The sequence below is a fragment of the Mesorhizobium sp. M7A.F.Ca.US.006.01.1.1 genome, from assembly GCF_003997935.1.
Classification (GTDB): Bacteria; Pseudomonadota; Alphaproteobacteria; order Rhizobiales; family Rhizobiaceae; genus Mesorhizobium.
Genome location: NZ_RZQL01000007.1, coordinates 1 through 57,451 on the forward strand (window position 1 = coordinate 1; position 57,451 = coordinate 57,451).

Below are 57,451 nucleotides of genomic sequence, written 5' to 3' on the forward strand. Positions count from 1 at the left end.
GGCGCTGATCGTGCCGCCGCTGTTCAATTCGCTCGGCGTGCTGTTCATGCGGCAGAGTTTTTCGATGATGCCGGACGACCTCTTCGATGCGGCGCGCGTCGAAGGCGTCAAGGAATGGCGCATCTTCCTCTTCGTCGCGCTGCCTTTGGCGCGGCCGATGCTGGCCGCACTCGCCATCATCCTGTTTCTCGCCTCCTGGAACAATTATCTGTGGCCGCTTTTGATCAACAGCCAGCCGGGTTCGATGACAGCACCGGTGGCGCTCGGCACGCTGATCGGCCTCACCAAGGTGTCATGGGGCGGCATCATGGCGGGCGCGGTGATGCTGACGGTGCCGATGCTCGTCGTCTTCGTGCTGCTGCAGCGTCATTTCATCGCCGGCATCGCCGCCGGCGCGGTCAAGTAAGGGGCAGCATGGCAACGGTCACGCTCAACAACGTCATCAAGCGCTTCGGCGTCTTCGAGGTCGTCCATGGCGCCAGCATCGACATCAAGGACGGCGAGTTCGTCGTCTTCGTCGGCCCCTCCGGCTGCGGCAAATCCACACTGCTACGGATGATCGCCGGGCTCGAGGACATCAGCGGCGGCGAGATCGCCATCGGCGGCAAGGTGGTCAATGATGTCGAGGCGGCCGACCGCGGCATCGCCATGGTGTTCCAGTCCTACGCGCTGTATCCGCATATGAGCGTCGAACAGAACCTCTCTTTCGGCCTGCGCATGACCGGCAATCCAAAAGCCGACACCGAACGGCGGGTGAAGCGGGCGGCCGAGATCCTGCGCATCAGCGAATTGATGGACAGGCGCCCGAAAAAGCTCTCCGGCGGCCAGCGCCAGCGAGTCGCCATCGGCCGCGCCATCGTGCGCGAGCCGCAGGTGTTCCTGTTCGATGAGCCGCTCTCCAATCTCGACGCCGAATTGCGCGTCCAGATGCGCGTCGAGATCTCCCGGCTCCACAAGGAACTGGGCACGACAATGATCTATGTCACGCACGACCAGACCGAAGCGATGACGCTGGCCGACAGGATCGTCGTGATGCGCGCCGGCCATATCGAGCAAATCGGCCGGCCGCTCGATCTCTACGACAACCCCGACAGTCAGTTCGTCGCGGGCTTTGTCGGCTCGCCGAAGATGAACTTCATCAACGGCCGGGTTGTCGGACACGATGCACGTGGTGTCGTGGTCGAACTGGCGGGCCAGGAGAAGACCCGCATCACGCAACCGCTGACAGGCACTGCGCCCGAAACAGGCAGCCCAAAAATCGGCAGCAAGGTCATTGTCGGCGTGCGGCCTGAACATTTCGGCAATGCCGGAGAAGGCGACGCCGACCTTGTGGTTGCCATCGACGTGGTCGAGCACCTCGGTGGCACAAGTTTCCTCTACGCAAGAACGGCCAACGGTGACGACGTAGTGATCCAGCGCGACGCGGCAAAGGTCCCCGACACATCAGAGATCACCGTTTCCATCCGCAAATCCTACCTGTTCGACGAAAAAGGACTGCGGCTGCGCTGACCGCCGGCCCCTTCCAGCCTTCAAGGAGAATGACAATGACCGCAACCACGCCCATTCGCTGGGGCATTCTCGGCCCGGGCAGCATCGCCCAGTCCTTTGCCGGTGGCGTGGCCGCTTCGCGCACCGGAAAGCTGGTCGCCATCGGCGCACGCAATCCCGCCAAGCCCGGCCTTGCCGAGAGTTTTCCCGGTGCCCGTATCCTCGACGGCTACGACGCGCTGCTCGCCGAACCCGATATCGACGCCGTCTACATTTCGATACCGCATCCCGGCCATGCGCAATGGGCGATCAAGGCGGCCGAGGCCGGAAAGCATGTGCTCTGCGAAAAGCCGCTGGCGCTGACCGCCTTCGAGGCCGACGCCATGATGCATGCCGCGCGCAAGGCCGGCACATTCCTCGGCGAGGCCTTCATGTACAGGTTGCACCCGCAGACCAAGAAGCTGGTGGAGCTGATCAGGTCCGGCGTCATCGGCGAGATCAGGATGATCAAGTCGAGCTTTGGTTTCGCCATGCCGGGCTTCATGCCGCAGCACCGGCTCTATGCCAACGATCTCGCCGGCGGCGGCATTCTCGACGTTGGCGGCTATCCCGTCTCGATGGTGCGGCTGATTGCCGGCGCGGCAGTCGGAAAGCCCTTCGGCGAGCCCGACAAGGTGATCGGCACCGCCCATCTGGGCCAGTCCGGCGTCGACGAATGGGCCTCCGCGCTGCTGCATTTCCCAGGCGGCATTGTCGCCGAGGTCTCCTGCAGCATTTCGCTCAACCAGGACAATGTGCTGCGCATCCTGGGCACCAAGGGCCGCATCGAAGTGCCGGACTTCTGGTTCGCCGGCGGCAACCGCGACGTCGGCTTGGGCCGGATCGACGTCATCGCCTCCGATGGCGCGCGCGAGACAATCAGCGTCGACGAGAAGCGCCATCTCTATTCCTTCGAGGTCGACGCAGCCGGTGAGGCGATCCGCGCCGGCGGCCAAGAATTCGCCTGGCCGGGCATGGCGTGGGCGGAAAGCCTCGGCACCTTGCGTGTACTGGACAAATGGCGGGCGGCCGCCGGCCTCGAATACGGCATCGAGAAGGCTCAGCAGCGTACCAACACCATCTCCGGCCGGCCTTTGCGGTCCGGCGGCACGGCGATCGCCAAGCGCACCATTCCTGGCCTGTCGAAGCCGGCGTCGGTGGTGGCGCTCGGCTTCGAGGATTTCCGTACCTTTTCCTCAGGCTCGATCCTGCTCGATGCCTTTTTCGAGGCCGGCGGCAATCTCTTCGATACCGGCTATGTCTATGGCGGCGGCTATACCGAGAAGCTGCTTGGCGAGTGGTTGAAAAACCGTGGCGTACGCGCGCAATCGGTGGTCATCGCCAAGGGCGCGCACTCGCCGCTCTGCTATCCCGATGTGATCGGCAAGCAGCTCGACCAGTCGCTCGAACGCCTGCAGACCGACCATGTCGATGTCTACTTCATGCACCGCGACAATCTCGATGTGCCGGTCGGCGAATTCGTCGATGCGATGGATCGTGAGGTCAAGGCCGGCCGCATCCGCGGCCCGTTCGGCGGCTCGAACTGGACGATGGAACGCATGGATGAGGCGATCGCCTATGCCGAACGCACCGGCAAGCAAAAGCCCGGCGCGCTGTCCAACAATTTCTCGCTGGCTGAAATGCTGGAGCCGATCTGGGCCGGCTGTGTCACGTCCTCCACGGATGCATGGAAGGCCTGGCTGACATCCAGGCAGATGCCGAATTTCGCTTGGTCGAGCCAGGGGCGCGGCTTCTTCACCGATCGCGCGGGTCGCGACAAGCAAGACAATGAGGAACTGGTGCGGGTCTGGTACTCCGAGCGGAATTTCGGCCGCCGCGACCGGGCGATCGAACTTGCCGCAAGACTGGGCAAGAGCCCGATCCATATTGCGCTGGCCTATGTGCTCGCTCAGCCATTCCCATCCATCCCGCTGATCGGGCCACGCACGCTGGATGAGTTGGACGACAGCCTGCGCGCTCTCGACATCACGCTGTCGCAAGCCGATCTCGAATGGCTGGATGGCGGCAGTCTGCGCGCTGCCTAGCTGGCTGCCAGCTTAACCGTCGCGGCGTCAGGTCTCGTCATCAGGCGCCCTGACGCCGCGCCTGGCCGGAGTCCGCAAATTGGCATACATGCCGGTGGTGCGGAATTGGCTCGGCGTGATGCCGTAACAGCGGCGGAAGACCTTTGAAAAATAGTTCGCGTCCTCGAAACCGCACAGGATGGCGACCTCCTTCACCGGCAGGAAATCCGCCTTGGTCAGCAGCTTCGCCGCGCGTTGCAGGCGCTGCTGCAGCACGAACTCGGCCGGAGGCAGGCCTTCGCTTTCGGCGAAACAGCGTGAGAAATGGGCCCGGCTGAGGCCGCTGATCTGGACCAGGTCCGCCACCGGCAGCGGCCTGTCGAGATTGGCATTGATGTGATCGATGACCGGCTGCATGGCGCTCAGTTTTTCGGCAAAGGCATGGGAGCCGAAGACATCGTCATAGAGCGCCATCGCAGCCTCATAGGCGACCGCCGAAGCAGCCCCCGGCGAAGCGGCGCCTTTGATCAGGCGCAGGCTGCAATCGGCAAGATGATCGATTGTCGCCGGCTGCAGCCGAAATACAGGACCCGAGACGCTCAGGATCGACTTGTGGATGCGCAGCGCCTCCTCGCCGTTCATCGAGATCCAGAAATATTCCCAGCGCTCATCCCCGGCCAGCCAGTAGCGGTGGTTGTGCGGCACCAGCACCAGCAGCGTATCGTTCTTCTGCAGGCGGTAATTGCGGTTCTCGTAGCGCAGCCGGCCAGTCCCGCTGATCGTGTGCTGGAGCACGGTGAACGGTGTCTGGCCGCGCTTGCGGCCGTCCCAGTCGTAGATTTCGTCCTCGCGCACTTCATAGCCGGTGCTCGTCGGCATGGCATGCAGGCGCTGGCGGCCGCGCGGCAGCGAGATCGTACGCATGGACTGTCCGTTTTCTATCAGATCCTGCAGCACAAAATTACCCTTGAAAGCATAATCCTTCTCTGGTCGCGCTCGCGAATAAGCGCATAATCCTCATCGAAAAGCGAGAGAGATCCGCAGTCGAGGAGCGGACAGGGAGATTGGCGAGCCGGATTCCGGCTTGTCCTGCATACATGTCGCGGCATGTGGCTACAGCTTCCCATTGTCATTCCTTGCCTGCAATTCGAATGGAATGAGGTGCGGCTGATGAGTTTCAAAATCGCTATCATCGGTGCCGGCAGCGTCGGCTTCACCAAGAAATTGTTCACCGACATCCTGTGCGTGCCCGAATTCACCGACATCGAATTCGCGCTGACCGACGTCAGCGAGCACAATCTCCAGATGATCAAGGCGATCCTCGACAGGATCGTCGAGGCAAACAGGTTGCCCACCAGGGTGACGGCGACGACCGACCGCCGCAAGGCGCTCGAAGGCGCTCGCTACGTCATCAGCTGCGTGCGGGTCGGCGGCCTCGAAGCCTATGCCGACGATATCCGCATTCCCCTGAAATACGGCATCGACCAATGCGTCGGCGATACCATCTGCGCCGGCGGTATTCTCTATGGCCAGCGCAACATTCCAGTGATCCTGGATTTCTGCAAGGACATAAGCGAGGTCGCCGAGACCAACGTCAAATTCCTGAACTACGCCAACCCGATGGCGATGAACACCTGGGCAGCGATCGAATACGGCAAGGTCGATACTGTCGGGCTTTGCCACGGCGTCCAGCACGGCGCCGAGCAGATCGCCGAGGTGCTTGGCGCGAAGTCGGCGCAGGAGCTCGACTATGTCTGTTCCGGCATCAACCACCAGACCTGGTTCATCGACCTGCGCCTGAACGGCCGCCCAATCGGCAAGGACGAACTGGTGGCCGCCTTCGAGGCGCACCCGGTCTATTCGCAACAGGAGAAGCTGCGCATCGACGTTTTGAAGCGCTTCGGCGTCTACTCGACCGAAAGCAACGGCCATCTTTCCGAATATCTGCCCTGGTACCGCAAACGTCCCGACGAGATCACGCGCTGGATCGATATGTCCGACTGGATTCACGGCGAGACGGGCGGCTATCTCCGCTACTCCACCGAAACCCGCAACTGGTTCGAGACGGAATATCCGCAGTTCCTCGAAGCGGCGTCAAAGCCGATCGATCAGGAGAAGCGCTCCAACGAGCATGCCAGCCACATATTGGAGGCGCTGGAGACTAACCGGGTCTATCGCGGCCACTTCAACGTCAAGAACAATGGCGTGATCACCAACCTGCCGCAGGACGCCATCATCGAGTCGCCGGGCTTCGTCGACCGTTTTGGCATCAACATGGCCGCCGGCATCACCCTGCCGGAAGCCTGCGCCGCCACTTGCATCGCTTCGATCAACGTCCAGCGCATGTCGGTGCATGCCGCTATATCAGGCGACATCGATCTTCTGAAGCTCGCCGTGCTGCATGACCCGCTGGTCGGCGCGGTTTCGACGCCGGAGGAGGTCTGGCAGATGGTCGACGAAATGGTCGTCGCCCAGGCAGCCTGGCTGCCGCAATATGCCCATGCGGTTCCGGCCGCCAGGGAGCGGCTGTCGACATCTCAGGTGAAGACCCGCGAATGGGCCGGCGCCGCACGGCGCAGTGTTCGCTCGATCGAGGAATTGCGCGCCGAAAAAGCCGCGCTGAAGCAAGCCGGCTGAGACGGGCCGGCTGGAAATTCATGCGGTGATGGTGGATCCATGGGAGGCGGATCCACTGCCACGAAGCCGTTTGAATTCGAGGAGAGGCGGAGCGGGTGCAAACGCTCCGGACAAACAAGAGGGAGAGAGACCGTGAGGAATTTACGCAATATCGGCCTTGCTGCCGGACTGACGCTGAGCGTCTCGGTCTCGGCTCTCAGTGCTTACGCTTCCGAGCCGACGGTTCCGCCGGCGCCGACACCGTTTCCCGCCGAAGGCAAGATCAACTATGTCGCGCGAGACTCGATCCTGGAGTTCAAGGCGCTCCCCGAATATCACGAGCCCGACTGGGTCACCGAGAAATACGTCAAGACCGGCAAGCTGCCGCCGGTGAAAGACAGGCTGCCGAAAGAGCCGCTGGTCTTCAAGACGGGCAATATGCAGGACGGCATCGGCGTCTATGGCGATACGATGCGCCACGTCATCGGCGGGCGGCCGGAAGGCTGGAACTACGGCGCCGGGCAGACGCAAGGCTGGGGCGGTATCGACATCGGCCTCTCCGAATGCCTGACGCGCACAGCCCCGCTGTTCCAGGTCGAGGCCAAGGACACCGAGCCGCTGCCGAACCTGGCCAGGAGCTGGGATTGGTCGAGCGATGGCCACAAGCTGACCATGCACCTCATCGAAGGAGCGAAGTGGTCGGACGGCGTGCCGTTCAATGCCGACGATGTCATGTTCTACTGGGACGATGAGGTGGTCGACCCGAACGTCTCGCCGCTGAACGGCGCCACGCCGGAAACCTTCGGCGTCGGCACGACGCTGAAGAAGGTCGACGACTACACCGTCGAATGGACCTTCAAGGATGCCTTCCCGAAGCAGTACCTGTATGCCATGGCCTACGGCACCTTCTGTCCGGGCCCCGCGCACATGCTGAAGCCGCAGCATCCGAAATACTCGAAGAACACCTACGATCAGTTCAAGAATGCCTTCCCGCCGGAATTCATGAACATGCCGGTGATGGGTGGCTGGGTGCCGGTCGAGTACCGGCCGGACGACATCATCGTCATGCGCCGCAATCCCTATTACTGGAAGGTCGACGAAAAGGGCAATCAACTGCCCTATCTCAACGAACTGCACTACAAGCTGTCGACCTGGGCCGATCGCGACGTCCAGGCGGTGGCCGGCGCGGCCGATTTTTTCCAATCTGGAACAGCCGGAAAACTTCGTCGCCTCGCTGAAGCGTGCGGCAGAGGCGAACGCACCGGCCCGTCTTGCTTTCGGCCCGCGGCTCATCGGCTACAATCTGCGCTTTAATTTTTCCGCCAATGGCTGGGGCAATCCGGACGAACGCGGCCAGGCGATCCGCGAGCTGAACCGCAACGAGGATTTCCGCAAGGCCGTCACCATGGCGCTCGACCGCAAGGCGCTCGGTGACTCGCTGGTCAAGGGGCCGTTCACCGCCATCTATCCCGGCGGCCTGTCATCCGGAACCAGCTTCTACGACCGCGCTTCGACGGTCTACTACCCCTTCGACCTCGAGGGCGCCAAGGCCGAACTCGCCAAGGCCGGCCTCAAGGATACGGATGGCGACGGCTTCGTAAATTTCCCTTCCGGCACCGCCGGCGGCAAGAATGTCGAGATCGTGATGCTGGTCAACAACGACTACACGACCGACAAGAGCCTTGCCGAAGGCGTCGTCGCCCAGATGGAAAAGCTCGGGCTTCGGGTCGTGCTCAACGGCCTCAACGGCACCCAGCGCGACGCTTCACAATATTCCGGCCGCTTCGATTGGCTGGTCCGGCGCAACGAACAGGAACTGACGTCGGTGGTGCAGAACACCGTACAGCTTGCCCCGGTCGGTCCGCGCACCAGCTGGGACCATCGTGCGCCGGAAAATGGCGAGGTCGATGTGATGCCGTTCGAAAAGGACCTCGTCGACATCGTCAACAAGTTCGTCTCCACGCAGGACAATGACCAGCGCGCCAGCCTGATGAAACAATTCCAGAAGATCTCGACGGAGCACGTCTACAATGTCGGCCTGACGGAATATCCCGGCGCGCTGATCGTCAACAAGCGCTTCTCGAACATTCCGCAGGGCACGCCGATCTTCATGTTCAACTGGGCCGAAGATTCGATCGTCCGCGAACGGGTCTTTGTCGCGGCCGACAAGCAGGCGAAATACGAATTGTTCCCCGATGAGCTGCCCGGCAAACCCGGAGAGAAGGGGCCGATGAATTAGGTTTACCTCCCTGACTGAGAGACCTCCGGCCGCGCCGCTGGCGCGGCCGGACAAACCCACCTCCGGACGCAACCAAGGGCGCGATCGGCGAGATAAGGAAACGAACCGTCCATGCTGCGATTCCTGCTCACGCGCATAGCGTCGGCAATCCCGGTCCTCGCCATTTTGAGCCTGGCCACCTTTGCCATCATCCAGGCGCCGCCGGGCGATTATGCCGACTACATCCGCTCGCAGGCGATTAACCAGGGTGGAGCCTCCTTCGCCGAGGCCGACGCGCAGGCAAAGGCCTATCGCGTCGAGCATGGTCTCGATAAGCCGCTGCCTCTCCAGTATCTCAACTGGATCGGCGGCATCGTCACCCGAGGCGATTTCGGCTACAGCCTCTACTACAACAAACCGGTCGCCGATGTGGTCGGAGAGCGCCTGCCGCGCACGCTCCTCCTGGCGCTGGTCTGCCATCTGCTGGCCTCGGTGCTGGGCATTACATTCGGCATATGGGCGGCGACCCGGCAATACACCTGGATCGACTCGACACTGTCGGCCATCTCTTTTCTCGGCATGACGGTGCCGCGCTTCCTGATGGCGCTGATCATCGTCTATCTCCTGGTCTTCCAGTTCAACGTGTCGGAGATCGGCTCATTCTTCTCGCCGCAATATGGTGGCGCGCCGTGGTCGTGGGCCAAATTCGTCGATCTGGTCAAGCATGTCTGGCCGGTGGTGGCGATCGCGACTTTCGGCGGGCTCGCCTACAATATGCGCGTCATGCGCGGCAATCTACTCGATACGCTGAACGCGCAATATGTCGAGACGGCAAGAGCCAAGGGGCTGACGGGTGCCGCCGTCGTCATGCGCCACGCCGTGCCCAACGCGCTGCATCCGCTCATCATGTATCAGGGCGTTGTGCTGCCCTATATGCTGACCGGCGAGATCGAGACCGCGATCATCTTCGCGCTGCCGACGGTCGGCCCGGCAATCGTCGGCTCCATGGCTGTCGGCGACGTCTATGTCACCGCCACCTTCATGATGGTGCTGTCGGCGACGCTGATCGTCGGCAACATCATCGCCGACATGCTGCTCGTCCTGCTCGATCCGCGCGTGCGCCAGTTCGGGGAGGGTTGATATGCTGGCGCGCGATCCATCCCCTTCACCGCTGCCGGCCGAAGGCCCCATCGTCGCCAAACCGGCGCGCGGCAACGAAAGCTACATCGCGCTTGCCTGGCGCCGGTTGAAGCGTTCCTGGACCGGTATGGCCGGGCTCTGGCTCGTCGTGCTGCTGCTGGTGATGGCCGTGTTCGCCGAGTTCATCGCGCCAATGGACCCGAAGGTCACGGATGTCGGCTTCGCTCCGCCGCAGGTGCCAAGGTTCCATGACAGAGACGGCGGTTTCACCGCACGGCCGAGGGTCTATGCGCTGGCCGATTCGGCGGACCTCGATCCGGTCACTTTCCAGCCCGTCGTCGGTCCCGACTACGACCATCCAAGGCTGCTTGGTTTCTTCGTGCATGGCGCGCCCTACAAGCTGTTTGGGCTGCTGCCGGCGGACCGACATCTGTTCGGCTCGCTGGACGGCCAGCCGGTGCATTTCCTGGGCACCGACAAGTTCGGCCGTGACGTGCTGTCGCGTGCCATCCACGGCTCGCGCGTCTCGCTGATGATTGCGCTGACGGTCGTCTTCATCATCACCGTCATCGGCACCACCGTCGGCATGGTCTCCGGTTACTTCGGCGGCAGGTTCGATGTCTGGATGCAGCGCTTCGTCGAACTGGTGCTCGCCTTCCCGCAGCTGCCGCTCTATCTGGCGCTGACGACGCTGATCCCGGTCACCGCTCCCACCAACGTCTTCCTCGCTTTCGTCATCATCGTCATGTCGGCCTTGGGCTGGGCGCAGATGTCTCGCGAGGTTCGCGGCAAGACGCTGGCGCTGGCGCGGATCGAGTATGTGCGCGCCGCCATGGCGGTCGGCGCCACCGACCGGCGCATCATCATGCAGCACATCTTCCCCAATGTGATGAGCCACGTGATCGTCGCCGTGACGCTGGCGATCCCGACGGTGGTGCTGCTCGAATCCTTCCTCGGGTTCCTCGGCTTCGCCGTCAAGCCGCCGCTGATCTCGTGGGGCCTGATGCTGCAGGACACCGCGACCTATTCCGTCATCGGCACCTATCCCTGGATCCTGTCGCCGGTCGGTTTCGTGCTCGTCACCGTCTTTGCCTTCAACGCGCTGGGCGACGGCCTGCGCGACGCCGTAGACCCCTATTGAGGTGGCACAGATGTCCGTCGCGCTCGCCGAATCCTTCGCACCCACCGTCCGTCACGACCATGACGGACGCCAGGACCAGCCCATCATCGATGCCCGCAACGTCGCCGTGGCCTTCAAGGTCGAGCATGGCGTCGTCGAAGCGGTCAAGGACATCTCGTTCCAGCTCTATCGCGGCGAGACGATCGCCATCGTCGGCGAATCCGGTTCGGGCAAGTCGGTGACGGCGCGCACCGTCATGGGCCTGCTGTCGCGGCGCGCCACGGTGTTGCCCGGCTCGAGCGTCTGTTATGACGGGCAAAACATCCTGAAATTCCCCGAGAGCGCCCGGCGCAAGCTGCGCGGCAACCGCATCTCGATGATCTTCCAGGAGCCGATGAGTTCGCTCAACCCGATCTATACCGTCGGAAGCCAGATCGTCGAGGCGATCAGGGTGCATCGCAAGGTCAGCCGCAAACAGGCCTGGGCGCGCGCACTCGAACTTCTGCAGCATGTGCAGATCCCCGATCCTGTCGCGCGGCTCAAGCAATACCCGCACCAGCTCTCTGGCGGGCAACGCCAGCGGGTGATGATCGCCATGGCGCTGGCCAATAATCCCGACGTGCTGATCGCCGATGAGCCGACCACGGCGCTCGATGTCACCGTCCAGGCGCAGATCCTGAACCTGATCCGCAGCCTGCAGAAAGAGCTGCGCATGGCCGTGATCCTGATCACCCACGACCTGACCGTGGTGCGCCAGTTCTCCGACTATGTCTATGTCATGCAGCATGGCGAAATGTGCGAGCACAATGTCACCGAACGGCTTTTCGCCAACCCACGGCACCCCTATACGAGGCGGCTGCTGGCTTCCGAGCCGCACGGGCAGCCGAAACCGCTGCCGGAGGGCTGCGGCACCATCCTGGAGGCCAGCGGCGTGCGCGTCTCATTCATGCTGCGCCACGGCACCTTCCTGAAACCTGACTGGCGAGAGCTGGTCGCTGTCGACGATCTCGGCCTGAAACTCTGTCGCCATGAGACGCTGGGGCTGGTCGGCGAGTCCGGCTCCGGCAAGACCACCTTCGGCCAGGCCCTGCTCCGGTTGATCGACGCCAAGCGCGGCGAGATCCATTTCGACGGCAAGCCGATCCATGGCCTGTCGCGTGCCGAGATGCGGCCGCTGCGCTCGCGCATGCAGATCGTCTTCCAGGATCCGTTTTCCTCGCTCAACCCGCGCATGACGATCGGCCAGATCATCGAGGAAGGGCTGATCGTCAACAGCATAGGGGCGACGCGGCGCGAGCGAGTCGAACGGGTGCGCGACGCGTTGGTCAGCGCCGGTATGCCGGGCGATATACTGTCGCGGTTCCCTCACGAATTCTCCGGCGGCCAGCGACAACGCATCGCGATCGCCCGCGCCATCGCGCTCGAACCAGAATTCATCCTGCTCGACGAGCCGACATCGGCGCTGGACCTCTCCGTCCAGGCGCAGATCATCGACCTACTGCGCAAGCTGCAGGACGAGCGCGGCCTCAGCTACCTCTTCATCTCGCACGACCTCAAGGTGGTGCGCGCGCTCTGCCATCGCGTGATCGTCATGCAGAACGGCAAGATCGTCGAGCAGGGCCCCGTCGACGACGTCCTGTCCAATCCCAAGACCGCCTACACCGAACGGCTCGTCAGGGCCGCTTTCGACGTGGCCTGAACAGATGCCGGAGGTTAGCATGGCAAGAAATCCCAAGATCACGTTTATCGGCGCCGGCTCGACGGTGTTCATGAAAAACATTGTCGGCGACGTGCTGCAGCGCCCGTCACTTTCGGGCGCGACGATCGCGCTGATGGACATCAATCCGCAGCGGCTGGAAGAGAGCGCCATCGTCGTCAACAAGCTGATCGCGACGCTCGGCGTCAAGGCGAAGACCGAGACCCATTCGGACCAGCGCAAGGCGCTGGCCGGCGCCGATTTCGTCGTCGTCGCCTTCCAGATCGGCGGCTACGAACCCTGCACGGTCACCGACTTCGAAGTGCCGAAGAAATACGGCCTGCGCCAGACGATCGCCGACACGCTGGGCGTCGGCGGCATCATGCGCGGCCTCCGGACCGTGCCGCATCTGTGGAAGGTGTGCGAAGATATGCTCGCTGTCTGCCCGCAGGCGATCATGCTACAATATGTCAACCCGATGGCGATCAACACCTGGGCGATATCGGAGAGATATCCTGAGATCAGGCAGGTCGGCCTCTGCCATTCGGTGCAGGGCACGGCGATGGAACTGGCTGAAGACCTCGACATTCCCTACGAAGACATCCGCTATCGCTCGGCCGGCGTCAACCACATGGCGTTTTATCTGAAGTTCGAGCATCGCCAGCCGGACGGCTCCTATCGCGACCTCTATCCCGATCTCGTGCGCGCCTATCGCGAAGGCCGCGCGCCCAAGCCCGGCTGGAACCCGCGCTGCCCCAACAAGGTACGCTACGAGATGCTGACCCGGCTCGGCTATTTCGTCACCGAGAGCTCGGAACATTTCGCCGAATACACGCCCTATTTCATCAAGGAAGGCCGCCCGGACCTGATCGAGAAATACGGCATCCCGCTGGACGAGTATCCCAAGCGCTGCGTCGAGCAGATCGAGCGCTGGAAGGGGCAGGCTGAGGCCTATCGCTCGGCCGATCGCATCGAGGTCGAGCAGTCCCGGGAATATGCCTCCTCGATCATGAATTCGGTCTGGACCGGCGAGCCGTCGGTGATCTACGGCAATGTCCGCAACAATGGCTGCATCACCTCGCTGCCCCGCGATTGTGCCGCCGAAGTGCCGTGCCTGGTCGATGCCTCCGGCATCCAGCCGACCTATATCGGCGAGCTGCCGCCGCAATTGACCGCGCTGATGCGCACCAACATCAACGTACAGGAGCTGACGGTGCGGGCGTTGATGACGGAAAACCGCGAGCACATCTACCACGCGGCGATGATGGATCCGCATACATCAGCCGAACTCGATCTCGACCAGATCTGGTCACTGGTCGATGATCTCCTGGCCGCTCACGGCGACTGGCTGCCGGGCTGGGCGCGCACAAACCGCAAGAGCGAGGCCGCCGCCTGATCGCGGCGCTCGGCCTATTTCGGAGTGTCCGGGTCCGTCTCTTCCTCGTCGTCGCGGGCCGAGATGACATAGGCGCCCTTCAGCCAGCGGTTGAGGTCGATGTCTTTGCAGCGTGTCGAGCAGAACGGAAAGGTGTCGCGCGCCGAGGGCTTGCCGCATTCGGGGCAGGGGCGCTTCGGGCGCAAGGGCGTGACTTTGGGATCGGAATTCACAGCCGAGGTCCCGCCAGCCAGCCACCATGCACCTTGAAGCCTTCGCCGCTCAACAGCGCGACGGTCTCATAGAGCGGCAGGCCGACGATGTTGGTGTAGGAGCCGACCAGCTTGACGACGAAGGCGCCGGCGAGGCCCTGGACGGCGTAGCCACCGGCCTTGCCGCGCCATTCACCCGAGGCGACATAGGCGTCGATTTCTTCGCGCGGCAGCCGCTTGAAGCGCACCCGCGTCTCGACCAGCCGCTGGCGCAGCTTGCCGCCCGGGGTGATCAGGCAGATGCCGGAATAGACCCGGTGCGAACGGCCCGACAACAGCCCGAGGCAGTTGGCGGCGTCGTCGAGGGTTTCAGCCTTGGGCAGGATACGCCGTCCGACGGCAACCACCGTGTCCGCGGCCAGCACGAAGCCCGGCACATAGTCGGCTTCGGTCTGCAGCGAGGCGAACGCCTTCTCGGCCTTTTCCTTCGACAGCCGCTTGGCCAGCGAGCGCGGATGCTCGGCACGCAGCGGCGTTTCGTCGACATCGGCCGGCAGCACGCGGTCCGGCTCGATGCCTGCCTGCTGCAAGAGTTCGATCCGGCGCGGCGAACCCGAGGCAAGCACCAGCTTCTGCAAAATGCTCATCGCGGACCAGTCGGGCTTTGCTTACTTGAAACGATAGGTGATGCGGCCCTTGGTCAGGTCGTAGGGCGTCATCTCGACCAGAACCTTGTCGCCGGTCAGCACGCGGATGCGGTTCTTGCGCATGCGGCCGGCTGTATGGGCGATGATTTCGTGTTCGTTTTCGAGCTTTACCCGGAACATCGCGTTCGGCAACAATTCCGTCACGACACCCGGAAACTCGAGGACTTCTTCCTTCGGCATTCGATACCTTTGCTTGGATGGTAGTTCCAGCACCCTGGCCGGAATTTCGGCGGAACCTATATGATAATCGTCCGCTTGTGAACACGCTTAATCCGTCGCGTTTTTTGCTTCAGGGTGCAAAAAACGTCGGCCTATGCGCACCTTCAGCCGCTCGCGCACGTCGCGATAACTGGCCATGATCTGTTCGCGGGTGCCGCTGGCGTCGGTCGGGTCCGGCGTCGGCCAGTATTCGACCTCGACCGCGAGCGAGCGGGTGAGTTCAAGTGCGGCGTGGTGCGCTTCCGGCGCCAGCGTGACGATGAGGTCGAAATAATCGTCCTCAAGATCGTCCATGGTCCTTGGGTGGCGCTCGCCCAGCGTGAGACCTTCTTCGGCAAGCACCGCATCGACGAATGGATCGCGCTCGCCGGCGCGAACACCGGCCGAAGCGACGAAGATGGTTGCGGGCAGCATCCGGCGCGCCAGTTGCTCCGCCATCGGCGAGCGCACGGCATTCATGCCGCACAGGAACAGGATCGAACGGGGCAGGGCGCCGGGCGACAGGGCTAGCCCCGCCAGTGCAGCACGCAGACCAGCGTGAACAGCCGGCGCGCCGTGTCGAAGTCGATGTCGATCTTGCCGGACAGCCGGTCCATCAGCGTTTGCGAACCCTCATTGTGCAAACCGCGGCGGCCCATGTCGATCGCCTCGATGTGGCTCGGCGTCGAGGAACGGATGGCGTCGTAATAGCTTTCGCAGATCATGTAGTAGTCCTTGACGATGCGCCTGAGCGGCGTCAGCGACAGGATATGGGTGACGACGGCGGCACCATCCTCGCGCGCCACGGCAAACACCAGGCGCTGCTCGGCCAGCGACAGTTTCAGCCGGTAAGGGCCGTCGCCGCTGTCATTGACGGGCTGAAAACTGTTCTCCTCGATCAGGTCGAAGATCGCCACCGCGCGTTCATGCTCGACATCGGGTGTCGAACGGCCGATCGATTCATCGAGTTCGACATCGATCAGCCTGGCACGGTTATGATCGGAGCCAGACATCGCCGCCTACATGTTCAGCCGTATGGCGACGGAGCGTCCGTGCGCGTCGAGGCCCTCCGCCTTGGCGAGCGCAATCGCCGCCGGCGCCAGGAACCGCAACTGTTCCGGTCCAAGTTTGAGGATCGAGGTGCGCTTGACGAAATCGAGCACGGAAAGGCCGGACGAGAAGCGCGCCGAGCGCGCCGTCGGCAACACATGGTTGGAGCCGCCGACATAGTCGCCGATGGCTTCCGGCGTATGGCGGCCGAGAAACACGGCACCCGCATTGCGCATCCGCGACAGGAAACCCTCGGCATCGTCGATCGCCAATTCGACATGTTCGGCGGCGATGCGGTTGACCAGCGGCAGCGAGGATTCAATGGTTGGAACCAGGATCACGGCGCCAAAATCGCGCCAGCTCGCCGCAGCCGTTTCGGCCCGCGGCAGGCTCTGCAGCTGGCGCTCGACCGCTTGTTCGACCGCGATGCCGAAAGCCGCATCGTCGGTCATCAGGATCGACTGCGCCGACGCATCGTGCTCGGCCTGGGCCAGAAGGTCGGCGGCGATCCAGTCCGGATCGTTGCTGCCGTCGGCCACCACAAGCACTTCCGAGGGACCGGCGATCATGTCGATGCCGACGGTGCCGAACACCTGGCGCTTGGCCGCCGCGACATAGGCATTGCCCGGGCCGACGATCTTGGCGACCGGCCGGATTGTCTCGGTGCCGTAGGCAAGGGCTGCGATGGCCTGCGCGCCGCCGACGCGGTAGATTTCCGACACGCCTGCAATATCGGCGGCCACCAGCACCAGCGGATTGATGATGCCGCCCGGCGCCGGCACCACCATGACGATGCGCTCGACGCCGGCCACCCTGGCCGGCACGGCGTTCATCAGCACCGAGCTCGGATAGCTTGCCGTGCCGCCCGGCACATAGAGCCCGACGGCTTCGATCGCCGTCCAGCGCCAGCCGAGCTCGACACCGGAGGCATCCGTATAGCGGTCGTCCTTCGGCCGCTGCCGCTCATGATGCGAGCGGATGCGGTCGCGCGCGAATTCCAGCGCCTCGATCGTCTTTGGGTCGGCCGTTTCGTAGGCGGTTGCGATGTCTTCCTTAGACACGGCAATGCCGAGGCCGGTCAAATCGGCCCGATCGAGTTTCCGTGAATAGTCGATCAGCGCCGCGTCGCCCTCGGCGCGCACGCGCGCGATGATATCGCGCACCGCGGCATCGACATCGGCGGAGACTTCCCGCTTGGTCGTGAGGAAGGCGGCGAAACGTTGCTCGAAATCGGCATCGGACTGACGAAGCGTAGTGGCCATCGGACGCTCAGGCCTTGTGGATGGGGCGCGAGGTGGCTTCCCACGCCCCGCCGATGTCGGCAAGACGGGCCTCGATGCATTCGACGTCGAGCATGATCGCGCCGCCGCCCGCAAAGATCAGCTCGACGATGCCGGCCGGCTTGCTGATCTCGATGAAGCTGATCGCCAGCAGCGACAGGACTTCGGCAGGCTTGTCGCGGTCGATACCGCTGGTCTTGGCGCCGAGCACGCGGTCGAAATGCAGCACGGCCTGCCGCCGCTCATTATGCTGGCGAAACAGGCCGGATTTTGCCTCCCAGACGAAACGGTTCATGGTCAGCAGGAAACGCTTGGCCGAGGGCAGGAATTCGAGGTCGCTGACTTTCAGCACGGCATCCTGGACATGAGCCGAAACGATGCTCAGATCCTGATCGTCGAGCGCGATAAGCTTAAGGGCCATGCGGATTTCGCACCTGAAGGTTGATAACTGAACCTTCTGTTAGGCGGTCTTTCCCGTCCGCGCAACCGCACCGCAAGGCCTTGCGATTTGCCTAAGCCGAAATCCGTTCGATCACCGCGCCGCAGTTGGACAGCTTTTCTTCCAGCCGCTCGAAGCCGCGATCGAGGTGGTAGACGCGGTTGACCGTGGTCTCGCCTTCCGCCGCCAGGCCGGCGATGACCAGCGACACCGAAGCGCGAAGATCGGTCGCCATGACCGGCGCGCCCTTCAGCTTCGGCACGCCTTCGACGATCGCCGTCTGGCCCGAAAGCGTGATGTGGGCGCCGAGCCGCGCCAGTTCCTGCACATGCATGAAGCGGTTTTCGAAGATCGTTTCGGTGATGCGCGACTTGCCCTTGGCCATGGTCATCAGGCCCATGAACTGCGCCTGCAAATCGGTCGGGAAGGCCGGGAACGGCGCTGTCGTCACGTCGACCGGCGAAATGCCGGCGCCGTTGCGCCTCACCCGGATGCCGGAATTGGTCGGCGTGATCTCCGCACCCGTCTGAGCGATCACGTCCAGTGCGGTCTGCAGCAGGTCCGGCCGCGCGCCTTCGAGCACGACGTCGCCGCCGGTCATGGCGACGGCCATGGCATAGGTGCCGGTCTCGATGCGGTCGGGGATGACGCGCACGCGCGCGCCCGACAGCGATTCGACGCCGTCGATGGTGATGGTCGGGGTTCCGGCGCCATGAATCTTGGCGCCCATGGCGTTGAGGCATTCGGCGAGGTTGACGATCTCGGGCTCGCAGGCGGCATTTTCCAGCACCGTCTCGCCCTTGGCGAGTGCCGCGGCCATCATCAGCACATGGGTGGCGCCGACCGAGACCTTCGGGAAGATGTAGCGGTTGCCGACAAGGCGGCCATTCCGGGTCTTGGCGATGACATAGCCGGTGTCGACGTCGATATCGGCGCCCAGCGCCTGCAGGCCTTCGAGGAACAGATCGACCGGGCGCGTACCGATGGCGCAACCGCCCGGCAGCGACACTTTGGCCTCGCCCATGCGGGCCAGCAGCGGGCCGATCACCCAGAACGAGGCGCGCATCTTCGACACCAGCTCGTAAGGCGCCGTGGTGTCGACGATGTTGCGGGCGGAGAAGTTGATGGTGCGCGAATAGCCCTCATTCTGCTTCTCGCGGCGGCCATTGACCGAATAATCGACGCCGTGATTGCCCAGAATGCGGATCAGCTGCTCGACATCGGCCAGATGCGGCACGTTTTCCAGCGTCAGCGTGTCGTCGGTCAAAAGCGAGGCGATCATCAGGGGCAGCGCCGCGTTTTTCGCGCCCGAGATCGGAATGCTTCCGGAGAGCTTGTTGCCCCCGACAATTCTGATGCGATCCATGGAAGAACGTCCCTCTCGGCCGAAAAGGGCCGGTTCAATCGTTTGAGTAGCGGCCCGTCTAGACCATTGGCCAATCTGGTTCAAGGAATAGGATTTCGCCCACCCCGGTCCAAGAGTGGTCGATTTGAGTTAATCTTTTTGTATTTCCTTCGAGGCTGCGAGCCCATCCGGGCGCAGGTCGGCCTCCCCGGCGCGCCGCTTGTCGGCGTCGCCACTCCGCCGCGAGCGCGACTGCGCCTTGCGCTTCTGCAGATTGGCGCGCAATTGTTCGGCAAGCCGGTCCTTGCGGATTGTTGCGCTGTTTTTCGGTGGAATTGTCTTGTCGTCCATCGCCCCGTCCCCGCCGGCGACCCACCAGCTTGCTGTTCAGGGATAGCCAACATTGTGGCACGGCCATGTCATTAAAAGCTATCCGGCAAAGCCTTTCACAGAAGCGTTGCACTTGGCCTTGCGCTTGCCGGTTCGATATGGCAGAAGCCCCGCCATCAGCGGCTGCGGTAGCTCAGTGGTAGAGCACTCCCTTGGTAAGGGAGAGGTCGAGAGTTCAATCCTCTCTCGCAGCACCAGTCTATCCCGTTGAAATCATTCAAGCCACTGATACACAACGGTTTCTGTCCGTTCTGACGTTGCAAATACCGTAACATTCGGATGGAACCGATGGCGGGCCGTATTCGAAATGGTGCTGTCGCCACTCTTCAGCATGACATAGCACTTGGCGAGCGCCGCACCGTCGCGGCTGGCGAACAGTCCATCACTGTTGGCCGCTATCCACTTCTTCCACCACAAACAGCCTGTCGAGACTGTCAAATCCGCCCGGCCGACGATGCAGAGATCCGGGCGCACCACCATCAACATGTCAGACATTGTCCATGTTGATGGGCATCACAATCTCTACAAAGCGTCTTGTAAATTGTTGATTTTGCTAATTGAACTCAGAGTTCAATCCTCCCAGCGCCTACTTATTTCCATTGAGTTGCGAAGCTCTTGCGAAGATTCTGGTCGCGCCTAGACCAATGAGTCCACAGCAATCCACGTCATGCCTTCAGCACAAGTGCCCCGGTTGTCCTCCTAGCCTCCAGGTCGCGATGAGCGTCGGCAGCTTGCGCCAGATCATACTGCGTGGGCGCGTCAATCCTGATGACAGCTTGGCGTAAAGCAGCGAAAAACCGGTTGATGTGAGGGCCAAGCTTTTCAGGGCTGTCTGTGTAATGGGCGTAGTTCGGACGGGAAATGGTGATCGACTTCGAAGAGAACCTACCGATGTCCCAATTTCCCACAGGTCCAGAGGCCTGACCGAAACTGACGAGATGGCCACGGATACCCAATGCGGCCAACGATCCACCGAACGTGTCATTGCCGACGGCGTCATAGGCGACATCTGCGCCCTTGCCTTCGGTCAAACGCATGACGGCCTCGGCGAAATTCTCTCTGGAGTAGACGATCACGTGATGGGCGCCGAGGCGTTCCACGATCCGGGCCTTGTCGTCGCTCGAGACGGTCGCGATCACCGTCGCGCCAAGATGGCGTGCCCATTGCACCAGCAACTGGCCGACCCCGCCAGCTGCCGCATGGATGAGCACGACGGACCCGGGCTTCACGGAATAGACGTCGTGGAGCAGGAAGCTCGCAGTAATGCCTTTCAACAGACCTGCCGCGGCAGTTGCATCGGCAATATCGTCCGACAAGTGAACCAAAAGGTCCGGTGCCATGTTGCGTCGTTCGCAGTATGAGCCGACCGGCGGGCATGCATAGGCAATCCGGTCGCCGACTGAAAAGCCCGAAACTTCGGGGCCGACCGCTGCGATGACGCCTGCGGCTTCCATGCCCGGAACGCCTGGCGGCTGCAGGAGATCGAAATAGCCGGTCCTGCAATAGACATCGATGAAGTTGACCCCAATGAATGTGTGACGGATCTGGACCTCGCCAAGCGATGGCGGCGCCAAGCCGATCTCCGCAAGCTGCAGAACCTCCGGTCCTCCGTGTCGCTCGACGAGGATTGCCTTGGTCCGTGTGCCCTGGGCGCTGGCTCCAGGCGGCTCCAGCTGGCGCCTCTCGGGGATCAACTGCGCCACTGGTTGCTCTGGCGTGGCCCCGGTTGGCTCGGCAACAGGCCTTCCGTTTAAGAGCCGGCGAACGGACTCAAAGCCGGCTTGGTAGATGCTTTCGGTGACGAGCTTGACCAGTTCATCACGGCGATGCGCCGGCGGATGGAACTCCGAGGACCATTCCCAGAAGGTGGCGTTGCCGTCCGTTACCGGCTTCAGCCGGATCGAGGCGACATAACCCATCAACGGCAACGGCGCTTCCAGCAGACAATAGCTCAGCCGCCGGTCCTTGTCGGATAAGGCCAGGAGTTGTTCACGCAACTCGCTGCCATCCGTAAGCCGGAAATGACGCACCGCGCCGATCGCATCGGCCGTATCACCGCCCTCGATCTCGCTGAAGGAGATTGCCGGATGCCAGCGCTCGTGCCCGTTGAAATCGCGCAGGACAGACCAGACGTCCTGGACAGGCGCGTTGATGATCGTGCTCTGGCAAACCTTGACCATTCGTCGATGTCAGCGGGCGAAGCGCTGCTTGAGCGCCGTGAAGGCGCTCTGGAATACACCTGTGCCGATCTGTTGCACCAATGCGCTTTCACGCTCGGGTGCACAGTCGAACTCGGCCTGCCACTCGGCGAACGTCATGTTGCCATCGGTTACAGGGGTCAGGGAGAGTGTGGCTATGTAGTTCTCGACCGCCATCGGGCTCTCCAGCATCGCATAGCTGCAGGAGAGGTCGTAGTCAGACAAAGCCAGCAGTTTCTCCCTGATCCGGCCGCCGTCCTTCAGCATGAAATTGCGAATGCAGCCGATTTGGTCCGGATGCGCGTTCTGTTCGATGCGGCTCTCGGCGACAAACGGTGTCCAGCTCGGCAAGCCATTGAAGCTTCGGACAAGTTTCCAGACGTCCACAGCTGGCGCATTGATCGTCGACGACACATAGATCTTCGGCATCGGGTGATCCTAAACCTTCACTGGTCGCGATCGTCATCGTCGGTATCCTTGCCGCTCTTTGCCTTGCCTTTCTTGTCGCGGCTCAGGCTGGCTATGTCCTTGGCGTCTCGCAAAACGTCCGTCATGCGGCCGAGCGATCCGCCCTCGATGCCGATCTCCTTCATCAGATTGTCGATCATCGGCGCCTGCACCCTGTAACGCAGCGCTGAATCGATGACCTCGTCGGTGACGTTGCGGCTGCCGCCCTGGCCACCGTTGATGCCGTCGACATGCAGAATCTTGATGCCTTCGATCTTCTCCATCGGCTTGACGCTCTCGCGGATGATGCCTTCCATATGGTCCAGCAACTTGCCGCGCAGGCGCCCGGCGCGGGCTTCGTCGGAAAGTAGGTTCTCGGCCTCGTTGAGCTGTCTGTGACCGGCGGCGTCGACCTCGTAGCGCTGGGCTGCGGCCAGGGCATGGATCTTCTCCGCTTCCGCCGAAGCGACAGCAGCGATCTTCTGCGCTTCCGCCAGACTCTTGGCCGCCTTCATCTCGGCGTCGGCGGCCGAGATAATGCGCAGGGCATCGCGCTCGGCTTCCCGGGCGGCACCGATGAGGTCGGTCAGCTTGCGACGCTCGGCAATCTCGCGCTCGCGGGCGGTGAAGGCCTGTTCCTCGGCCTGAATGGCCTTTGCACGAACGGCTTCCGATGCGGCGATCGCGGACGAACGCTCCTGTGTTTTCTTGGCGATGTCGATGGCCTTCTGGATCTCGGCGATCTCGATCTTCTGGTCACGGTCGACCCCGAGCTGTCGCATGTCGCGGTCCTTGATCAGGCGGGCTTCCTCAAGACCGCGTTCTGTGGTGATGCGGGCACGTTCCACCTCTTCGCCGGCAGAGATCTCCGCTTCCTCGAACGCTTGGCGCTTTGCAATTTGCAGCGCTTCAAGGTGACGCTCGCGCGCAATCCTCACCTCGTCGATGGCACGCTCTTGGCCAATGCGCGCGGTTTCCGTGGCCTGGTTCTCAACAATCTCGGCGCGGCGCTTTTCAGCCTCTGCCTTCGTGACTTCCAAGGCCTTCTCCGCCAAGGCGATCTGACGCTCAAGCTCCGCGATCTCGAGCACCTTCTTGCGCTCGATCTCCAGTCCGCTCTGCGCACCTTCGCGCTCGATGCGAGCCTTTTCCAGGGACAATTCCAGGGCGATCTGCTCCCGCTCGGTCAGTTCGCGCATTTTCATCTCGGTCTCGTCGAGGGACCGCCGGCGGGCGATTTCACGGCGCTGCGTGTCCTCTTCGCTCTTGATGCGCTCCTCGGTGATGTTTCGTTCCTGATTGAGGCGCGATTTCTCGACGGCTTCGCGCGATGACAGCTGCGCCTGTTCGGATTCCTGGTCGCGGAGCGCGCGCTCGATGGCCAGCTCAGAGCGCTGCGAGGCACGGCGGATTTCGACCTCGCGTTCCTGTTCGAGCCGCGCATATTCGGTGTCACGGTCGATCTCGAGCACCTTGCGCTGCGTATCGAGGTTCTGGTTGCGGATATCGACGAGGGTGCGCTGTTCAATCTCGTTGCGCATCCGGCGGCGAGTTTCGATGGACTCCGTTAGTTGCGTCAGACCCTCGGCATCGAAAGCGTTGGACGGATCAAAATACTCAAGGCTGGTCTGGTCGAGGTCGACGATAGCGACACTCTCAAGTTCGAGACCGTTAGCAGCAAGCGATTCAGAGGCGAGGGTGCGGACCTTGGCCGCGTAGTCGCCGCGCAGCTCGTGCATTTCCTCCAGGCTCATCTGCGCAGCGATCGTGCGCATGGCGCCGGCGAATTTTCCCTCAAGCAATTCGCGCAGGCTTTCAGGTTGCAATGTGCGCCGACCAAGTGTCTGCGCGGCGGCGGCGACCAATTCGCGACTTGCTCCCACGCGCACGAAGAATTCCGCGATCAGGTCGACCCGCATCCGGTTCTTGGTGATCAACGCATGAGCGTCTTCGCGACGCACCTCGATGCGCAGCACGTTCATGTTGACGGGAGTTATTTCGTGCAGCACCGGTATGACGAAAGCGCCGCCATTGACGACCACTTTCTCGCCCATGAAACCGGTTCGCACGAACGCTGTTTCCTTGGTGGAGCGGCGATACAGCCATCGCAGGATATAGACAGCAATCACAACGATGATCGCTATGACGATCAACCACAAAAGGAACGTGCCAAAAGTCTGCGCGGCCATTTTTCTACCCTCCCAAACAGGATGCGATCGACCGAAGCCGACCGGCTTGATTTTCTTGAAGCTGTCGAACTGCAGATCGGGTCATGCGCGCCTCTGCAGTTTCGGTGCGATTGCATGGAATGCAGTGATCACCGCATCGATGAATGGCGCATCGTTGATGTTGGATCGGACCCGCTGAACCACACGCAGTGAGGTCTGGCGCACGGTTTTCTCGATCGCCTCAAACAGCGCATTGTCGGCTTCCTGATCGTGGAATGGCTGGCCGGGTGCGTCGAGCATCGAGACGCCGCCTTCGGGCAGGAGAAAGCGCACAGGCCCGTTCATGGAATTCAGCCGCGCGCCGATCCATTCGCCAAACTGCCGGTTTTCGTCCCTGGTGGTGCGCATCAGGGTGACGTTGGGATTGTGGACGACGAACTTCCGGCTTTTGAATTTCTCCGGCACACTGTCGCGCGGACCGAAATTGACCATGTCCAGCGCGCCGGTGGATCCGACATAGGGCAAGCCCGTGCGTATCGCCGCACCGAAGCGATCATCGCTTGCCGGGAACACGCCGCCGACCACCATATCGGCTATTTCCGTCGTAGTCAGGTCGATGAAGGCTGACAGCATTCGGGAATCGGCGAGGTTCTCCATGGCCCGGCCACCAATGCCTGTCGCGTGGAAAACCAGGCAGTCATAATCCGCTTCCAAACGTTTGGTCACGGCCTGCACGGCGGGCGTGGTGACGCCAAACATGGTGATGCCGACAGCCGGACGTGCCAGCTTTCGCTTGGCCTCCCAGGCTTCGCCGGAAGGCAGCTGCGCGACCATACCCGCCATAGCGTGCGCAGCGTTGCCCAGGACGGCCTCGGTGATCGAGTTGAGGCCCTGAACATCTGCGACCGAGTGGAACATCATGATATCGGCGCCACCGACATATTTGCCGACGTCGCCGGCTGCGACGGTGGACACCATCAGTTTGGGGATGCCTACCGGCAGGACGCGCATGCCTGCGGTGGCCATAGTCGTTCCACCTGAGCCGCCGGCCGAAATCACCCCGCCGAGACGTGGCTCGCGTTCGATCCAGCGGGCGAAGGCCTCGGCCATTGCCGCGACCGAGCTGCCGCGCTCATTCGAAAACACCGCCGATGATCCTCGCGCATGCATGCCTGCGACCTGCATAGCGGGAACGTCCGCGCTCGACGGCCTTCCCGAGGTGGAGAGGTCGACTGTGCGAACGGGGATCCCCAGCGATTTCAGACGATCGGCCACGAACCGCAATTCCTTCGCCTTCGTATCGAACGTGCCGGCGACAAGAACGGTGCGGCCGATCCGTTCGGCGAGGGGGATGGCAAAGACCTTTTTCAGTTCGTCTTGAGGATTGTGTTTTTCGACAGCCGCTTGCCGCATGGCTGCAACCGGGACGTTCCATCGGTTTGGCAGCTCAGTGACCGGACGATAGATCCCATTCTGAACCACCGGCTCGGTGCGTGTGCCCAATCGGTCAATGCGGTAGACTTCCGCCAGTTGCTCTTGTGCTTCGGCGATTGCGGCTGGAGTAACACCAGGTTCATCGGAGTGGCGGCCAACGCCCAGCAGGCGTTGCTGCAAGTCGCGATCGGCGGCAAGCGCCGAGGCTTCCATGACCCGGTTGATGCGCCCGTTGACCATGATCGCGACGCGGTCCGACACGGCCGTTGCCACACCGATATTCTGTTCGATGACGAGGATCGCCATCTCGCCTTCTTCCGCCAGGCTGACGAGCATGCGCTCGACCTGTTCGACAATGACCGGCGCCAGCCCTTCGGTCGGCTCATCCATGACCAGCAGTTTGGGGTCGCTGAGCAGGGCACGCGAAATGGCCAGCATCTGCTGCTCGCCACCGGACAGTTGAGAGCCGCCATTGCTCTTGCGTTCCGCCAGGCGCGGAAAGGTCTGGTAGACACGCTCGACCGTCCAGTTGGCGTCGCGTTTCGACGACATCCGCAAATGCTCATCCACGGACAGGCTTGGCCAGACTCGCCTGCCCTGCGGGACGTAGCCGACGCCGAGGCGATGGATCTCGTGCGGTTCGAGCGAGGATATCTCTCTACCGTTGACCCGAATGGAACCGGATTGTGCGCGCTTCAGGCCAGTGATGGTGTTGCACAGTGTCGTCTTGCCCATGCCATTGCGGCCGACGACCGACAACACGCCGGTTTCCAAAGTCAGCGACACGCCCTGCAGCGCGTGACTTTGGCCATAGTAGACCTGAAGGTCCTCGATCTTGAGAACCGCTTTGCCTGAGGAAGCAGCGCGCTCAGCCATGCTTGCCTCCAAGGTAGATTTCCTGGACCTCAGGATCGGCCTCGATCTCCTGGGGCGTGCCTTCCTTGAACAGTCGGCCATTGTGCATCATCGAGACATATTCGGAGACACGAAGCGCCACGTCGAGATCATGCTCGATGATGACATAGCCGATGTGCTTGGGAAGGCCGTTGAGGATCGCTACCAGATCACGCCGCTCTGTCGGCGACAGACCCGCTGCGGGTTCGTCGAACAATATGAACCGGGGTGCGCCGGCGAGCGCCAGCGCAATTTCCAGCTGTCGCTGCTGGCCGTGGCTGAGTGTCGCCACCAACGCGTCGCGGTCGCTGTCCAAATGCACGGCGTGGAGGATCGACTCGGCCTGAACTCTGTTGACGTCATTCAACCGCGGCCGAAGCAATGAGAACCGGCGGCGCGACACTCCGCGGCACGCCAGGAAGATTGAATCGAGAACCGACAGCCCCTTGAACAGCTGCGAAATCTGGTAGGTCCGCCGCAAGCCACGCCTGATGCGTTCATGTGGGGGCAGATCGGTTATGTCTTCGCCGAAGAAACGGATGCGCCCGGCGGTCGGCAAGAAGTCGCCGGTCACCGCGTTGAAAAGCGTCGTCTTGCCGGCACCATTCGAGCCGAGGACCGCGCGCCGTTCACCGGCCGCGATCCTCATATTGATGCCGGAGAGCGCCACCAGAGCACCGAAGTGACGCGCGACGCCGTCCAGTTCCAGTGCGTAAGCACCAGTTCCTTGCAGACGGGAAGCCATGTCATTCTCGGCCACTGGTGCGCGCTCCTGCGTTCGACCGATTATGGGCAGCTCGGATTGTCGCGGCTCACTGCGCCCAGCGCCGTGAAGTCCGCTTCGGCAATGCCGAGTGTCTGGTTTACCTGCGGAACCACCTTGATCAGCTTGTTCAACAGCGTCCCGTCTGCGTTTTCAGTCACTTCCGTCAGGAAGATGTCGGCAATCGCATTGCGGTTCTTGTCGAGCGAAACCTTGCCCGTCGGCGTCTCAAAAGACAGCGACGAAAGGGTTTCGCGGAGCTTCGCACCACCATCGGACACATCGCCACCGACCTTGTCGAGGCCAAGCAGCGCGGCTTTCATGTTGATGTAGTAGGCATGGGCAAACAGCGACGGCGACGGGAATGCACCTGGCTGCTTTTTGTAAGCCTCGACAAACTTGGTCCAGGAAGGGGTGTCGTTCGTGTCAGCCGTCGGACCGGCCGAAGGCGTTCCAACGAGCACGTCACGCAGCTTGCCCTTGGCCGTGAGCACTGTCTGATCGACAGTGATCGAGCCACCGATCAGCGGGGCCGCACCGCCGGACTGTTGGTATTGAGTCAGGAAGTTCACGGCATCTGCACCGCCAAGTGCCACATAGATTGCGTCGACATTGTCGGGGATGGCAGCGATGACCGAGGAGAAATCCTTGTTGCCGATCGGCACCCAGGACTTCGACGGCACGTGTCCACCTGCCTTGCAGAATTCAGCCATGAAGCCGAACACCTGCGTGTAGGGAAACGAATAGTCCTCCGCGACGGTTGCTACGGTCTTGTAGCCCTTGTCCTTGAAGGCGTAAGTGCCGAGGCCTGCCATCCATTGCGCGCCATCGGTTCCAAAGCGGAAGAAGTTCGGGGCAGGATCCCTGAAGGTCGTGTCCTGGGCAGCAGAGGCGCCATTCAGGAACGTGACCGTCGGCTGGGTCTTGGCATAGTCCTTGACGGCCAGGCCTTCGTCGCCAGAAAGTGGGCCGATCAGAACCTTGACGCCATCCTGTTCGACCAGCTTGCGGGCCGCGCGCACCGCACTGTCGGGCGACGCGTCGGACGACCCCTTGACGATCTCGATCTTTTTGCCGGCCACGGTGCCGGCGACCTCTTCCACGGCAGTCATTGCGCCGCGCTCGCTGTCTTCGCCAAGCACCGTGAAGGGCCCTTCGAAGGTCGCAAGCAGACCGATCTTGATGGTGTCGTCGGCGGCGAGAGCCAAGGACGGAGCGGTCAGTCCGCTCGCCAGTGCCAAGGCCAGTAATGTGCGTCTGTGCATCCTCATTATTTCCTCCCTTGATTGACAGAGTTATGCAGTTCATTCCGCCCGGCCGTCACAGGCCGGGGCGCAAGGACTCCTGAGAAAAGTTGGGCTTGAACTTTGCCCACAACCCAAGAATTCCGTCTGGTGAAATGAAGACGATCACCAGGAAGACGAGGCCGATCAGCGTGTTGAAACGCTGCGCACCGACGAGATCGATCGCGAACGTCTGCATCAGGACGACGACGAGGGCGCCAAGAAAGGGTCCGATCGGATGCCGCAGGCCGCCAATGACAGCGATGATCAGAACATCGATTGCAGCGTCCACACCGATGGTGCCGGGCGAGACGCGGCCGTTGAACCAGACCAGGAGCACCCCGGCCAACCCACCTATGATGCCGGCCAGGAACCAGGCGAACACCTTGTGGGCGGTGACGTTGAAGCCCAGAGCGCGCATCCGGCGCGGATTGTCACGGATCGCCTGCAGGGTCAGCCCGAACGTTGACCTGGAGCCGTAGAGGATCGCGGCATAGGCGAGCACCGAGAACCCAAGGCACAGGTAATAGAACGCCTTCGGATCGCGCCAGTTCACGCCCCAGAAAGCTGGCGCGCGTATGCCGGCATAGCCCGAATGGCCATTGAAGATCGCGTAGTTCTGCTGCGCGAAGTAGAAGGTGGCGGTGGCAATCGCCAGCGTGATCATGATGGTGTAGATGCCTTCGGTGCGGACCGATATCCATCCGATCAGGGACGAGGCGATCGCCGCGATCAGGATCGCAACCGGGGCCGCAATCCACCAGGGCCAGCCAAAGCCAAGAAGGTGGCTGTTGTTGTCGCCGAAGATCGCGATGCAATAGGCAGCGATGCCGGCAACGGTGATCTGCGCCAGGCTGACCATGCCGCCATAGCCGGCGAGCATCATCAGCGAAAGCCCAAGCATGCCAAAGATCAAGGAGTAGCCGCCGATCTGCGTCAGGAAGAAATCCGACGCCACCAACGGATACAGAACCAGCGCGATGCCGAGGAGAATGTGGCCCGCGCCAATTTTGTCCAGCCAGTTTGGCTGGGTTGCGAGGGGCGTGGATTGGAGGCTCATGGTCATCGTGATTTGCCCATGATGCCTTGCGGCCGGATCGCAAGCGTCACGACCATGATGATGAAGGTCAGCACGACGCCGTAGGTCGGGAAGTAGACGAGACCGAGCTGCTCGGCCAGGCCAATGAGAAGCGCACCTATGGCTGCGCCTGATATCGAGCCCATGCCGCCAACGATGACGACGACGAGCGAGGCCAGCAGGTAACGAATGTCTTCGCCCGGCGCGACGGACAGCGCCGATCCACCGACGACTCCGGCAAAGCCGGCAAGTCCGGCGCCGACCGCAAAGACGATGGCAAAGACCGCATGCACGTTGACTCCAGACGCCGAGAGCATCGCGCGGTCGTCGACGCCGGCGCGGATCATCATGCCGACGCGGGTTTTGTTCAGCATCAGCCACAGGCCGATGCCAATGACGATAGCCGCGGCCAGGACAGCTATCCGATAAAATGGGTAGGTCAGAAAGACCGATGCGCCGTTGGATCGGACCGCCGTTATGACGGGCAAGGTCACTGCACCATCCAGCCATTCCGGCACGGCGATCTGGTACGTGCCGCCGGCCCAGACGGCCAGCATCAGGTCGGCCGCGACAATGGAAATGCCGATGCTGACCAGGGTCTGCCTGAGATCGTCACCTTCCAGGCGGCGGAAGACGACGACCTGCATGACGACACCGATCGCCGCCAGCACGATGAAGCCGGCCGCGACCCCCAGCAACCAGTAACCTGTGCGGTTCGCCACTTCGTAGCCGATATAGGCGCCGAGCAGATAGAGCGAGCCATGCGCCAGGTTGACGTTGCGCATGAGGCCGAAGATCAATGTGAAACCGCTGGCAACCAGAAAGTAGAGACCTGCCAGGGTGATGCCATTGAGGACGGCGCTGACGAAGGCTTTCTTCGATATCAGGATGGCGTTGAGCCAATCCGGCCAGGCGGCAAAAACCAGCCATGCGACGAGCGCGGCGACCAGAAGCCAGAAAAGGCCCCACGCCTGCCGGCGCGACACGCCGCCGCCCGAGATCCCGGACGAAGATGGCCGGTCCAGGATGCTCATGCAGTCAGCCGCCGGCGCTGTTCGTTGATGCGCGGCGCCTTATGGAATTTGCCGTCCTTCATGATGGCGAGGATGCGGTTCTTGTCCTGGAGAATCCGGACGTCTGATATCGGATCGCCGTCGATCAGCAGCAGGTCGGCGAGATAGCCTTCCTTGATCAGACCGAGCTCGTCGCCCATGCCCATGATCTGGCCGCCAAACTTGGTTCCGGCCTGGATCGCCTCCATCGGTGAGTAGCCAAGCATCTCGACGAACGTCTGGATGTCCTTGGCATTGGTGCCTTGCGGCGTCCACGCAAAACCATAGTCGCCGCCGATGCAGACGCGGATACCACGCCGATGCATCTTCTTCATCGTATCGATGCACATTTCGAGCTCGCGCTCATATTCGAGCGAAAGTGGCGAGCCCGGCTTGATGCCCCATTGCTCGGCATGGCGAGCAGTGTTGATGAGCCAGGCGATGCCGGGCGCAACGAAGTGCTTGTCCTTGGCTGCTTCAAGCATGTCGAGTGCCTCTTCGTCGGCGAAAGAGGCATGGTAGATGTTCTGGATGCCGTGCCTGATGCACTGCTTGACCGATCCGGATGAGCGCGCGTGCGCCGACAACACCTTGTTGCGGCAGCGTGCCTCCGAGGCCGCCATGGCGACCTCCTCCTCGGACATCGGTGTCTCTTCGGCGCCCATGCCGGTGATGCTTTCACCGGACAGGTTGAGCTTGATCGAGTCGACGCCGTATTTGATCAGCTGGCGCACGGTGCGGCGGATTTCTTCCGGCCCCGAGACGACGATGCCGAGGTTGAGACCTTCATGCGGGATATGAGACGGCGACGAATCTCCGAGGCCTCCCACCGTGGTGATCTCGGGTCCAGCTGCAAGGTAGCGCGGGCCAGGAAATCGACCCTGGTTGATGAACTTCTTGCATACGACATCCAGCCTGGGCTTGGCTGCCGCAGCACCTCGACCGGCTGTAAAGCCCGCGTCCAGCACGAGCTTGGCCATTTCCATGGTGACCAGCATATGCTCCTCGATCTCCATCATCTGGATCGGGTCGATGCCGGGCGCATTGTTCCAGGACAGGTGCAAGTGGGCATCGATCATGCCGGGCATCAGCGTCGCGCCCATGCCGTCGATGACCGTCGCACCGCCACCATATGACGGTGACGATGATGAGCCAAAACGTGACGAACCCTTGGTGATCTGCTTGATGCGGTTGCCCTGCACCAGCACTTCCCCGGTATAGGGATACTCACCGGTCGCGTCGAGCACACGCACATTGGTGAAGAGCGTGCCGCCCGAACTGTTTCCGTTCCAGCTGTCTTCTGCCATCTTATCCTCCCAAAACTTTCGAACGCGCAGTTTTACGCGCTGTTCAGGTCCTCACCTATCAACGCGTCGCAAAAAATCGGCGAGCTTCTGGCTGCTTTCGCGGGGGCACTCAATGGTAGCCCAGTGTCCGCACCGATCGAGCGACGAGATTACGGCTCCCTTGATCCCATCGGCAAGCGCCTGGCCGACGCTCATCGGATTGACCGTGTCGGCGTCGCCGGTAACCAACAGGGTAGGGGCCGCAATGCGCCTGGGGTCGGCCGCCACCGCCTTCGCCAGTGCCTCGCAAGTGCGCGCATAGGACTCCGGATCCTGACGCGTTATCGACTCGCGCACAAAGGCGACCGCCGCAGGTGACGTCTCTCTTGTATGCGCCGACAGCGCATTGGCGACGATCTGATCGGCAATGTCGGCAATGCCGCCGGACCTGGCCAGTTGGGCTCGCTTGGCGAGGCCCACCCGTGTCGCTTCGGCAGGTTCGGCCAAGGCGCCGAACAATGCCAGCGAGGCGACCAGCGCAGGATGTTTGGCAGCGATCTGCTGACAGACGATGGTGCCCATCGAATGGCCGATGAAATGAGCCCGCGTTACGCCCATGCCGTCCATGGCGCGGGCAACGGCCTCGCTCATCATTTCCATCGTCAATGGCTCGAACGGCCTTGGCGAGCGCCCCGAGCCAGGCAAATCGAGCCGGACCACACGATAGCTGGAAAGTGCGGCCATCTGGGGCTGGAACATGTTCGACGTTCCGCCAAGACCATGGATCATCACCACCGGCATCCCTTCGCCGGTGACCTCGGCAACGATCGGTCCGATCGTCACGGTCGTCATTGCGCACGCTCCGCGAAGCGGTTCTCCAGAGACCCAATGCCGTCGATCTCGACGCGCACGACGTCGCCGGCCTTCAGGTATCTCGGCGGATCAAACCCGATACCGACTCCCGCTGGTGTGCCCGTCGCAATGATATCGCCCGGGTTCAGTGTGATGCCTTGCGACAGTGTCGAGATGATCGTCGGGATATCGAAAATGAGCAGCGAAATCTTCGAGTTCTGGCGCAGGTCATCATTGACGAAACAGCGGATAGAAGCACTATCGAGGTCGAGTTCATCCTTGGTTATGGCCCAAGGCCCCATGGGGCAAAAAGTGTCCTGGGACTTGCCTATCAGCCACTGACTGTATTTGCCCTGCAAATCGCGGGCGGTGACGTCATTGACGATCGTGTAGCCCCAAACGTGATCGTAAGCGTTTTCTTTCGAGATTCCGCGCCCGCCCTTGCCGACGATGACGGCAAGCTCAGCCTCATAGTCGATGGCCGTCGATACAGAGGAGTCGATCAACACATTGGTGTTGGTCGGTATCACCGACTCTGGAACCTTGGTGAAGATAATCGGGTGCTTGGGGATGGTCCCTGCGGCCGCACTTGAGTCAAAACCGCTACGGGAGAATTCGTGGGCGTGCTCATGATAGTTCTTGCCGACACAGAAAATGTTGCGGGCCGGCAGCGGGATTGGCGCTTCGATCTCGACCTGGGCAAGCGGGACCGGCGAAAGCGTGCGCGGCATCCCGGCGCCATTGCGACGGATCAACGCCAGAAGACCTGTCTGCGCCTGTTCGACGGGCAGATCAAAAGGCGAAATGGTCTGCTTTTCGAGATCGATGATGCCGACGCGACGCTCTCCGGCGATCGCGAATGTCGCAATTTTCATGCCTCTCTCCCTGAACCTTTTGTGAGCCAATATGTGGCCTTTTAAGACACGATAGCCACGATTGGTTGGACTGGCAATGGGTGCCCTGCAAAATTTCCAGGTGATCTGGACAGAAAAGCGCATTTTTGGGTTCCGGACACTAGACCAATCGCATATAGCCTGATACCATTGGTCCACAATTGGATCAGATAGAAGCCGCTTATGCCTAAGCTCGTTGCGAACGATATTGCCACAATGCTCAAAAAGCGGATTTCGTCCGGTGAATGGCTTGAAGACGGCCGGATGCCGCCGGAGCGTGACTTGGCGGTCGAGTTTGGGGTGGCGCGCAACACCGTGCGGCGTGCAGTTGGGTTTCTCGAAGACGATGGGACAGTTGTCCGTCACGTCGGACGTGGGACGTTCCTAACGGCAAAAGATACCTCGTCGATTGCCTCGATGGTGGCCCGCATGGAAGGCACCAGCCCGGCCGATATGATGGAGATCAGGCAATTGCTGGAACCGGCTGCCGCGGCTTTTGCCGCGACCAATGCAAGTGCGGCCGAGCTGAATGCAGTGCGCGAAGCACATAAGACCGCCTGCGAGTCGCAAGACATGCCCACATTTGAGCATTGGGACGCGGAATTCCATCACCGCGTGTTCGCATGCTGCCGCAATGATTTTTTGAAGGAAATCCACAATCTCATGCGTGCGATCCGAAACCAGTCGCCCTGGTTCGAGATGAAGAAGCGGTCATTCTCCGAAGAGCGCCGCCTGGTGTATTGCGAGGAGCATCAGGCGCTTCTGGATGCATTGCTCCGTCGCGATCCGGATGGCGCCAAGACAGCGATGCTGGTCCATCTCGGAACCGTCGGGAAGAACCTTCTGGGACGTTGACTATCGGTGCCTGACTGCGCCAAATCCCCAGAGATCGGCCGCCTGCCTGATCCGGCATTTGCGAGGGCGAGGCGGGTACATGGGGTGGCGCGGCCCTCGTGCTGGCGGACCTCATCAGCGGTTCATTGCTTCAGAAAATGGCTGCCACAGGCAAATCAAGCCGAAGCGCATTCCCGGCAAGACACGATTCGTTAACCAAGATGCTGTTCATCGACATGACGTATTGTGGCATGGAGGCCCGCCTGCGCCGGTCAAGTCCATGCTTGTCAGGAAGAGGGCCGAAAGGCTCCTGATCTGGGCGGAACCTGAAACCGCCCGAAACAAAAGAACGTGCAAGGCATGAACGTGAGCGAAAACGTGCAAAACGCCCCCGGTGCTTCCCGTCTTTGGACACTGCCTGCCATCATCGCAGCGTTCCTTTGCCTGTGCGTTACGGGCGCGTTCGCGGAGACGCGTGCTTTGAAGATTCAACATCTCCATACGGGCGAGAAGGCTGAAATCGTCTTCAAGCGCAATGGGCGCTATGATCCGGCGGGATTGAAGAAGATCAATCTCATGCTGCGCGACTGGCGTCGCAACGAACCGACGAAGATGGATCCGCGCCTGCTCGATCTTGTCTGGCAGGCCTATCGCGCCAGCGGTTCGACCGCCTATATCCATGTGGTCAGTGCCTATCGGTCGCCGGCGACGAACGCCATGCTGCGCAGTCGCTCGAAGGGTGTGGCTCGGGAGAGCCAACACATGGTTGGCCGCGCGATGGACTTCTTCCTGCCGGATGTGCCGCTGAAGAAACTGCGCGACATCGGCCTCAAGATGCAGGGCGGCGGCGTAGGCTATTACCCGACCTCCGGCTCGCCTTTCATACATATGGATGTCGGCAATGTTCGGCATTGGCCTGGCATCAGCCGCCAGGAACTCGCAAGGGTATTCCCGAACGGCAATACGCTGCATGTGCCGAGCGACGGCAAACCGCTGCCCGGCTATGAGCAGGCGTTTGCCGCCTACAAATCTCGCAAGGGCGCCGGCACGCCCAATATCGAACTGGCAAGCTCCGACGCCAGCCAACGCAGGCCGCGCGGCCTGCTGGCGACGCTTTTGGGTGGGCGCGGCGCGGACGAGGCCGACGATGTCGTCGAAGCGGTGCCGGCGCCACGCAAGCCGGCCAAGTCCGTTGCACCCAGGCCTGCCGGCATTGCTATCGTGCCGCCGCAGGATGCCCAGCGCGCCGACGTCCAGATGGCTTCCGTCGATCGGGCCGAAGACTCGCCGATTGGAGCGGAGACGCCTGAAGCAATCGTCATGGCGATGGCGCCGGGCTCAGTGCCGCTGCCAGCCTTCGCCCCGCGCACCGGGCCAACGACCAGCATTCCGACCCCGCAAATCGCGCCACTTGCAACAGCCGACGCTTCCACGGCGCGGGCCGAACTGGCCAATCCAGCAGCAACCGGTGCTGAAATTCCCTCGGGCAAGTCGGAGGCCGGTCCCGCGAGCGGCGCGCCGGGCCTGGTGGCGCTCAACATCCCGTTGCCGATATGGCGACCGGAAAGCCTGACAAGCCCGACGCGCAAGCCTGAAGCAGACAAATCCGGCGATGCGGTCGCTGCCTTGCTGGCCTTGAACCACGCCGATGACGGCCTTGATGGGTTGGCCGGCCAGCGGGTCTCGGTTGCCCAGCCGAAGCCCGAAGATCGCGTCAGGACCAGCCCGAAGGCCGACCGTGTCCAGCCAAATCTCGATCCCGAAGCCACTGCGGTCATCGTGCCGACGGCGCTGTCCGGCCGGTTGATCGGGACAGGTCGCGGCATCGCCGGCGGAGCCAGCCCCGTGACGGCGCCCGTCATTGCCGCCAATCTCATCCGCACGGCGCCGGAGCACATCTATCTCGACGGATTCCAGCCGCGAGGACAGACCTCCGATCACCGACGCTTCACCGGTTCCGCGGTCAGGTTCTTGCCCATCGCCAGCTTCAAATAGACGCAAGCCCTCGTTCGACCCGACGTGGATGTGTTGCACGACGGATGGCTTGGCCGTCACGGGATTGCAAGCCATGCCGAACTCTCGGATGGCTCTGTAAGGAAATTTCCAAATTTGACAAACGTGTGCGAAATTGTAAGATAATTGTCTTTCCGTCGACGATAGGCGATGACAATGTCGATCCGCGAAGAACTGGCCAACACGACCGTGGCGTTCACCTCCGCGGAAGAGAAGATCGTCCAGGTCCTGCTCGCCGATTACCCGATGTCGGGGCTGGGCACCGCGACCCGGCTGGCACGGCGCGCTGGCGTCAGTGACCCGAGCGTGACGCGGCTGATGACCAAGCTTGGCTATGTCGGCTTTGCCGACTTCCAGGCACGCCTGCTCACCGAAGTCGAATCCAGACTGCATTCGCCGCTTTTGATGATGGAGGCCAAGCGTCCGGGCGGCTCCAGCGAAGGCACTGCACTTGCCTATTTCCATTCGGTTTCCGACAGCCTGGAGCGCACGCGCACGGCGGTGCCGGTGCAGGCTTATACGCGCGCCGTCAACATGCTGCTCGAGAGCAAGGGCCAGGTCGTCCTGCTGGGCGGCCGGTTCAGCCGGCATATCGCCTCCATGCTGGCCGGCTACCTCCTGCAGTTCCGCTCCGGCGTGCGCGACATCGGTTCGTTGAGCCCCGCCGATTTCGACCTGTTGATCGACCTTGGCAAGCGCGACCTCCTCGTCGTGTTCGACTACCGGCGCTACCAGTCGGACGTGGTGAGCTTTGCCCAGCAGGCCAAGGAGCGCGGCGTCTCCATCCTGCTGTTCACCGATGTCTGGCTGTCGCCGATATCAGAGGTCGCCGACCTGACCATGGTCGCGGCGATCGACGCCAACTCGCCATTCGACACGCTGGCGACGGCGGTTGCCCAGATGGAAACCGTGTTCGCCCACGCGCTGGAGGGCCATGGCGCCGGGGTGCGCAAGCGCATCGAGGACATCGAGAGGATCCGCAGCGCCAACGCGGTCACGCTCGATACCGCCCTGTCGTCATCGGCCGACGACGCCGCCAAGTCCAAAACCACAAGGAAATAGTGTCGTTGCGCCAAGTGCAGCGATGCAAAGCGCCCCGACGCAGAGAAGGAAGCGACAATGCCCGACAACCAGACCATCATCGATGCCGTGCAGGCTGAGATCGAGACCGATCGCGACTGGTTGATCGGCCTGACCCGCGACATGGTTCGCATCCCTTCGGTCAATCCCAAATTCGAGCCCAATCCGGCGATCAACCGCGAGGCGGATGTCCAGGCGCTGCTCGAGCCGATCCTCAAGCAGGACGGGTTCAGGACCGAGCAATGGGATGCCTTGCCCGGGCGGCCCAATCTGGTCGGCGAATGGGCGGGAGACGAGGATCGCAGCCTGATCCTGTGCGGCCATATCGACGTCGTGCCGGTCGGCGCGATGAAGGACTGGTCGGTCGACCCGTTCGGCGGCGAGATCGCCAATGGCCGGCTCTATGGCCGTGGCGCCGTCGACATGAAGGGCGGCGTCGCCGCTTGCATCGCCGCCGCGCGCGCGATCCGCAAGGCGGGCATCACGTTGCAGGGCCGGCTCGCCATTCACTCGGTCGTCGACGAGGAAGCCGGCGGCTTCGGCGCCATGGATGCGGTCAAGAAGGGCAAGCTGGCCAAGGCGGTGCTGGTCGCCGAACCGACCTGGGGCGATGTCCTGCCGGTCGAAGGCGGGCTCGAATGGGCGCGGGTGACGATCCGCGGGCGCAACGCCCATTCGGCGCTGCGCTACAACGAGATCTATCCGCAGCGCCACGACAAGGACCGGCTGGAGCCGGGCGTCAACGCGATCGAAATCGCCGCCCGTTTCATCGCCGCCGTGCGCCAGTATGAGCTGGACCGCACGCGGGCGAAATCCCATCCGCTGCTGCCGCTCGGCATGAACACCATCAACATCGGCGTCATGCATGGCGGCACCGGCCTTGGCGAACACGGCCTGCCGACTGTCATGACCAACCCGGCCATCATTCCCGATGTCGCCGTGCTCGACCTCGACATGAAATTCCTGCCGGATGAGAACTCGGCCGACTATCGCCGCGACTTCGAGGCTTTCGTCCATCATTTCGCGCAGACCGATGCATGGCTGCGTGACAATCCGCCTGCGATCCAGTGGGAACTCGGCGGCCTGTATTTCCCGCCGATGAACACGCCGGTCGATCATCCGCTGGTGACCTCGCTGATGAAGCGCAAGGCAATGGTCGGCAAGGCGCCGCAGGCGCGCGGCTTCGTCGCCGTCTGCGATGCCGCGCATTATGCCGGCGCCGGTGTCGACGGTGTTATCTTCGGCCCGTCGGGCGACGGTTTTCACGGTTCCGACGAATATGTCGAGGTCGAATCGGTGGTCGAGACCGCCAAGGTGATTGCGGCGTCCGTCATCGATTGGTGCGGCATCCGCTGAGGCGGAGCCGCTATTCCGAAACGGTCAGGCCGGGCGTTTCAGGCGTCCGGCGACGGCGCCCCATGAAGCCTTGATCATGCCGGCCAGTCCGCTCGGGTAGGCCAGCATCACGCCGATGATCAGCACCGCCGTGATCATCGGCCGCCACGCGCCGAAATCGGCCATCCATTCGGCGAAGATCGTCAGCACGAAAGAGGCGATGATGGCGCCGTAAATGGTGCTGGTGCCGCCAAGCAGCACCATCGACAGGATGATGGTCGCCAGACTCATGCCGAAGACGTCGATTGAGGCATTGCGCTGGTAGGCGGCATAGAAGGCGCCGGCGATGCCGGTGAAGAAGGCGCTCGCGGCAAGCGTCAGCATGCGCTGGCGCACGATCGAGACGCCGCGGCTGATGGCGTATTCCTCATTGTCGCGCAGCGCGACGATGCTGGCCCCGGCGCGTGAGCGCACGAACACGCGCAGGAACAGGGTGCTCGCCACCAGCAGCGCCAGCGCGATGTAGAAATAGGCTGACTTGCCGTCGCGGACCATGTTGTGGTCGAACACGTACAGCCCGGGAATGCGCACCAGCCCCTGCGTGCCGCCGGTGATGGCGGACTGGCTGATGATCACCTGCATGACCAGTTGCGCAAAGCCGAAAGTGACCAGGATGATGTAGATGCCTTTCAGCCGCAGGATCGGGATGGTCACCAGGATCGCTGCCAGCGTGGCGATGACACCGCTGGCAAACAGCGCAACCCATGGGTCGAATTCGGCCAGCTTGGTGAGCAGGCTGTAGGCATAGACGCCGATGCCGAACAGCGCCAGATGGCCGAAGTTGAAGACGCCGCCATAACCGAGGCTGAGGTCCCAGTTCGAGGCGACGATCGCATAGATGAAGGCCATGATCAGGATGTGGCGGGCATAGGTGTCGCCGAAGATCAGTGGCAGCAATGCCAGCAAGGCGAAGCCGAGCACGAAGCCGATGGCCTCCTGCTTCCACGGCGTGCGGCCTGGAGCGATCGGGGTTGCCGCCTCCGCGTGGCCAAGGGTGATCGGCGATGTCGTGTCGGTCATGCTAGGCCTCGGGAACGGCTGGCAAAGATGCCCTCGGGGCGCACCATCAGGGTCAGGATGAGCACGCCGAACAGCAGCGCCGGCGTCCAGTACAAGCCGAAATAATAGCTGCAGGCGGCTTCGAAGAAGCCGATCAGATAGGCGGCGAAGATCGGGCCGGATATGCTCGATATACCGCCGAAGACGACGACGATCAGCGCCTTCAGCAGCGGATCGCTGCCCATCACCGGCGACATGAAACGGTAGCCGCCCATGAAGATGCCGGCGAGACCGGCGAGCGAGGCGGCAATGGCGAAGGCCAGCCCATAGAGCGCGGTGACGTTCAGCCCGACAAGATGGCTGGCATCTTCATTCTGCGCCACGGCGCGCAGCGCAAGCCCGAGCCGCGTGCGGTTGAGGAACATCCAAAGTGCGGCCAGGATCAGCGGCGTGATGACGATGATGGCGATCTGGTGCAGGGAGACGCCGACGCCGCCGATGGTGGTGTTGCCGGCGATCAGCGCCGGGATCTGTTTCGAGCGCGGTCCCCAGATGGTCAGCGCGCCGTTCTCGATCAGCGACCCGGCTGCCAGCGTGGTGATGACGACGACCAGCACGATGTTGGGCCGGCCGATCAGCGGCCGCACGACGCTGGCCTGCAGGATCCAGCCGACGCCGGCCATGACGACGACGGCGATCGGAAAGGCAACCGCCGCCGGCAGGCCGAGTTCGACCAGCTGCCAGGCGATGTAGGCGCCCAGCATCATGAACACGCCATGGCTGAAATTGAACACGCCGATCGTCGTCCAGACGAGTGCCAGGCCGACCGCCATCATGGCGTAGAGCGAGCCCTGGAATAGGCCGCCGAACAGGATTTCCGCCAATGCGCTCATCTTCGGATTTTCCTAATGGCCAAAATACATCGACATGATCTCGCCGTGGTCGAGGCTTTCGCCCGGCTTGATCTCGGTCGCCACGGCGCCATGGTTGACGAGGTAGAGTTGCTGTGTCAGCTCCAGCAGGAATTCGATGTCCTGCTCGACGACGATGAGCGGCACGCCGCCGCGCGAAATGTCCATGACGGAGGCGCAGAGCTCGTCCTTGATCTTGGGCGCCAGCCCCAGCGTCGGCTCGTCCAGGATCAGCAGGCGCGGATGGCTCATCAACGCCGTGCCGATCGACACCATCTGGCGCTCGCCGCCCGACAATGTGCGCACGCGCTGGCGCCAGCGTTCCGCCAGTTTCGGAAACAGCTTGATCACCTTCTCGCGGTTCTCCGCCTCATGCGGCCGGGCCCGCGGCGAATAGGCGCCGAGCGCCATGCAGTCGGCGATCGAGAGATCGGGAAACAGCCGGTTGCCTTGCGGCACATGGATCAGGCCGGCGCCGACGATGGCGCGTGCGCTGTGGCCGGCAATGTCCTGCCCGTCGAACAGGATGCGGCCGCTCTTCGGCTGCAGCAGCCCGGAGACTGCGCGCAGCAGCGTCGTCTTGCCATGGCCGTTGGGGCCGAACAGGCCGACATTGCCGAAGCGGCCGGCCTCCATCGAGATATCGTGCAGCACGGTGACGCGGCCATAGCCGGCGGTGACGCCTTCGACGCTGAGAATGGGGTTCACGCCGCCGACCTCCTCGTGCCGAGATAGGCCTCGATGACGCGCGGATCGGCGATGACGGCTGCCGGATCGCCGGCGGCCAGGACGCGGCCATTGTTGAGCACCAGGAGATGCTGCGAAAGGCTCATCAGGAAGGTCAGCACGTGCTCGATCAACAGGATGGTGATGCCGCGTTCGGCGGTGCGGCGGATCAGGCCGATCGACGTCTCGATCTCGGGCTTGGTCAGGCTCGATGCCGGCTCGTCGAGCAAGAGCATGCGCGGCTGCATGGCGATCGCGGTGGCAAGCATCAGGCACTTGCGCTCGAACACGGACAATTCGCCGGCGAGCCGGCCGAACGACTGGGATCCCAGGCCGACGAACTCCAGCGCCTCGGCGGCCACATTGCGGGCCATAGCCGCCGTCTTTTCCTGCTTGCCGTAGCTGGCGCCGATCAGCGCGTTCTCGAACACGGTCAGCCCGTCGAAGCTGGTCTCGCGCTGAAACGTACGGGCAAGGCCGAGGCGCGCGATGGCGTGTCCCGATTTGCCGTTGATGGCATTTCCGTCAAACCGGATGTTGCCCCGGTCCGGGCCGAACGGGATGCCGGTGATGATGTTGAACAGCGTGCTCTTACCGCTGCCGTTCGGGCCGGCGAGATCTCGCCGGCCTCGACCTTGAACGACACGCCGTCGACGGCCTTTAGCGAACCGAAGGCCTTCGACACGTCGTCCAGTTCAAGCAGGGCCATTCCCTATTGCATCCAGGGCTGCAGCTTGAAGGCGCCTGTGGCGTATTTCTCCGGCGAAATCAGCGCGCGCTTGCCGTCCCAGATCTGGAAGAAGGTGATCGGGATATAGTCGTCGCCCTGCGTGGCAAGGTGGGTGGCGGGATCGAATTTCAGCCGCCCTTCCGCGACCTGCTTGTCGGTCTCCGACAGCGCCTTCATGATCGCCGCATGGTCGGATGCGCCGCCGACCTTCTTGACCGCGTCGAAATAGACATTGGTCATTTCGTAGAGGCCGACGCCGTAGGTGCCGCTCTCGACGCCGTATTTTGCCTTGAACTTGGCCGCCACCTCATCGGCGCGCGGGTTCTTCGGCGTGGTCAGCGCGCCGCCGAGCAGGTTGTAGATGACACCATCCGACTTCTTGCCGGTCAGCTCGACGAATTCCGGAACGCTCGGTGCGTATTGCAGGAAGACGAGGCTCTTGGTCGGCTGCTCGAGGAACTGGTTCAGGAACGACGCCGAATTGCCGGGCAGATAGTCGGTGTTGATGACGACATCGGGAACGTTCTCGCGCACCTTGGCGAGGATCGAGCGCCAGTCGGTCACTTCGCCGAAGGGCACGATCTCGTCGACGGTGATGGTCCAGCCCTTCTCCTTGAAGGTCTTCTTCATGCCTTCGGAGATGGTCTTCGAATAGGCGTTGTCGGACGAGATGATGGCGACCTTCTTGGCCGGCAGAGTGATCTTGCCATCCGCCGCGAGCTTCTCGACGAACAGGGTTACGTCGGTGTTGTAGGCGTCGAAGGAAGGCGTCAGCGACCAGCAGCACATATATTTGTCGGGGCTCGGCGCGATGATGTCCCTGGTCTGCTGCGAGGTGGCCGCCAGCATGTAGGGCATTTCCGCCTCGGCCATGTTGTCGATCTCGAAATTGGTCAGGCTGGCATAGCCGGTCAGCATGAAGTGCACGCCCGGATCGCCAAGCAGGCGCTCGACGGCGCTGGTGACGTTGCCAGCGGACTGATCCTTGACGTCGCCGACCACCAGTTCGAACGTATCCCCGGCAACGCCGCCGGCTGCGTTGGCCTCGTCGATGGCCATCTGCACGCCGCGCTGGAATTCCTGGCCGTCCGCCGCGGCAGGGCCGGTGAGCGGCGCAAGCAGGCCGATCTTGACGACATCGGCAAAGGCGGGGGCGGCTGATGCGGCAAACATGCCGATCAGCGTCGTGCTCATCAGCATATGGCGGATTCGACTTGCGGCGGATTTGGGCTTCATCGTGCTGTTCCCTGTTTTCCTCCCGTTCATCGGGAGTTGGATAATTGACAATCTACGCATAATTGTTCTTATTTGAAAAGGATTTTTCAACGCAACCTGGCCGGGAAGATGGTTCCCGCAAAGGTATGGAAGCCGTGGCGTTTTGCTGCGCAACTGCATTAAAACAGGCAATTCCCGACGGAGCGGACAATGACGATCTCGCAGAAGACCCTTGAAACCAGCCACGGCAAGATCGCTGTTCGCCAGACCAGCGGCCAGGGCACCGCTGTCCTGCTGATCCACGGCAATTCATCTTCCAGTGCCGTTTTCCGCAACCAGTTGGACGGCCCGTTGGGCGAGCGCTACCACCTCATCGCTCCCGACCTGCCCGGGCATGGAGCATCCGGCGATGCGATCGATCCAGAGCGTTCCTACAGCATGGAAGGCTATGCCGATGCTATGACCGAAGTGCTTGGGCTGCTTGGCATCGACAGGGCCATCGTCTTCGGCTGGTCGCTCGGCGGCCATATCGGGCTTGAGATGATCGACCGCTTTCCCGGCCTGCTTGGCTTGATGATCACCGGCACGCCGCCCGTCTCGCCCGAGGAGGTCGGCAACGGATTCAAGCCGAGCCCGCATATGCACCTCGCCGGGCAGGAAACCTTCACCGGCGCCGATGTCGAGGCCTATGCACGCAGCACTTGCGGCGAGCCGTTCGAGCCGTTTCTCATCGACACGGTGGCGCGCACCGATGGACGGGCGCGGCGCCTGATGTTCGAAAAGTTCGCGGCCGGCACCGGCCGGAACCAGCGCGAAATCGTGGCCGGCAAGACGCGGCCGATCGCCGTTCTGAACGGCATCGACGAGCCATTCGTCAACACCGATTTCGTCTCCGCTGTGAAATTCTCCAATCTATGGGAAGGCAAGGCCCATCTGCTCGACAAATCCGGCCACGCGCCGTTCTGGGATTCGCCGGATCGCTTCAATCCGGTCTTCGCCCGCTTCCTAGCAAGCGTCGACAGAGCGTAGGTCCGTCGGAAAACCGGCGCCACGGACCCGCTTTCGCGGTAGGTAGTGACAATCACGCGCATCTATCGTATATTGACATAAAGATATCCTTATGTGACATGAACAGACTTGTCGCCAAAGGGATAAGAAATGTCGCAGAATTCTGCCTCGCTGGACGCATTGTTCGGCCCCGTCGCGGCAAAGCCGGACGGGTCGGAGGTGCTTGCGGCGCTCACTGCGGCAGCACGCGAGCGCATTCTCATCCTCGATGGCGCCATGGGCACACAGATCCAGGGCCTCGGCTTTGACGAGGACCAGTTTCGCGGCGAGGCCTTCGCCGGCTGCGTCTGCCATCAGCAAGGCAACAACGATCTTCTGATCCTAACGCAGCCCGGGGCGATCGAGGAGATCCACTATCAATACGCCATCGCGGGCGCCGACATCCTCGAAACCAACACTTTCTCCTCGACCTCGATCGCACAGGCCGACTACGGCATGGAAGATGCCGTCTACGCGCTGAACCGCGATGGCGCGCGGCTGGTACGCCGCGCTGCTGTTCGTGCCGAGCAGCAGGACGGTAAGCGCCGCTTTGTCGCCGGCGCACTCGGGCCGACCAACCGCACCGCCTCGATGTCGCCCGACGTCAACAATCCCGGCTATCGCGCCGTGACCTTCGACGATCTGCGCCTCGCCTATGGCGAGCAGCTGCGCGGGTTGATCGATGGCGGCGCCGACATCATCCTGATCGAGACCATCTTCGACACGCTGAACGCCAAGGCGGCGATCTTCGCAGCGGAAGAGATCTTCATCGAGAAGGGCGTGCATCTGCCGGTGATGATTTCGGGCACGATCACCGATCTCTCCGGCCGCACGCTATCGGGCCAGACGCCGACGGCCTTCTGGCATTCGGTGCGCCACGCCAGCCCCTTCACGATAGGTCTCAACTGCGCGCTCGGCGCCAATGCCATGCGCGCGCATCTGGCCGAAATATCGGGCGTCGCCAACACCTTCACCTGCGCCTATCCGAATGCCGGCCTGCCCAATGAATTCGGCCGGTATGACGAGAGCCCGGACTTCATGGCCGCGCAGATCGAGGATTTTGCCCACGAGGGACTGGTCAATGTCGTCGGTGGCTGCTGCGGCTCGACGCCGGACCACATCCGCGCCATCGCCGAGGCGGTGCGGAAGTATCCGCCGCGCGCCATTCCGGACATCGCGCCGAAGATGCGCCTGTCCGGGCTGGAGCCGTTCACGCTCACCGACGAGATTCCGTTCGTCAATGTCGGCGAGCGCACCAATGTCACGGGATCGGCCAAGTTCCGAAAACTGATCACGGCGGGCGACTATGTCGCCGCACTCGACGTGGCGCGCGACCAAGTCGCCAATGGCGCCCAGATCATCGACATCAACATGGATGAGGGGCTGATCGATTCGAAGAAGGCGATGGTCGAATATCTCAACCTGATCGCCGCCGAGCCGGACATCGCCCGTGTCCCTGTCATGGTCGACAGTTCGAAGTGGGAGATCATCGAGGCCGGCCTGAAATGCGTGCAGGGCAAGCCGCTGGTCAACTCCATCTCGATGAAGGAAGGCGAGGCGGCGTTCTTGCATCATGCCAGGCTGGTGCGCGCCTATGGCGCCGCCGTGGTCGTCATGGCCTTCGACGAAGACGGCCAGGCCGACACCAAGGCGCGCAAGGTCGAGATCTGCACCCGCGCCTACAAGCTCCTGACCGAACAGGCCGGCTTCCCACCCGAGGATATCGTCTTCGACCCCAATGTCTTCGCGGTCGCCACCGGCATCGAGGAGCACGACAATTACGGCGTCGAGTTCATCGGGGCGACGGGCGAGATCACCGCGACGCTGCCGCATGTCCATATTTCCGGTGGCGTGTCGAACCTGTCCTTCTCGTTCCGTGGCAACGAGCCGGTGCGCGAGGCCATGCATGCCGTGTTCCTCTACCATGCCATCCAGCGCGGCATGGACATGGGCATCGTCAATGCCGGTCAGCTCGCCGTCTACGACATGATCGAGCCGGCGCTGCGCGAGGCCTGCGAGGATGTCGTGCTCAACCGTGTGCCCAAGGCCGGCGGCACCGCGACGGAGCGCATGCTGGAGATCGCCGAACGCTTCAAGGGCACGGCGGGCCAGGAAGCCAAGGAGCGCGATCTTGCCTGGCGCGAATGGACCGTCGAACAGCGGATCAGCCATGCGCTGGTCAACGGCATCACCGAATTCATCGACGCCGACACCGAGGAAGCGCGGCTGGCTGCCGAGCGCCCGCTGCATGTCATCGAAGGTCCGCTGATGGCCGGCATGAACGTCGTCGGCGACCTGTTCGGCGCGGGCAAGATGTTCCTGCCGCAGGTGGTGAAGTCGGCGCGCGTGATGAAACAGGCGGTGGCCGGCTTGCTGCCGCATATGGAGGCCGAGAAGCTGGCCAATGCCGCCAACGGCATCGACAATGGCGAACGCCAGACGGCTGGAAAAATCCTGATGGCGACGGTGAAGGGCGATGTCCACGACATCGGCAAGAACATCGTCGGCGTCGTGCTGGCCTGCAACAATTACGAGATCATCGATCTCGGCGTCATGGTGCCGGCGGCAAAGATCCTGCAGACGGCGCGCGAGAGACAAGTCGACATCATCGGCCTGTCCGGCCTGATCACGCCGTCGCTGGACGAGATGGTGCACATGGCCGCCGAAATGGAGCGTGAAGGCTTCGACATTCCGCTGCTGATCGGTGGCGCGACGACCAGCCGCGTGCACACGGCGGTGAAAATCCACCCGCGCTACACCAAGGGCCAGACGGTCTATGTCACAGACGCCAGCAGGGCGGTGGGCGTCGTGTCTTCCTTGCTGTCGAACGAGACCAAGGGCGGCTATGTCGACACGGTGCGCGCCGAATACAAGAAGGTCGCCGACGCGCATACCCGCTCCGAAGCCGACAAGCAGCGGCTGCCGCTGGCCAAGGCGAGGGCCAATGCACATCGGATAGACTGGTCGGCTTATGAGCCGCCGAAGCCGTCCTTCACCGGCGTGAAGGTGTTCGAGAATTGGGACCTGACCGAGCTTGCCCGCTACATCGACTGGACGCCGTTCTTCCAGACCTGGGAGCTGAAGGGCCGCTATCCAAAAATCCTCGAAGACGAGGCGCAAGGCGCCGCCGCCCGCCAACTCTTCGAGGATGCGCAAGCGATGTTGAAGAAGATCATCGCCGAGAAATGGTTCGCTCCGCGCGGCGTCATCGGTTTCTGGCCGGCCAATGCCGTCGGCGACGACATCAAACTGTTCACGAACGAGAAGCGGTCACAGGAACTGGCGACCTTCTTCACCCTGCGCCAGCAACTGACCAAGCGTGACAGCAAATCCAATGTCGCCCTGTCGGATTTCGTCGCGCCGGCGGATAGCGGCAAGCCCGACTATATCGGCGGCTTCATCGTCACCGCCGGCATCGAGGAGGTGGCGATCGCCGAGCGCTTCGCGCGCGCCAATGACGACTATTCCTCGATCATGGTCAAGGCGCTGGCCGACCGCTTCGCCGAAGCCTTTGCCGAGCGCATGCATGAAAAGGTGCGCAAGGAGTTCTGGGGCTATGCGCCAGACGAGGCGCTGGCGCCCGACGAGCTGATCGGCGAACCCTATCGCGGCATCCGCCCGGCGCCCGGCTATCCGGCGCAGCCCGACCATACGGAGAAGGCGACTTTGTTCCGGCTGCTCGACGGCGAAGGCAATGCCGGTGTGAGCCTGACGGAAAGCTACGCGATGTGGCCGGGTTCGTCCGTGTCCGGCATCTATCTGTCGCATCCCGAAAGCTACTATTTCGGCGTCGCCAAGGTCGAACGCGACCAGGTCGAGGATTATGCGCGCCGCAAGGCGATGCCGCTCGCGGAAGTGGAGCGCTGGCTTGGCCCCATCCTCAACTACGTGCCGGCGCACTATGCCGAGGCGGCTGAATAGCTGATGCCGGCACGCCTGATGGAAGCGACAGGCGAATGCCAATCGCTTCTCCATTGTCATCCTGGCCCGCTTCGATTCCGGTGGGCTATTGCATGGCGGACGGGTTCATCCACAGCAGCTCCCAGACGTTGCCGTCCGGATCTTCGATGTGACGGTTGAACATGAAACCGAGATCCTGCACCGGGTTGGGATCAGCACGACCGCCTGCCGCCACGCCCTTCTCGATTACGGCATTGACCTCCTCCTTGCTGTCGGTGGTGAGCGCGATCAGCATCTGGCTGTCGCGCTTGGGGTCGCCGATCTGCCGCGCTGTGAACTGGCTGTAATGCTGGTGCGTAAGCAACATGACCCCAATGGAGTCTGAGAACATGATCGAGCTGGCTTGGTCGCTCGAGAACTGCGGGTTCAGCGTGCCCCCGATCGCGAGATAGAACTTGGTCGCCACCTGCAGATCGCGTACCGGTAGATTGAGGAAGATCATTTTGGTCATCGGTCTAAGCCTTGCTGCCGTTGATGGGTACTAGTCAGTCTAGTACTGTAGCCATGGCTACCATGCGGGAACGGTACCGTCTAGTACTGGTTGAGAGGTGCTATGAAAATTGATGGTGAGACCAGGGCGGCTCGCAAGGATCGTGAAATCATCGAAGCGGCCACAGCCGCGTTCATCGCTAAGGGTTATGATGGAACCAGCATGGAAGAGATCGCCACCAAGGCGGGGGCTTCCAAGCAGACCGTCTACAAGCATTTCAGGGACAAGGAGACGCTTTTCTGCGAAGTCGTCGAGTCCACCGCGAGCCAGACCAACGATGTTGTCGAGTCCGTGACGATGCTGCTTTCCGAGGCGCAATTCATGGAGGGCGGTTTGCAGCAGCTTGCCCGACGCATGACAACGACGCTGATGGACGACGATTTGCTGAAGCTGCGGCGTCTGATTATCGCCAACGCGGATCGAATGCCGCAGCTTGGCCGCAGCTGGTATGAAAAAGGTTTTGAGCGCATGCTTGCCTCGGTGGCATCATGCTTTCAGAAGCTTACCAGTCGAGGCCTGTTGCAGACCGGCGATCCCCGTTTGGCAGCCAGCCATCTCTTTGGAATGCTTCTCTGGATCCCTATGAACGAAGCCATGTTCACCGGAAGCAACCCGCGCTCGAAGGCTGACCTTGAGCGGCACGCCGATGCTTCGGTCGAAGCGTTCCTTGCCGCCTATGGGGCGCGGTTGAAATAGTCTCATTCCTCTCCGCCAGCGATGCTTCCTGTGGTCGATTGTCCGTCCGCGCCTGTCGTCTTTTGCTTAAGGTGCCCGTCTACATCGGCTGGTATCTTGAGGAGATCTGCCGCGCCAGAAACAGCTTCAACTGCCAGCAAGCCGGTTTTGCACAGGCTGCTCGCTTACGATCCAAGGCTGCGATAAACCCAAGGCAGCCGTCTTTGCAGTTGGAGCGCCGAATGACTGTACTCACACGCCGCAGGCTTTTGAAAACGGCTGCGGTTGCCGGCGCGGGCGGGATCGGGCTTTCGGCCATGGGCCGGCTTGGCGGCTGGGCCGCCGCCACAGCTGAGCCTGTGGTTTTGCAGACGGCAAAAATCCAGGCGAAGCTGATGGATGTCGGCCAGACCAGGGATGTGCTGACCTATGGCAACGCTGGCATGCCGCCCGTGCTCAGGATGAAAAAAGGCGAGCCCTTTGCCGCGCGTCTCGTCAATGCCATCGACGACCCGACGACGATCCACTGGCACGGCATTCGCGTTCCAAACAAGATGGACGGCGTGCCGTTCCTGGTCCAGCCCTACGTCTACACCGGCGACCATTTCGACTACGCCTTCACGCCGCCTGACGCCGGCACCTTCTGGTATCATCCGCACTGCAACACGCTGGAGCAGATGGGCCACGGCCTGACGGGAGTGATCGTGGTCGAGAACCCCAGCGATCCGAAATTCGATGCCGAAATGGTCGTCAATCTGCGCGACTGGCGCCTCGGCGACGACGGCCAGTTCATCGATCAGTTCCGACCGCGCGATGCCGCAAGAACCGGCACTTACGGCACGGTGCGCACCGCAAACTGGCTCGATCAGCCGCAATATGACGCGCCGGCCGGAGGGCTGGTGCGGCTCAGGGTCGCCATCACCGACGTCACCCGGATCTATGCCTTTCGCGTCGATGGCGCCGAAGCGTCAGTCATCGCACTGGACGGCAATCCGGTGCCGCAGCGTTTTTCCCCCGATGCCTTGCTGCTTGGACCGGGACAGCGCATGGAGTTGGCCATCCGCATGCCCGACGACGAAGGCGCGATCGTCAGCTTGAGGGACGTCAGGGGCACCAAGCCAAAAATCCTGGCAACCCTGCGCGCGACAGGAAACTCGCTCAAGCGGGACATTCGTGATCTTGCTCTGCTGGAGGTCAATCCGGTGGCGGAAGTGGATCTCGCCAGCGCCCAACATATTTCCCTGGCGCTCAGCGCCACGGCGGAAAACGTCCCGAGCGATGGCATCTGCGGTTCGCTTGGCTACAGTTTTTGGGCCATCAACAAGGTGCCGTGGCCCGGCGATACGCCGGATCCGACCGCGCCGCTGGCCGAATTGAAGCTTGGCAGGAGCTATGTCATCGATATGGAGAACCTAACGCCGCAATCCCATCCGATGCATCTGCACGGCATGAGCTTCAAGGTGCTGTCGTCCTCGACGCGCCAGGTTCAGCCTTTCATTTCCGACACCTATCTCATCCAGCCCAACGAGAAGGTTCAGCTCGGTTTCGTCGCCGACAATCCCGGCGACTGGCTGCTGCACTGCCACATCATCGAGCATCAGAAATCGGGCATGACGAGCTACGTCACGGTGGTGTGAAGCCGCGTCAGCCTGCGCGTCGCGTCTGGGCCGTCACTTGCGCAATTGCGCCTCGATCTCGTCGAGCACTTTGTCCTTGCCGATGCCGGTGAGGAAGGCGAGGCCCTTGATGACCGGCTTGGTCACCGAAGCGGAGATCGGGGTGGTTGAGACGATGAAGTCGACATTGTCGGCCAGTCCGGGCACTTCGGTGGCCTTTGCCTGCTGGGCGTTGAAGGTGAGGCCGCGTTTCTTCATTTCCTCGGTGACGGCGACATTGACCGCGGTCGAGGTGGCGATGCCCGTGCCGCAGGCAAAGAGAATGGTTTTCTGTCTGGACATCTCTGCTTTCTCCTTGTTTCAGCCGAGTACGGCTCGCACGTCTTCGAGGGTTCTGGCCGCCCTCAAATCATCCAAGGCTTGCGGGTTCTGGATGGTGGCCATGACGGCCTGCAGCGCCTCAATCTGCTTGTCCTTGTCGTTGATGGCAAGCAGGAAGACGAAGCCGACCGGCAGCATCTCGTCGGGATCCTCCATATTGGCGAAGGTCACTGGTTGCTTCAATGTGCCCATCGCGATCCCAGGCTTCAGCACATGCTCCGGATCGGTATGCGGCACCGCGACGTTGTCGGAGCGTTCCAGCGGCAGTCCGGTCGGGATGGTCAATTCGCGGCGCACGACCGCGTCGGCATAGGAGCTTTTGACATAGCCAAGTGTCTCCAGCCGGCCCGCCAGGATGCGGATGATCTCCTCATTGGTCGAGGCATCGGATCCGAGCACGATCGCGTCGGGGTCCAGAAGCTGCATGAGGCCGTCGGACATTCTTTGCTCCGTCTATGAAATCGTGCGCCCCGAGGTAGGGCGCACGATCGGTTTGAAGGGTAGACGCTATCAGGTTCAGGCCGTCTCTTCGGCCGGCTCGTCCTCGGCGCCCGCGGCCCGTTCCCAGCCGAGCGGATTGCGGCGGTAGAGGACAAACAATGCCGCGATGACCACCGCGATCACGATGATGCCGACAAGTCCAAGCCCCTGGATCGCCTCGATGACCACGTAAGGCACCCACAGGAAGCCGTCGACCACCGAGGTGATCTGCAGCGCGTCCGCCGGCAGCTTGAAGCCCGACGAGACTGCTGCGCTTGTGAACAGCGGCGCCAGCGCGTTGGCGACGTAGAAGCCGATGGCCAGCGTCACCGTGCCGATCACCACCATGCGGAACACGTTGCCTTTGACCAGCGGCGCGGTCATGGCGACGATGAAGGGGATAACCGCAAGGTCGGCGAACAGGATGACGCGGTTGCCAGGCAGGATGATGGACAGGATGATCGCGATCGGCACCAGGATCAGCGACGACGAGATCGCGGCCGGATGGCCGATCAGGATCGCGGAATCGAGGCCAACAAGAAGCTCGCGATCGCCCGTGCGCTTGCGCACGAATGCCTGGGCTGCGTCGGAAACCGGCAGCAGGCCTTCCATCAGGATCTTGACCATGCGCGGTAGCAGCAGCATCACCGCGGCCAGCGTCATGCCGGTGCCCAGAACCTTGGCCAGCACCACGCTGAGATCACCCGCATTGTAGAAGGCGATCGCACCAAGCACGAGGCCGATGATGAGGCCCATCACGACAGGTTCGCCGAACACGCCGAACCTGCGCTCGATCGTATCGGTGTTGATGTTGATGCGGTTGATCCCGGGAATGCGGTCCATGATCCAGTTGAGCACAATGGCGATCGGCAGGATTTGCGCCGAGGCGAGATGCGGCACGGAAATGCCGGGCACGCCGTAGAACTGCTGTACCGCGCGCGCCGACCAGTCGGCGAACAGCAGCGAGAGTGCTGCGACAAGTGCTGCGACCGCAATGCCATAGGCCAGATTGTCGGTTGCGGCGACGACCAGCGAGCCGACAAAGGCGAAGTGCCAGAAATTCCAGACGTCGACATTGAGCGTGCGCGTCATGCGTGTCAGCAACAGCACGATGTTGACGAGGATACCGACCGGAATGACCCAAAGGCCGACCGACGAGCCGAAGGCGATCGCGGCCGCTGAAGGCCAGCCGACATCGATGATGTCGCGATGAATGCCGGTGTTGGTGACGATGGCCTTGGCGACGTCGCCAATCGACGTGAACATGAGGCCAAGCACCAGATTGATGCCGATGAAGGCGACGCCGATGGTGACGGCGGCGCGAAAAGCCTTGCTGACCTTGGCGCCCAGAACCACGGCGATGATGAAAATGACAATTGGCAGCAGGATCGTCGGGCCAAGCGTGTCGATGGCCCCTTTTAGGCCCGCGAGAACAGTATCCATTTTTCCTCCCCTGGAGCCGCGAGCCTTCGCTCGACGCCTCGCAATGATGCTCCATCCAGCCTTGACGCCGTGGCGCAAAGACACTCCCCAATTTGCCCTCGAGGTGAATGCTTCCCGACTGTCGCGTCGGTGAACATTTGCCTTTGCTGACAAACGAATGTTTTATTGGGGTTGTTCGCTGCAATGTCAATTGGTTGCGCTTCGGCCAATCGAGCCTCGGCGGACGTCCATTCCGAGACGATTTCGTGGGAAATTGCCGGTCGCGTCCGGTTTCGTTGGCAAATAGAGCCCGTTCCCTGCTATCCGACCCCAAATCACGAAGCTGTGGACATTCCTGCATGACCAACGTCGCCCTGACCGGGCTTGCCCGTGATCTCGCCAAGCGTGCCGCCGAAGGCCGCCCAGTGCGCATCGGTGTCATCGGTTCGGGCGAAATGGGCACGGATCTGGTCACACAGGGCATGCTGATGCCGGGTATTTCGGTCTGCGCCGTCTCGACGCGCCGCCCGCACACCGCGCGCGATGCCATCCGCATCGCCTATGGCGACGAAGCCATGGCGGTCGAAGCCGATACCGCGTCGAAAGTCACCGGCGCCATCGAGAGCGGCAAGCTCGCCATCACATCCAACGAGATGCTGGTCACCAACCCGCTGATCGACGTCGTCATCGACGCCACCGGCAAGCCGGGCGTCGCCGCCGATTTCGACCTCATGGCGATGGAGCACGGCAAGCATCTGGTGATGATGAACGTCGAGGCCGACGTCACCATCGGCTGCTATCTCAAGCAGCAGGCCGACCGGCTTGGCGTCGTCTATTCGGTGGGTGCGGGCGACGAGCCGTCGAGCTGCATGGAACTGATCGAATTCGCGTCGGCACTCGGGCTGACCATCGTCTCGGCCGGCAAGGGCAAGAACAACCCGCTTAACCACGATGCTGTGCCGGACGACTATCGCGCCGAAGCGATCCGCCGCAACATGAACCCGCGCATGCTGGTCGAGTTCGTCGACGGCTCCAAGACCATGGTCGAGATGTGCGCCATCGCCAACGCCACCGGGCTGGTGCCCGATGTGCCCGGCATGCACGGCCCCAAGGCCGACCGCGATGACCTCGCCAAGGTGCTGATCCCGCGCGAGGATGGCGGGCTTTTGCTGAAGAAGGGCGTCGTCGACTACACGGTCGGCAAGGGCGTCGCGCCCGGCGTCTTCGTCATCGTCGAGGCGACGCATCCGCGCATCATCGAGCGCATGGACGATCTGCATATCGGCCACGGCCCTTATTACAGCCTGTTCCGGCCCTATCATCTGACCTCGCTGGAGGTACCGCTGACCGCCGCCCGCATCGTGCTTTTCGGCAAGCCCGACATGGTGCCGCTGCCGCGGCCCGTTGCCGAAGTGTGCGCCATCGCCAAGCGCGACCTTGCCTCCGGCGAGACCTTCGATGCGATCGGCGAGACCTGCTACCGTTCCTGGACGATGACCGTCGGCGAAGCCCGTGCCCGGCGCGCCGTGCCGGTCGGCCTGCTCGAGGGCGGCAAGGTGCTGAAACCGGTCAAGAAAGGCGAGTTGCTGACGTCAGACAATGCGTCGCCCGACCAGACGACGAGGCTGTTCGCCTTGCGCCGGCTGCAGGATGAGATGCTGTACGGGGCAAGCTGAGGAATTTACTTCCCCAATTCAACCGACCTGAGCCGCGCAGCCTCCACCGCCTCTGTGAGAAGGCGCGTCAGCCGATCCTCGCCCATCAACACGTCCAGCGCCGCGGCCGTCGTCCCCTTGGGGCTGGTGACCTGCTGGCGCAGCACGGCCGGTTCCTCGCCGCTTTCGGCGGCGAGCGAGGCGGCGCCATAGACGGTCTGCATGGCGAGCAGCTTGGCGGTCGCCGTCGGCAGACCGGCCTTCTCGGCTGCCACGGTCAGCGCTTCGATGAAATGGAAGATATAGGCCGGCCCTGATCCGGACACGGCGGTCACCGCATCCATCAGGCCTTCATCGTCGATGGTGGCCACTTCGCCGCTTGCCGACAAAAGGTCGGCGACGAAGCGCTTGGTGTCATCGGACACGAGCTTGTTGGAGAACACCACCATCATGCCCTTGCCGATCGCCGCGGGCGTGTTGGGCATGCAGCGCACGATCGGCGCGCGGTTGCCCAAGATTTCCTCGAAGGTGGCGGCAGGCGTGCCGGCAGCGATGCTGACAAAGGTGGTGCGGCCGTCGCCGAAACGCTTGTAGGCGGCCGTGACGTCGCGGATTACCTGCGGCTTCACCGCGATGACGACGAGATCGGGCACGGCATCGGCCGGAATGCTACCGGCATCGGCTGATGTCGCGCAGCCCAGCGCTGCCGCGCGATTGCGCAGATCGGCATTGGGCTCGACCACGAAAACCGCCGACGGCGCAAGCTTGCCGGATTTCAGCCAGCCCGAGAGCATAGCGTAGCCCATATTGCCGCAGCCGGCGAGAACAAGCCTGATCGTCATCGAAAGCCCTCCGAATGAAGGCCTTCACATAGACGCTGGCGCTTCCCTGGGGAAGCCCTGTCAGGATCGCGAGCCACGATCGGGATCGCGCACCGCGATTGGCCGCAGCGACACTTGCCTGAGGCCGAGCACGCCGAGCACGAAGAACAGCCAGACCGGGTCGCCGCGATGGAAGAAGAAGCTTTCGAGGAAGGCGTTCAGCGCCGTGAACAACACCACCATCATGAAGAAGTCGCCGAGAAAGATGTTTTCCCTGCGCAACGGAATGCGCATGTAGTCGCGCAGCGGCGCGATGAGGAAGGTGTAGACCGCCACGCATAGTGCCGGAATGCCCATCAGCACGGCGATGTCGAGATAACCGTCATGGCCATGCACGATGGTTCTGATATCCCACGGCCGGTCGAAGGGCTGGTCCTGGTTGAGCAAGAGCGGCGTGCCCCAGAAGCTCTCATAGCCGTAGCCGGTCCACGGCTTCTTCGCCAGCATGCTGCCGGCGAACTCCCACAGCGTCGTGCGGCCGGTATAGGTCATGCCGGGGAAGTAGATCGCCGCCAGATGTTTTACCGGCGGCAGGAAGACGATGCCCAGCGTGCCGACCGCCGTGGCGATGATCGCCAGCGCAAACAGGATCGGCGTGCCGAGCCGCATGCCTATCAGGCTCGGGAACATCACGATCAGGATCGAGAACGGCACCAGGCCGGCGGTCGTCTTGGAGCCGGTGTGCAGCATGAAGATCATCGCCGCGAAGAAGATCCCGGCGCCCCAGTAGCGCTGTCCGCGCCGGTAGAGATAGAGGCCTGCGAAGCTGAGGCAGGCCATGATCGGCCCGGCGATGTTCTTGTGGGTGAACACGCCGCGCCACAGGCCGGCATGCTCGGGCTCCTGCGAGTCGGCGGTGTGCATTGCCTCGTGCGGAAAGACGATGAGGCCGAGATAGGAAAGGCCCATGATCACGACAGCGGTGAAGATGATCACCTTCGAGAAGGCCTCGGCGTCGCGCGGCAGCACCAGGATCGTCGCCATCGTCAGGATGCCGATCAGCGTGAAGGAGGCGGCGCGCATCGCCGAAGGCGGATCGGTCGACAGGATCACCGAGAGGAAAAAGAAGCCCAGCATCAGCACCCAGGACGGGCTGAGCAGCGAGCGCACCACGCGCGGATCGGCAAAGGCCATCAGCGAGAAGATCGACATGGCGCCGAGCGAACCGAAGCCAAGCTGGTTGACGATGTCGCCACCTTGACCGGTGAGTTCGGCGCCGCCCGGCTGGAACGGCCTGAAGGACACCATGATGACGG

The 57,451-nt window shown here is 62.4% G+C and carries 50 protein-coding genes, 1 tRNA gene and 1 pseudogene (1 of these 52 cut by a window edge); 19 read left to right on the forward strand and 33 right to left on the reverse strand.

The window, feature by feature from the left end:
- The 3 genes from EN943_RS02495 to EN943_RS02505 form a co-directional block, all read left to right on the forward strand.
- The coding region (locus tag EN943_RS02495) for a carbohydrate ABC transporter permease (RefSeq protein WP_164778050.1) at nt 1-406 on the forward strand (406 nt) is incomplete at its 5' end.
- An 8-nt stretch (nt 407-414) separates the two neighbouring features.
- Nucleotides 415-1,509, forward strand: a complete 1,095-nt coding sequence (gene ugpC / locus EN943_RS02500) for a sn-glycerol-3-phosphate ABC transporter ATP-binding protein UgpC (RefSeq protein ID WP_127411358.1) — start codon at nt 415-417, stop codon at nt 1,507-1,509.
- Nucleotides 1,510-1,544: 35 nt separating this feature from the next.
- Nucleotides 1,545-3,572 (forward strand): aldo/keto reductase, encoded by a 2,028-nt coding sequence (locus EN943_RS02505; RefSeq protein ID WP_127411359.1) that lies wholly within the window; start codon nt 1,545-1,547, stop codon nt 3,570-3,572.
- A 27-nt stretch (nt 3,573-3,599) separates the two neighbouring features.
- Here the strand turns inward: EN943_RS02505 and EN943_RS02510 are convergent, their stop codons facing one another.
- A complete protein-coding gene (locus EN943_RS02510; RefSeq protein ID WP_127411360.1) occupies nt 3,600-4,475 on the reverse strand; it encodes an AraC family transcriptional regulator in 876 nt (291 codons plus the stop codon).
- A gap of 246 nt (nt 4,476-4,721) precedes the next feature.
- Here EN943_RS02510 and EN943_RS02515 point away from each other — a divergent pair, with 246 nt between their 5' ends.
- From EN943_RS02515 to EN943_RS02540, 6 genes and pseudogenes are all read left to right on the forward strand, one after another.
- A complete protein-coding gene (locus EN943_RS02515) occupies nt 4,722-6,188 on the forward strand; it encodes an alpha-glucosidase/alpha-galactosidase (protein ID WP_127411361.1) in 1,467 nt (488 codons plus the stop codon).
- Between the two features lie 132 nt (nt 6,189-6,320).
- Nucleotides 6,321-8,406 (forward strand): annotated as a pseudogene (locus EN943_RS02520) (ABC transporter substrate-binding protein).
- Nucleotides 8,407-8,517: 111 nt separating this feature from the next.
- Complete coding sequence (locus EN943_RS02525; RefSeq protein WP_127411362.1) at nt 8,518-9,525, forward strand: ABC transporter permease; 1,008 nt, start codon at nt 8,518-8,520, stop codon at nt 9,523-9,525.
- Between the two features lies 1 nt (nt 9,526).
- Nucleotides 9,527-10,666 (forward strand): ABC transporter permease, encoded by a 1,140-nt coding sequence (locus EN943_RS02530; protein WP_127411363.1) that lies wholly within the window; start codon nt 9,527-9,529, stop codon nt 10,664-10,666.
- A 10-nt stretch (nt 10,667-10,676) separates the two neighbouring features.
- On the forward strand, nt 10,677-12,344 hold the full coding sequence (locus EN943_RS02535; protein WP_127411364.1) for an ABC transporter ATP-binding protein: 1,668 nt from the start codon (nt 10,677-10,679) through the stop codon (nt 12,342-12,344).
- 19 nt (nt 12,345-12,363) lie between these two features.
- Entirely contained in the window at nt 12,364-13,737 is a 1,374-nt protein-coding gene (locus EN943_RS02540) for an alpha-glucosidase/alpha-galactosidase (protein ID WP_127411365.1), read from the forward strand.
- A 14-nt stretch (nt 13,738-13,751) separates the two neighbouring features.
- Here the strand turns inward: EN943_RS02540 and yacG are convergent, their stop codons facing one another.
- From yacG to EN943_RS02585, 9 genes are all read right to left on the reverse strand, one after another.
- On the reverse strand, nt 13,752-13,949 hold the full coding sequence (yacG, locus tag EN943_RS02545; protein WP_127411366.1) for a DNA gyrase inhibitor YacG: 198 nt from the start codon (nt 13,947-13,949) through the stop codon (nt 13,752-13,754).
- Nucleotides 13,946-14,575: a Maf-like protein gene (locus EN943_RS02550; protein ID WP_127411367.1), complete on the reverse strand. Its 630-nt coding sequence runs from the start codon at nt 14,573-14,575 to the stop codon at nt 13,946-13,948. The genes yacG and EN943_RS02550 overlap by 4 nt, the downstream gene beginning before the upstream one ends.
- Before the next feature lie 21 nt (nt 14,576-14,596).
- Entirely contained in the window at nt 14,597-14,815 is a 219-nt protein-coding gene (gene infA / locus EN943_RS02555) for a translation initiation factor IF-1 (RefSeq protein WP_006200926.1), read from the reverse strand.
- 87 nt (nt 14,816-14,902) lie between these two features.
- A complete protein-coding gene (locus tag EN943_RS02560; RefSeq protein WP_127411368.1) occupies nt 14,903-15,373 on the reverse strand; it encodes a low molecular weight phosphatase family protein in 471 nt (156 codons plus the stop codon).
- Nucleotides 15,361-15,846, reverse strand: coding sequence for a UPF0262 family protein (locus tag EN943_RS02565; protein ID WP_127411369.1), 486 nt, complete (start codon nt 15,844-15,846; stop codon nt 15,361-15,363). The genes EN943_RS02560 and EN943_RS02565 overlap by 13 nt, the downstream gene beginning before the upstream one ends.
- Before the next feature lie 6 nt (nt 15,847-15,852).
- Nucleotides 15,853-17,145, reverse strand: a complete 1,293-nt coding sequence (gene hisD / locus EN943_RS02570; RefSeq protein ID WP_127411370.1) for a histidinol dehydrogenase — start codon at nt 17,143-17,145, stop codon at nt 15,853-15,855.
- Nucleotides 17,146-17,152: 7 nt separating this feature from the next.
- On the reverse strand, nt 17,153-17,584 hold the full coding sequence (locus EN943_RS02575) for a DUF2948 family protein (RefSeq protein ID WP_127411371.1): 432 nt from the start codon (nt 17,582-17,584) through the stop codon (nt 17,153-17,155).
- A gap of 91 nt (nt 17,585-17,675) precedes the next feature.
- On the reverse strand, nt 17,676-18,968 hold the full coding sequence (murA, locus tag EN943_RS02580; protein ID WP_127411372.1) for a UDP-N-acetylglucosamine 1-carboxyvinyltransferase: 1,293 nt from the start codon (nt 18,966-18,968) through the stop codon (nt 17,676-17,678).
- A gap of 129 nt (nt 18,969-19,097) precedes the next feature.
- Nucleotides 19,098-19,298: a hypothetical protein gene (locus EN943_RS02585; protein ID WP_127411373.1), complete on the reverse strand. Its 201-nt coding sequence runs from the start codon at nt 19,296-19,298 to the stop codon at nt 19,098-19,100.
- A gap of 161 nt (nt 19,299-19,459) precedes the next feature.
- Here EN943_RS02585 and EN943_RS02590 point away from each other — a divergent pair.
- Nucleotides 19,460-19,534, forward strand: a tRNA-Thr gene (locus tag EN943_RS02590).
- Between the two features lie 16 nt (nt 19,535-19,550).
- Here the strand turns inward: EN943_RS02590 and EN943_RS02595 are convergent.
- From EN943_RS02595 to EN943_RS02650, 12 genes are all read right to left on the reverse strand, one after another.
- Complete coding sequence (locus EN943_RS02595) at nt 19,551-19,823, reverse strand: hypothetical protein (RefSeq protein WP_127411374.1); 273 nt, start codon at nt 19,821-19,823, stop codon at nt 19,551-19,553.
- 179 nt (nt 19,824-20,002) lie between these two features.
- Nucleotides 20,003-21,517, reverse strand: a complete 1,515-nt coding sequence (locus tag EN943_RS02600) for a zinc-binding dehydrogenase (RefSeq protein WP_127411375.1) — start codon at nt 21,515-21,517, stop codon at nt 20,003-20,005.
- A gap of 9 nt (nt 21,518-21,526) precedes the next feature.
- The gene (locus EN943_RS02605; protein ID WP_127411376.1) at nt 21,527-21,964 is read right to left on the reverse strand and encodes an SRPBCC family protein; all 438 of its coding nucleotides are present in this window, start codon (nt 21,962-21,964) and stop codon (nt 21,527-21,529) included.
- Between the two features lie 17 nt (nt 21,965-21,981).
- The gene (locus tag EN943_RS02610; protein WP_127411377.1) at nt 21,982-24,171 is read right to left on the reverse strand and encodes a flotillin family protein; all 2,190 of its coding nucleotides are present in this window, start codon (nt 24,169-24,171) and stop codon (nt 21,982-21,984) included.
- A gap of 81 nt (nt 24,172-24,252) precedes the next feature.
- Entirely contained in the window at nt 24,253-26,460 is a 2,208-nt protein-coding gene (locus tag EN943_RS02615; RefSeq protein WP_127411378.1) for an ABC transporter permease, read from the reverse strand.
- The gene (locus EN943_RS02620) at nt 26,453-27,223 is read right to left on the reverse strand and encodes an ABC transporter ATP-binding protein (protein WP_127411406.1); all 771 of its coding nucleotides are present in this window, start codon (nt 27,221-27,223) and stop codon (nt 26,453-26,455) included. Before EN943_RS02620 ends, EN943_RS02615 begins: the two co-directional genes overlap by 8 nt.
- A 41-nt stretch (nt 27,224-27,264) precedes the next feature.
- Nucleotides 27,265-28,506 (reverse strand): ABC transporter substrate-binding protein, encoded by a 1,242-nt coding sequence (locus EN943_RS02625; protein ID WP_206522727.1) that lies wholly within the window; start codon nt 28,504-28,506, stop codon nt 27,265-27,267.
- Between the two features lie 55 nt (nt 28,507-28,561).
- Nucleotides 28,562-29,590: a branched-chain amino acid ABC transporter permease gene (locus tag EN943_RS02630; protein ID WP_127411380.1), complete on the reverse strand. Its 1,029-nt coding sequence runs from the start codon at nt 29,588-29,590 to the stop codon at nt 28,562-28,564.
- A complete protein-coding gene (locus EN943_RS02635; RefSeq protein ID WP_127411381.1) occupies nt 29,587-30,636 on the reverse strand; it encodes a branched-chain amino acid ABC transporter permease in 1,050 nt (349 codons plus the stop codon). The genes EN943_RS02630 and EN943_RS02635 overlap by 4 nt, the downstream gene beginning before the upstream one ends.
- Nucleotides 30,633-31,961: an amidohydrolase family protein gene (locus tag EN943_RS02640; RefSeq protein ID WP_127318646.1), complete on the reverse strand. Its 1,329-nt coding sequence runs from the start codon at nt 31,959-31,961 to the stop codon at nt 30,633-30,635. Before EN943_RS02640 ends, EN943_RS02635 begins: the two co-directional genes overlap by 4 nt.
- 51 nt (nt 31,962-32,012) lie before the next feature.
- Nucleotides 32,013-32,792, reverse strand: a complete 780-nt coding sequence (locus EN943_RS02645) for an alpha/beta fold hydrolase (RefSeq protein ID WP_127411382.1) — start codon at nt 32,790-32,792, stop codon at nt 32,013-32,015.
- Nucleotides 32,789-33,790, reverse strand: a complete 1,002-nt coding sequence (locus EN943_RS02650) for a fumarylacetoacetate hydrolase family protein (protein ID WP_245475567.1) — start codon at nt 33,788-33,790, stop codon at nt 32,789-32,791. Before EN943_RS02650 ends, EN943_RS02645 begins: the two co-directional genes overlap by 4 nt.
- A gap of 78 nt (nt 33,791-33,868) precedes the next feature.
- Between EN943_RS02650 and EN943_RS02655 the strand changes: the two genes are divergently transcribed.
- The 4 genes from EN943_RS02655 (at nt 33,869) to EN943_RS02670 (ending at nt 38,968) form a co-directional block, all read left to right on the forward strand.
- Nucleotides 33,869-34,540 carry an FCD domain-containing protein gene (locus EN943_RS02655; protein ID WP_127411383.1) on the forward strand — a complete coding sequence of 224 codons (672 nt, stop codon included), beginning with the start codon at nt 33,869-33,871 and terminating at the stop codon, nt 34,538-34,540.
- Between the two features lie 459 nt (nt 34,541-34,999).
- On the forward strand, nt 35,000-36,514 hold the full coding sequence (locus EN943_RS02660) for a DUF882 domain-containing protein (protein WP_245475568.1): 1,515 nt from the start codon (nt 35,000-35,002) through the stop codon (nt 36,512-36,514).
- Between the two features lie 174 nt (nt 36,515-36,688).
- Complete coding sequence (locus EN943_RS02665) at nt 36,689-37,594, forward strand: MurR/RpiR family transcriptional regulator (protein ID WP_127411385.1); 906 nt, start codon at nt 36,689-36,691, stop codon at nt 37,592-37,594.
- A gap of 57 nt (nt 37,595-37,651) precedes the next feature.
- Nucleotides 37,652-38,968, forward strand: coding sequence for an ArgE/DapE family deacylase (locus EN943_RS02670; RefSeq protein WP_127411386.1), 1,317 nt, complete (start codon nt 37,652-37,654; stop codon nt 38,966-38,968).
- A gap of 24 nt (nt 38,969-38,992) precedes the next feature.
- Here the strand turns inward: EN943_RS02670 and EN943_RS02675 are convergent, their stop codons facing one another.
- The 5 genes from EN943_RS02675 to EN943_RS02695 all read right to left on the reverse strand — a co-directional run bounded on the left by EN943_RS02675 (nt 38,993) and on the right by EN943_RS02695 (nt 43,609).
- Nucleotides 38,993-40,027 (reverse strand): branched-chain amino acid ABC transporter permease, encoded by a 1,035-nt coding sequence (locus tag EN943_RS02675; RefSeq protein WP_127411387.1) that lies wholly within the window; start codon nt 40,025-40,027, stop codon nt 38,993-38,995.
- Complete coding sequence (locus EN943_RS02680; protein WP_126067682.1) at nt 40,024-40,899, reverse strand: branched-chain amino acid ABC transporter permease; 876 nt, start codon at nt 40,897-40,899, stop codon at nt 40,024-40,026. The genes EN943_RS02675 and EN943_RS02680 overlap by 4 nt, the downstream gene beginning before the upstream one ends.
- 12 nt (nt 40,900-40,911) lie before the next feature.
- The gene (locus tag EN943_RS02685) at nt 40,912-41,625 is read right to left on the reverse strand and encodes an ABC transporter ATP-binding protein (protein WP_127411388.1); all 714 of its coding nucleotides are present in this window, start codon (nt 41,623-41,625) and stop codon (nt 40,912-40,914) included.
- On the reverse strand, nt 41,622-42,227 hold the full coding sequence (locus EN943_RS02690; protein WP_348630096.1) for an ATP-binding cassette domain-containing protein: 606 nt from the start codon (nt 42,225-42,227) through the stop codon (nt 41,622-41,624). Before EN943_RS02690 ends, EN943_RS02685 begins: the two co-directional genes overlap by 4 nt.
- A gap of 128 nt (nt 42,228-42,355) precedes the next feature.
- Nucleotides 42,356-43,609: an ABC transporter substrate-binding protein gene (locus EN943_RS02695; protein ID WP_127411389.1), complete on the reverse strand. Its 1,254-nt coding sequence runs from the start codon at nt 43,607-43,609 to the stop codon at nt 42,356-42,358.
- Nucleotides 43,610-43,798: 189 nt separating this feature from the next.
- Between EN943_RS02695 and EN943_RS02700 the strand changes: the two genes are divergently transcribed.
- Together EN943_RS02700 and metH are read left to right on the forward strand one after the other, a co-directional pair.
- Nucleotides 43,799-44,617: an alpha/beta hydrolase gene (locus EN943_RS02700; RefSeq protein ID WP_127411390.1), complete on the forward strand. Its 819-nt coding sequence runs from the start codon at nt 43,799-43,801 to the stop codon at nt 44,615-44,617.
- Between the two features lie 129 nt (nt 44,618-44,746).
- Nucleotides 44,747-48,556, forward strand: a complete 3,810-nt coding sequence (gene metH, locus EN943_RS02705) for a methionine synthase (protein WP_127411391.1) — start codon at nt 44,747-44,749, stop codon at nt 48,554-48,556.
- A gap of 85 nt (nt 48,557-48,641) precedes the next feature.
- On the opposite strand, the gene EN943_RS02710 is transcribed toward metH, so the two are convergent.
- A complete protein-coding gene (locus tag EN943_RS02710) occupies nt 48,642-49,046 on the reverse strand; it encodes a VOC family protein (RefSeq protein WP_127411392.1) in 405 nt (134 codons plus the stop codon).
- A gap of 102 nt (nt 49,047-49,148) precedes the next feature.
- Here EN943_RS02710 and EN943_RS02715 point away from each other — a divergent pair, with 102 nt between their 5' ends.
- Both EN943_RS02715 and EN943_RS02720 read left to right on the forward strand, forming a co-directional pair.
- Entirely contained in the window at nt 49,149-49,781 is a 633-nt protein-coding gene (locus EN943_RS02715; protein ID WP_127411393.1) for a TetR/AcrR family transcriptional regulator, read from the forward strand.
- A gap of 221 nt (nt 49,782-50,002) precedes the next feature.
- Entirely contained in the window at nt 50,003-51,397 is a 1,395-nt protein-coding gene (locus EN943_RS02720) for a multicopper oxidase family protein (RefSeq protein WP_127411394.1), read from the forward strand.
- Between the two features lie 33 nt (nt 51,398-51,430).
- Here the strand turns inward: EN943_RS02720 and EN943_RS02725 are convergent, their stop codons facing one another.
- From EN943_RS02725 to EN943_RS02735, 3 genes are all read right to left on the reverse strand, one after another.
- Nucleotides 51,431-51,718, reverse strand: coding sequence for a PTS sugar transporter subunit IIB (locus EN943_RS02725; RefSeq protein ID WP_024504797.1), 288 nt, complete (start codon nt 51,716-51,718; stop codon nt 51,431-51,433).
- A gap of 18 nt (nt 51,719-51,736) precedes the next feature.
- The gene (locus EN943_RS02730; protein WP_127411395.1) at nt 51,737-52,198 is read right to left on the reverse strand and encodes a PTS sugar transporter subunit IIA; all 462 of its coding nucleotides are present in this window, start codon (nt 52,196-52,198) and stop codon (nt 51,737-51,739) included.
- A gap of 75 nt (nt 52,199-52,273) precedes the next feature.
- The gene (locus tag EN943_RS02735; RefSeq protein WP_024504799.1) at nt 52,274-53,680 is read right to left on the reverse strand and encodes a PTS transporter subunit IIC; all 1,407 of its coding nucleotides are present in this window, start codon (nt 53,678-53,680) and stop codon (nt 52,274-52,276) included.
- 338 nt (nt 53,681-54,018) lie between these two features.
- Here EN943_RS02735 and EN943_RS02740 point away from each other — a divergent pair, with 338 nt between their 5' ends.
- Nucleotides 54,019-55,335 (forward strand): NAD(P)H-dependent oxidoreductase, encoded by a 1,317-nt coding sequence (locus EN943_RS02740; protein ID WP_127411396.1) that lies wholly within the window; start codon nt 54,019-54,021, stop codon nt 55,333-55,335.
- 5 nt (nt 55,336-55,340) lie between these two features.
- Here EN943_RS02740 and proC read toward each other — a convergent pair whose 3' ends face one another.
- On the reverse strand, nt 55,341-56,156 hold the full coding sequence (gene proC, locus EN943_RS02745) for a pyrroline-5-carboxylate reductase (protein WP_127411397.1): 816 nt from the start codon (nt 56,154-56,156) through the stop codon (nt 55,341-55,343).
- Between the two features lie 60 nt (nt 56,157-56,216).
- A protein-coding gene (locus tag EN943_RS02750; RefSeq protein ID WP_127411398.1) for an O-antigen ligase crosses the window boundary here: on the reverse strand, nt 56,217-57,451 show its 3' portion. Its footprint extends 100 nt past the window's final position; 1,235 of the gene's 1,335 nt are visible here — the last part of the coding sequence; the start codon falls outside the window, past its right edge — the gene reads right to left on this strand; it ends in the stop codon at nt 56,217-56,219.

What these genes read in the sequence shown, in the direction of transcription:
- ugpC (WP_127411358.1), top strand. Translation starts at nt 415, where the DNA reads ATGGCAACGGTCACGCTCAACAACGTCATCAAGCGCTTCGGCGTCTTC.
- EN943_RS02505 (WP_127411359.1), top strand. Translation starts at nt 1,545, where the DNA reads ATGACCGCAACCACGCCCATTCGCTGGGGCATTCTCGGCCCGGGCAGC.
- EN943_RS02510 (WP_127411360.1), bottom strand. Translation starts at nt 4,475, where the DNA reads ATGCGTACGATCTCGCTGCCGCGCGGCCGCCAGCGCCTGCATGCCATG.
- EN943_RS02515 (WP_127411361.1), top strand. Translation starts at nt 4,722, where the DNA reads ATGAGTTTCAAAATCGCTATCATCGGTGCCGGCAGCGTCGGCTTCACC.
- EN943_RS02525 (WP_127411362.1), top strand. Translation starts at nt 8,518, where the DNA reads ATGCTGCGATTCCTGCTCACGCGCATAGCGTCGGCAATCCCGGTCCTC.
- EN943_RS02530 (WP_127411363.1), top strand. Translation starts at nt 9,527, where the DNA reads ATGCTGGCGCGCGATCCATCCCCTTCACCGCTGCCGGCCGAAGGCCCC.
- EN943_RS02535 (WP_127411364.1), top strand. Translation starts at nt 10,677, where the DNA reads ATGTCCGTCGCGCTCGCCGAATCCTTCGCACCCACCGTCCGTCACGAC.
- EN943_RS02540 (WP_127411365.1), top strand. Translation starts at nt 12,364, where the DNA reads ATGGCAAGAAATCCCAAGATCACGTTTATCGGCGCCGGCTCGACGGTG.
- EN943_RS02550 (WP_127411367.1), bottom strand. Translation starts at nt 14,575, where the DNA reads ATGAGCATTTTGCAGAAGCTGGTGCTTGCCTCGGGTTCGCCGCGCCGG.
- infA (WP_006200926.1), bottom strand. Translation starts at nt 14,815, where the DNA reads ATGCCGAAGGAAGAAGTCCTCGAGTTTCCGGGTGTCGTGACGGAATTG.
- EN943_RS02565 (WP_127411369.1), bottom strand. Translation starts at nt 15,846, where the DNA reads ATGTCTGGCTCCGATCATAACCGTGCCAGGCTGATCGATGTCGAACTC.
- hisD (WP_127411370.1), bottom strand. Translation starts at nt 17,145, where the DNA reads ATGGCCACTACGCTTCGTCAGTCCGATGCCGATTTCGAGCAACGTTTC.
- EN943_RS02575 (WP_127411371.1), bottom strand. Translation starts at nt 17,584, where the DNA reads ATGGCCCTTAAGCTTATCGCGCTCGACGATCAGGATCTGAGCATCGTT.
- murA (WP_127411372.1), bottom strand. Translation starts at nt 18,968, where the DNA reads ATGGATCGCATCAGAATTGTCGGGGGCAACAAGCTCTCCGGAAGCATT.
- EN943_RS02585 (WP_127411373.1), bottom strand. Translation starts at nt 19,298, where the DNA reads ATGGACGACAAGACAATTCCACCGAAAAACAGCGCAACAATCCGCAAG.
- EN943_RS02595 (WP_127411374.1), bottom strand. Translation starts at nt 19,823, where the DNA reads ATGTTGATGGTGGTGCGCCCGGATCTCTGCATCGTCGGCCGGGCGGAT.
- EN943_RS02600 (WP_127411375.1), bottom strand. Translation starts at nt 21,517, where the DNA reads ATGGTCAAGGTTTGCCAGAGCACGATCATCAACGCGCCTGTCCAGGAC.
- EN943_RS02605 (WP_127411376.1), bottom strand. Translation starts at nt 21,964, where the DNA reads ATGCCGAAGATCTATGTGTCGTCGACGATCAATGCGCCAGCTGTGGAC.
- EN943_RS02610 (WP_127411377.1), bottom strand. Translation starts at nt 24,171, where the DNA reads ATGGCCGCGCAGACTTTTGGCACGTTCCTTTTGTGGTTGATCGTCATA.
- EN943_RS02615 (WP_127411378.1), bottom strand. Translation starts at nt 26,460, where the DNA reads ATGGCTGAGCGCGCTGCTTCCTCAGGCAAAGCGGTTCTCAAGATCGAG.
- EN943_RS02620 (WP_127411406.1), bottom strand. Translation starts at nt 27,223, where the DNA reads ATGGCTTCCCGTCTGCAAGGAACTGGTGCTTACGCACTGGAACTGGAC.
- EN943_RS02625 (WP_206522727.1), bottom strand. Translation starts at nt 28,506, where the DNA reads ATGCACAGACGCACATTACTGGCCTTGGCACTGGCGAGCGGACTGACC.
- EN943_RS02630 (WP_127411380.1), bottom strand. Translation starts at nt 29,590, where the DNA reads ATGACCATGAGCCTCCAATCCACGCCCCTCGCAACCCAGCCAAACTGG.
- EN943_RS02635 (WP_127411381.1), bottom strand. Translation starts at nt 30,636, where the DNA reads ATGAGCATCCTGGACCGGCCATCTTCGTCCGGGATCTCGGGCGGCGGC.
- EN943_RS02640 (WP_127318646.1), bottom strand. Translation starts at nt 31,961, where the DNA reads ATGGCAGAAGACAGCTGGAACGGAAACAGTTCGGGCGGCACGCTCTTC.
- EN943_RS02645 (WP_127411382.1), bottom strand. Translation starts at nt 32,792, where the DNA reads ATGACGACCGTGACGATCGGACCGATCGTTGCCGAGGTCACCGGCGAA.
- EN943_RS02650 (WP_245475567.1), bottom strand. Translation starts at nt 33,790, where the DNA reads ATGCGCTTTTCTGTCCAGATCACCTGGAAATTTTGCAGGGCACCCATT.
- EN943_RS02655 (WP_127411383.1), top strand. Translation starts at nt 33,869, where the DNA reads ATGCCTAAGCTCGTTGCGAACGATATTGCCACAATGCTCAAAAAGCGG.
- EN943_RS02665 (WP_127411385.1), top strand. Translation starts at nt 36,689, where the DNA reads ATGTCGATCCGCGAAGAACTGGCCAACACGACCGTGGCGTTCACCTCC.
- EN943_RS02670 (WP_127411386.1), top strand. Translation starts at nt 37,652, where the DNA reads ATGCCCGACAACCAGACCATCATCGATGCCGTGCAGGCTGAGATCGAG.
- EN943_RS02675 (WP_127411387.1), bottom strand. Translation starts at nt 40,027, where the DNA reads ATGACCGACACGACATCGCCGATCACCCTTGGCCACGCGGAGGCGGCA.
- EN943_RS02680 (WP_126067682.1), bottom strand. Translation starts at nt 40,899, where the DNA reads ATGAGCGCATTGGCGGAAATCCTGTTCGGCGGCCTATTCCAGGGCTCG.
- EN943_RS02695 (WP_127411389.1), bottom strand. Translation starts at nt 43,609, where the DNA reads ATGAAGCCCAAATCCGCCGCAAGTCGAATCCGCCATATGCTGATGAGC.
- EN943_RS02700 (WP_127411390.1), top strand. Translation starts at nt 43,799, where the DNA reads ATGACGATCTCGCAGAAGACCCTTGAAACCAGCCACGGCAAGATCGCT.
- metH (WP_127411391.1), top strand. Translation starts at nt 44,747, where the DNA reads ATGTCGCAGAATTCTGCCTCGCTGGACGCATTGTTCGGCCCCGTCGCG.
- EN943_RS02710 (WP_127411392.1), bottom strand. Translation starts at nt 49,046, where the DNA reads ATGACCAAAATGATCTTCCTCAATCTACCGGTACGCGATCTGCAGGTG.
- EN943_RS02715 (WP_127411393.1), top strand. Translation starts at nt 49,149, where the DNA reads ATGAAAATTGATGGTGAGACCAGGGCGGCTCGCAAGGATCGTGAAATC.
- EN943_RS02720 (WP_127411394.1), top strand. Translation starts at nt 50,003, where the DNA reads ATGACTGTACTCACACGCCGCAGGCTTTTGAAAACGGCTGCGGTTGCC.
- EN943_RS02725 (WP_024504797.1), bottom strand. Translation starts at nt 51,718, where the DNA reads ATGTCCAGACAGAAAACCATTCTCTTTGCCTGCGGCACGGGCATCGCC.
- EN943_RS02730 (WP_127411395.1), bottom strand. Translation starts at nt 52,198, where the DNA reads ATGTCCGACGGCCTCATGCAGCTTCTGGACCCCGACGCGATCGTGCTC.
- EN943_RS02735 (WP_024504799.1), bottom strand. Translation starts at nt 53,680, where the DNA reads ATGGATACTGTTCTCGCGGGCCTAAAAGGGGCCATCGACACGCTTGGC.
- EN943_RS02740 (WP_127411396.1), top strand. Translation starts at nt 54,019, where the DNA reads ATGACCAACGTCGCCCTGACCGGGCTTGCCCGTGATCTCGCCAAGCGT.
- proC (WP_127411397.1), bottom strand. Translation starts at nt 56,156, where the DNA reads ATGACGATCAGGCTTGTTCTCGCCGGCTGCGGCAATATGGGCTACGCT.